This is a genomic window from Amycolatopsis pittospori, from assembly GCF_013870525.1.
GTDB classification, from domain to species: Bacteria; Actinomycetota; Actinomycetes; order Mycobacteriales; family Pseudonocardiaceae; genus Amycolatopsis; species Amycolatopsis pittospori.
In genome coordinates this window covers 1-55140 of the sequence record NZ_JACBXD010000041.1, presented here as the reverse complement: position 1 = coordinate 55140, position 55140 = coordinate 1, and the positions used below count along the sequence as shown (strand labels likewise).

The 55140-nt window shown below is 68.3% G+C and carries 58 protein-coding genes and 1 pseudogene (1 of these 59 only partly in view); 27 read left to right on the top strand and 32 right to left on the bottom strand.

What is annotated here, in order from left to right:
- From ygfZ to H5J31_RS22755, 3 genes are all read left to right on the top strand, one after another.
- Window positions 1-629, top strand: the 3' portion of a protein-coding gene (gene ygfZ, locus H5J31_RS22765; protein WP_181774663.1) for a CAF17-like 4Fe-4S cluster assembly/insertion protein YgfZ. Its footprint begins 499 nt before the window's first position; 629 of the gene's 1128 nt are visible here — the last part of the coding sequence; the start codon falls outside the window, past its left edge; its stop codon occupies window positions 627-629.
- A 487-nt stretch (window positions 630-1116) separates the two neighbouring features.
- Window positions 1117-1680, top strand: coding sequence for an RsiG family protein (locus H5J31_RS22760; RefSeq protein WP_181774662.1), 564 nt, complete (start codon window positions 1117-1119; stop codon window positions 1678-1680).
- Window positions 1677-2624: an asparaginase gene (locus H5J31_RS22755; RefSeq protein ID WP_181774661.1), complete on the top strand. Its 948-nt coding sequence runs from the start codon at window positions 1677-1679 to the stop codon at window positions 2622-2624. Before H5J31_RS22760 ends, H5J31_RS22755 begins: the two co-directional genes overlap by 4 nt.
- Here H5J31_RS22755 and H5J31_RS22750 read toward each other — a convergent pair.
- Complete coding sequence (locus tag H5J31_RS22750) at window positions 2621-3520, bottom strand: hypothetical protein (protein WP_181774660.1); 900 nt, start codon at window positions 3518-3520, stop codon at window positions 2621-2623. The two genes, H5J31_RS22755 and H5J31_RS22750, sit on opposite strands and share 4 nt — an antisense overlap.
- Before the next feature lie 207 nt (window positions 3521-3727).
- Here H5J31_RS22750 and H5J31_RS22745 point away from each other — a divergent pair, with 207 nt between their 5' ends.
- From H5J31_RS22745 to H5J31_RS22720, 6 genes are all read left to right on the top strand, one after another.
- Window positions 3728-3913 (top strand): DUF3073 domain-containing protein, encoded by a 186-nt coding sequence (locus H5J31_RS22745; RefSeq protein ID WP_020632289.1) that lies wholly within the window; start codon window positions 3728-3730, stop codon window positions 3911-3913.
- An 88-nt stretch (window positions 3914-4001) separates the two neighbouring features.
- Window positions 4002-4862 (top strand): 3-hydroxybutyryl-CoA dehydrogenase, encoded by an 861-nt coding sequence (locus tag H5J31_RS22740; RefSeq protein WP_181774659.1) that lies wholly within the window; start codon window positions 4002-4004, stop codon window positions 4860-4862.
- A 76-nt stretch (window positions 4863-4938) separates the two neighbouring features.
- Entirely contained in the window at window positions 4939-5901 is a 963-nt protein-coding gene (locus tag H5J31_RS22735) for an alpha/beta fold hydrolase (RefSeq protein ID WP_181774658.1), read from the top strand.
- Between the two features lie 80 nt (window positions 5902-5981).
- On the top strand, window positions 5982-6881 hold the full coding sequence (locus H5J31_RS22730) for a Gfo/Idh/MocA family protein (RefSeq protein WP_181774657.1): 900 nt from the start codon (window positions 5982-5984) through the stop codon (window positions 6879-6881).
- Window positions 6882-7115: 234 nt separating this feature from the next.
- Entirely contained in the window at window positions 7116-7766 is a 651-nt protein-coding gene (locus H5J31_RS22725) for a VanZ family protein (protein WP_181774656.1), read from the top strand.
- Window positions 7767-7945: 179 nt separating this feature from the next.
- On the top strand, window positions 7946-8704 hold the full coding sequence (locus H5J31_RS22720) for a GNAT family N-acetyltransferase (RefSeq protein ID WP_181774655.1): 759 nt from the start codon (window positions 7946-7948) through the stop codon (window positions 8702-8704).
- Here H5J31_RS22720 and arfB read toward each other — a convergent pair.
- From arfB to H5J31_RS22690, 6 genes are all read right to left on the bottom strand, one after another.
- Window positions 8693-9124 (bottom strand): alternative ribosome rescue aminoacyl-tRNA hydrolase ArfB, encoded by a 432-nt coding sequence (arfB, locus tag H5J31_RS22715; RefSeq protein WP_328701577.1) that lies wholly within the window; start codon window positions 9122-9124, stop codon window positions 8693-8695. The two genes, H5J31_RS22720 and arfB, sit on opposite strands and share 12 nt — an antisense overlap.
- A gap of 32 nt (window positions 9125-9156) precedes the next feature.
- Window positions 9157-10227, bottom strand: a complete 1071-nt coding sequence (gene purM, locus H5J31_RS22710) for a phosphoribosylformylglycinamidine cyclo-ligase (RefSeq protein WP_181774654.1) — start codon at window positions 10225-10227, stop codon at window positions 9157-9159.
- 32 nt (window positions 10228-10259) lie between these two features.
- Window positions 10260-11798 (bottom strand): amidophosphoribosyltransferase, encoded by a 1539-nt coding sequence (purF, locus tag H5J31_RS22705; protein WP_181774653.1) that lies wholly within the window; start codon window positions 11796-11798, stop codon window positions 10260-10262.
- A gap of 207 nt (window positions 11799-12005) precedes the next feature.
- Window positions 12006-12407, bottom strand: a complete 402-nt coding sequence (locus H5J31_RS22700) for a hypothetical protein (RefSeq protein ID WP_181774652.1) — start codon at window positions 12405-12407, stop codon at window positions 12006-12008.
- Complete coding sequence (locus H5J31_RS22695) at window positions 12391-12630, bottom strand: DUF397 domain-containing protein (RefSeq protein ID WP_181774651.1); 240 nt, start codon at window positions 12628-12630, stop codon at window positions 12391-12393. Before H5J31_RS22695 ends, H5J31_RS22700 begins: the two co-directional genes overlap by 17 nt.
- Window positions 12631-12912: 282 nt before the next feature.
- Window positions 12913-13791, bottom strand: coding sequence for a helix-turn-helix domain-containing protein (locus tag H5J31_RS22690; protein WP_181774650.1), 879 nt, complete (start codon window positions 13789-13791; stop codon window positions 12913-12915).
- A gap of 203 nt (window positions 13792-13994) precedes the next feature.
- On the opposite strand from H5J31_RS22690, the gene H5J31_RS22685 reads away from it, so the two are divergent.
- Window positions 13995-14792 (top strand): SAM-dependent methyltransferase, encoded by a 798-nt coding sequence (locus tag H5J31_RS22685; protein WP_181774649.1) that lies wholly within the window; start codon window positions 13995-13997, stop codon window positions 14790-14792.
- Between the two features lie 90 nt (window positions 14793-14882).
- Here the strand turns inward: H5J31_RS22685 and H5J31_RS22680 are convergent, their stop codons facing one another.
- A complete protein-coding gene (locus tag H5J31_RS22680; protein ID WP_181774648.1) occupies window positions 14883-15263 on the bottom strand; it encodes a sterol carrier family protein in 381 nt (126 codons plus the stop codon).
- A 53-nt stretch (window positions 15264-15316) separates the two neighbouring features.
- Between H5J31_RS22680 and H5J31_RS22675 the strand changes: the two genes are divergently transcribed.
- The 6 genes from H5J31_RS22675 (at window position 15317) to H5J31_RS22650 (ending at window position 20930) form a co-directional block, all read left to right on the top strand.
- A complete protein-coding gene (locus tag H5J31_RS22675) occupies window positions 15317-15943 on the top strand; it encodes a type VII secretion system-associated protein (RefSeq protein WP_181774678.1) in 627 nt (208 codons plus the stop codon).
- A gap of 101 nt (window positions 15944-16044) precedes the next feature.
- Entirely contained in the window at window positions 16045-16863 is an 819-nt protein-coding gene (locus H5J31_RS22670) for a lysozyme (protein WP_181774647.1), read from the top strand.
- A gap of 188 nt (window positions 16864-17051) precedes the next feature.
- Window positions 17052-17897 (top strand): lysozyme, encoded by an 846-nt coding sequence (locus H5J31_RS22665; RefSeq protein WP_181774646.1) that lies wholly within the window; start codon window positions 17052-17054, stop codon window positions 17895-17897.
- Window positions 17898-18095: 198 nt separating this feature from the next.
- Window positions 18096-18950, top strand: a complete 855-nt coding sequence (locus tag H5J31_RS22660; protein WP_181774645.1) for a flagellar basal body-associated FliL family protein — start codon at window positions 18096-18098, stop codon at window positions 18948-18950.
- 4 nt (window positions 18951-18954) lie between these two features.
- Window positions 18955-20064: a pentapeptide repeat-containing protein gene (locus H5J31_RS22655; RefSeq protein WP_181774644.1), complete on the top strand. Its 1110-nt coding sequence runs from the start codon at window positions 18955-18957 to the stop codon at window positions 20062-20064.
- Window positions 20061-20930, top strand: coding sequence for a hypothetical protein (locus tag H5J31_RS22650; RefSeq protein ID WP_181774643.1), 870 nt, complete (start codon window positions 20061-20063; stop codon window positions 20928-20930). Before H5J31_RS22655 ends, H5J31_RS22650 begins: the two co-directional genes overlap by 4 nt.
- A gap of 48 nt (window positions 20931-20978) precedes the next feature.
- Here the strand turns inward: H5J31_RS22650 and purL are convergent, their stop codons facing one another.
- Window positions 20979-23306, bottom strand: a complete 2328-nt coding sequence (gene purL, locus H5J31_RS22645) for a phosphoribosylformylglycinamidine synthase subunit PurL (protein ID WP_181774642.1) — start codon at window positions 23304-23306, stop codon at window positions 20979-20981.
- Between the two features lie 95 nt (window positions 23307-23401).
- Between purL and H5J31_RS22640 the strand changes: the two genes are divergently transcribed.
- Window positions 23402-25027: an ABC transporter ATP-binding protein gene (locus tag H5J31_RS22640; protein ID WP_181774641.1), complete on the top strand. Its 1626-nt coding sequence runs from the start codon at window positions 23402-23404 to the stop codon at window positions 25025-25027.
- A complete protein-coding gene (locus H5J31_RS22635) occupies window positions 25024-26751 on the top strand; it encodes an ABC transporter ATP-binding protein (protein ID WP_181774640.1) in 1728 nt (575 codons plus the stop codon). Before H5J31_RS22640 ends, H5J31_RS22635 begins: the two co-directional genes overlap by 4 nt.
- Window positions 26752-26813: 62 nt before the next feature.
- On the opposite strand, the gene purQ is transcribed toward H5J31_RS22635, so the two are convergent.
- Window positions 26814-27491 (bottom strand): phosphoribosylformylglycinamidine synthase subunit PurQ, encoded by a 678-nt coding sequence (gene purQ, locus H5J31_RS22630; RefSeq protein ID WP_181774639.1) that lies wholly within the window; start codon window positions 27489-27491, stop codon window positions 26814-26816.
- On the bottom strand, window positions 27488-27727 hold the full coding sequence (purS, locus tag H5J31_RS22625; protein ID WP_125784867.1) for a phosphoribosylformylglycinamidine synthase subunit PurS: 240 nt from the start codon (window positions 27725-27727) through the stop codon (window positions 27488-27490). The genes purQ and purS overlap by 4 nt, the downstream gene beginning before the upstream one ends.
- Before the next feature lie 66 nt (window positions 27728-27793).
- Between purS and H5J31_RS22620 the strand changes: the two genes are divergently transcribed.
- Both H5J31_RS22620 and H5J31_RS22615 read left to right on the top strand, forming a co-directional pair.
- Window positions 27794-28582: a hypothetical protein gene (locus tag H5J31_RS22620; protein WP_181774638.1), complete on the top strand. Its 789-nt coding sequence runs from the start codon at window positions 27794-27796 to the stop codon at window positions 28580-28582.
- 105 nt (window positions 28583-28687) lie between these two features.
- Window positions 28688-30268, top strand: a complete 1581-nt coding sequence (locus tag H5J31_RS22615) for a GMC family oxidoreductase (RefSeq protein ID WP_181774637.1) — start codon at window positions 28688-28690, stop codon at window positions 30266-30268.
- Between the two features lie 96 nt (window positions 30269-30364).
- On the opposite strand, the gene H5J31_RS22610 is transcribed toward H5J31_RS22615, so the two are convergent.
- Both H5J31_RS22610 and H5J31_RS22605 read right to left on the bottom strand, forming a co-directional pair.
- Complete coding sequence (locus H5J31_RS22610; RefSeq protein ID WP_181774636.1) at window positions 30365-31867, bottom strand: aldehyde dehydrogenase family protein; 1503 nt, start codon at window positions 31865-31867, stop codon at window positions 30365-30367.
- 130 nt (window positions 31868-31997) lie between these two features.
- Window positions 31998-33134 (bottom strand): MFS transporter, encoded by a 1137-nt coding sequence (locus H5J31_RS22605; protein ID WP_181774635.1) that lies wholly within the window; start codon window positions 33132-33134, stop codon window positions 31998-32000.
- 61 nt (window positions 33135-33195) lie between these two features.
- Here H5J31_RS22605 and H5J31_RS22600 point away from each other — a divergent pair, with 61 nt between their 5' ends.
- Window positions 33196-34140, top strand: coding sequence for an ArsR/SmtB family transcription factor (locus H5J31_RS22600; RefSeq protein WP_181774634.1), 945 nt, complete (start codon window positions 33196-33198; stop codon window positions 34138-34140).
- Between the two features lie 198 nt (window positions 34141-34338).
- Window positions 34339-34974 (top strand): MBL fold metallo-hydrolase, encoded by a 636-nt coding sequence (locus H5J31_RS22595; RefSeq protein ID WP_181774633.1) that lies wholly within the window; start codon window positions 34339-34341, stop codon window positions 34972-34974.
- Here H5J31_RS22595 and H5J31_RS22590 read toward each other — a convergent pair.
- Both H5J31_RS22590 and H5J31_RS22585 read right to left on the bottom strand, forming a co-directional pair.
- On the bottom strand, window positions 34964-35671 hold the full coding sequence (locus H5J31_RS22590; RefSeq protein ID WP_181774632.1) for a DUF2334 domain-containing protein: 708 nt from the start codon (window positions 35669-35671) through the stop codon (window positions 34964-34966). The two genes, H5J31_RS22595 and H5J31_RS22590, sit on opposite strands and share 11 nt — an antisense overlap.
- A 63-nt stretch (window positions 35672-35734) precedes the next feature.
- A complete protein-coding gene (locus H5J31_RS22585; RefSeq protein WP_181774631.1) occupies window positions 35735-36616 on the bottom strand; it encodes a phosphoribosylaminoimidazolesuccinocarboxamide synthase in 882 nt (293 codons plus the stop codon).
- A 35-nt stretch (window positions 36617-36651) separates the two neighbouring features.
- Here H5J31_RS22585 and H5J31_RS22580 point away from each other — a divergent pair, with 35 nt between their 5' ends.
- A complete protein-coding gene (locus H5J31_RS22580; protein ID WP_181774630.1) occupies window positions 36652-37458 on the top strand; it encodes an SAM hydrolase/SAM-dependent halogenase family protein in 807 nt (268 codons plus the stop codon).
- On the opposite strand, the gene H5J31_RS22575 is transcribed toward H5J31_RS22580, so the two are convergent.
- The 10 genes from H5J31_RS22575 to H5J31_RS22530 form a co-directional block, all read right to left on the bottom strand.
- Window positions 37419-38228: an MOSC domain-containing protein gene (locus tag H5J31_RS22575; protein ID WP_181774629.1), complete on the bottom strand. Its 810-nt coding sequence runs from the start codon at window positions 38226-38228 to the stop codon at window positions 37419-37421. The genes H5J31_RS22580 and H5J31_RS22575 overlap by 40 nt on opposite strands.
- A gap of 26 nt (window positions 38229-38254) precedes the next feature.
- A complete protein-coding gene (locus tag H5J31_RS22570; RefSeq protein ID WP_181774628.1) occupies window positions 38255-39001 on the bottom strand; it encodes an amino acid ABC transporter ATP-binding protein in 747 nt (248 codons plus the stop codon).
- Complete coding sequence (locus H5J31_RS22565) at window positions 38998-39756, bottom strand: amino acid ABC transporter permease (protein ID WP_181774627.1); 759 nt, start codon at window positions 39754-39756, stop codon at window positions 38998-39000. Before H5J31_RS22565 ends, H5J31_RS22570 begins: the two co-directional genes overlap by 4 nt.
- Window positions 39757-40539, bottom strand: coding sequence for an ABC transporter substrate-binding protein (locus H5J31_RS22560; RefSeq protein WP_181774626.1), 783 nt, complete (start codon window positions 40537-40539; stop codon window positions 39757-39759). It abuts the gene before it with no gap.
- 8 nt (window positions 40540-40547) lie between these two features.
- The gene (locus tag H5J31_RS22555) at window positions 40548-41321 is read right to left on the bottom strand and encodes an ABC transporter substrate-binding protein (protein WP_181774625.1); all 774 of its coding nucleotides are present in this window, start codon (window positions 41319-41321) and stop codon (window positions 40548-40550) included.
- 5 nt (window positions 41322-41326) lie between these two features.
- Window positions 41327-42154 carry a substrate-binding periplasmic protein gene (locus H5J31_RS22550; RefSeq protein ID WP_181774624.1) on the bottom strand — a complete coding sequence of 276 codons (828 nt, stop codon included), beginning with the start codon at window positions 42152-42154 and terminating at the stop codon, window positions 41327-41329.
- A gap of 162 nt (window positions 42155-42316) precedes the next feature.
- Window positions 42317-43747, bottom strand: a complete 1431-nt coding sequence (purB, locus tag H5J31_RS22545; protein WP_181774623.1) for an adenylosuccinate lyase — start codon at window positions 43745-43747, stop codon at window positions 42317-42319.
- A gap of 149 nt (window positions 43748-43896) precedes the next feature.
- Window positions 43897-44490, bottom strand: coding sequence for a TetR/AcrR family transcriptional regulator (locus tag H5J31_RS22540; protein ID WP_181774622.1), 594 nt, complete (start codon window positions 44488-44490; stop codon window positions 43897-43899).
- Between the two features lie 24 nt (window positions 44491-44514).
- Complete coding sequence (locus H5J31_RS22535) at window positions 44515-45219, bottom strand: hypothetical protein (RefSeq protein WP_181774621.1); 705 nt, start codon at window positions 45217-45219, stop codon at window positions 44515-44517.
- On the bottom strand, window positions 45206-45724 hold the full coding sequence (locus H5J31_RS22530) for a SigE family RNA polymerase sigma factor (protein ID WP_181774620.1): 519 nt from the start codon (window positions 45722-45724) through the stop codon (window positions 45206-45208). The genes H5J31_RS22535 and H5J31_RS22530 overlap by 14 nt, the downstream gene beginning before the upstream one ends.
- 135 nt (window positions 45725-45859) lie before the next feature.
- Between H5J31_RS22530 and H5J31_RS22525 the strand changes: the two genes are divergently transcribed.
- The 3 genes from H5J31_RS22525 (at window position 45860) to H5J31_RS22515 (ending at window position 48398) form a co-directional block, all read left to right on the top strand.
- Entirely contained in the window at window positions 45860-46894 is a 1035-nt protein-coding gene (locus H5J31_RS22525) for a threonine aldolase family protein (protein WP_181774619.1), read from the top strand.
- On the top strand, window positions 46891-47469 hold the full coding sequence (locus H5J31_RS22520; protein WP_181774618.1) for an HAD family hydrolase: 579 nt from the start codon (window positions 46891-46893) through the stop codon (window positions 47467-47469). The genes H5J31_RS22525 and H5J31_RS22520 overlap by 4 nt, the downstream gene beginning before the upstream one ends.
- Window positions 47470-47570: 101 nt before the next feature.
- Window positions 47571-48398: an SAM-dependent methyltransferase gene (locus H5J31_RS22515; RefSeq protein ID WP_181774617.1), complete on the top strand. Its 828-nt coding sequence runs from the start codon at window positions 47571-47573 to the stop codon at window positions 48396-48398.
- A gap of 10 nt (window positions 48399-48408) precedes the next feature.
- Here H5J31_RS22515 and H5J31_RS22510 read toward each other — a convergent pair whose 3' ends face one another.
- From H5J31_RS22510 to H5J31_RS22500, 3 genes are all read right to left on the bottom strand, one after another.
- Entirely contained in the window at window positions 48409-48591 is a 183-nt protein-coding gene (locus H5J31_RS22510; protein ID WP_181774616.1) for a hypothetical protein, read from the bottom strand.
- 86 nt (window positions 48592-48677) lie between these two features.
- Complete coding sequence (locus tag H5J31_RS22505) at window positions 48678-49865, bottom strand: pyridoxal phosphate-dependent aminotransferase (RefSeq protein ID WP_181774615.1); 1188 nt, start codon at window positions 49863-49865, stop codon at window positions 48678-48680.
- Between the two features lie 9 nt (window positions 49866-49874).
- Window positions 49875-50789, bottom strand: coding sequence for a TetR/AcrR family transcriptional regulator C-terminal domain-containing protein (locus tag H5J31_RS22500; RefSeq protein ID WP_181774614.1), 915 nt, complete (start codon window positions 50787-50789; stop codon window positions 49875-49877).
- A 172-nt stretch (window positions 50790-50961) separates the two neighbouring features.
- Between H5J31_RS22500 and H5J31_RS22495 the strand changes: the two genes are divergently transcribed.
- Complete coding sequence (locus H5J31_RS22495; RefSeq protein ID WP_181774613.1) at window positions 50962-52149, top strand: FAD-dependent monooxygenase; 1188 nt, start codon at window positions 50962-50964, stop codon at window positions 52147-52149.
- A gap of 265 nt (window positions 52150-52414) precedes the next feature.
- Here H5J31_RS22495 and H5J31_RS22490 read toward each other — a convergent pair whose 3' ends face one another.
- The 4 genes and pseudogenes from H5J31_RS22490 to H5J31_RS22475 form a co-directional block, all read right to left on the bottom strand.
- The gene (locus H5J31_RS22490; protein WP_181774612.1) at window positions 52415-53536 is read right to left on the bottom strand and encodes a transglycosylase SLT domain-containing protein; all 1122 of its coding nucleotides are present in this window, start codon (window positions 53534-53536) and stop codon (window positions 52415-52417) included.
- 44 nt (window positions 53537-53580) lie between these two features.
- Window positions 53581-53892, bottom strand: a complete 312-nt coding sequence (locus tag H5J31_RS22485) for a hypothetical protein (protein WP_181774611.1) — start codon at window positions 53890-53892, stop codon at window positions 53581-53583.
- A gap of 189 nt (window positions 53893-54081) precedes the next feature.
- Window positions 54082-54852: an ESX secretion-associated protein EspG gene (locus H5J31_RS22480; protein ID WP_181774610.1), complete on the bottom strand. Its 771-nt coding sequence runs from the start codon at window positions 54850-54852 to the stop codon at window positions 54082-54084.
- A gap of 4 nt (window positions 54853-54856) precedes the next feature.
- A pseudogene (locus tag H5J31_RS22475) lies at window positions 54857-55140 on the bottom strand (hypothetical protein); the annotation flags it as partial.

Here is a 55140-nt window from a genome sequence, read left to right as displayed (position 1 = left end):
TCGGCGTCACGCTGGACGCGGAGCCGTACACCGTGGTGGCGATCCCCGGCGGTTTCGCGCGTCGGATGCCGTGGCCAGGACGCAACAGCGTCGACCTGGCCGTCCCCCGCGCCGAACTGGCCGACTGGTGGCGCCGCCTCACCGACGCGGGCGCGCGACCGGCGGGCAGCTGGGCGTTCGACGCGCTGCGCGTCGAGTCGCTGCGGCCGCGGCTGGGCCTCGACACCGACGAGCGCACGATCCCGCACGAGGTGAACTGGGTCGACTCCGCCGCGCACGTGGCGAAGGGCTGCTACCGCGGGCAAGAGACCGTCGCGAAGGTCCACAACGTCGGACGGCCGCCGCGGTACATGGCGCTGCTGCACCTGGACGGCTCGCCGGAGATCACGCCGGAGACCGGTGACCCGGTGATGCTGGGCGAGCGGACGATCGGACGTGTGGGCAGCGTGGTGCAGCACCACGAGCTGGGACCGATCGCGTTGGCGCTGGTCAAACGCTCGACGCAACCGGGTGCCGAACTGCTGGCCGGTGCCGAGGACCGCGTCGTGCAGGCCGCGATCGATCCGGACTCCGTGCCCGGTGAGGCACCCGCTCCCGGCCGGGAGGCCGCTCAGCGCCTGCGGGGCTGAGCCGCGCCGGGTCTGGACACGCTTCGGGCGTGACGGGCTTCAGGTCTGACGGGCTTCGGGTCTGACGGGCGGGCGTGTGGAAATAGGGACGTTGAGTGTCCCTCTTTCCGCACACCCCCTCCTGACAGGGACGTTCTCGCAGGACTGTGTGGATTTTGGGACGTCAGATGTCCCAAAATCCACACAGTCACCGTCCCCGGCTCAGACGACGAAGGCACCTTCACCACGCCCATCCACACCAGTTGTCCACAACTCGCCCCACCTGTGGACAACTCCGCTGACCAGCCCTTTTCCCCCGCCACCCCCGGTAGACTGGACCAGGGGCCGCCCCCGGGACGGGTGGGGGGCGCGCTCTGGAAGGAACCGAAAGAGCGATGGGGGCGCAACGAGAACCGGGCAGGACTGGGCAGGTGGCCGGGAGGGGCGAAGATCTTTGTGGTATCGCTCCCCGCGGAACATTTCGCTCGGCGCGCGTTAAGCTAGCCCGGTGATCGAAGTCCGGCCCGGTGGTCGCCGTCGTATCGACCGCGTGCTCGGCCCTGGGTATCTCGGCGACCTCGGCGAGCTGCCCCTTTCCGTGCTGCGCGAGCGCCGTGACGAGGCCGCGCAGGAGGAGACCGACCTGTCGTACCTGCGGCGGCTGTTGCACGCGCGGATCGACATCGTGCGGGCGGAGCAGGAGCGCCGGAGTTCGGGCGGCGAGAGCAGCGTGGTGGAGCGGCTGGCCGCGATCCTGGCGGACAACGCGATCGGCCCGGCCACGGGTTCGGGCAGGCATCAGCGGCTGGAGCCGTCGCGGGCGGGTGAGCACCGGCGGTTCGCCGAGGCGCTCATCGGCGACACGGACCTTTCCGACGTCAGCACCCTGTCGAACGAGAAGCTGGCCAACGCCCTCAACCGCTACGCCGACGAAGAGGTCTCCGTCTCTTCGTACCGTCGCGAGGTCCAGGGCGTGATGGACACGATCAACGCCGAGATCGCGACCCGCTACCGCAAGGGCACCGCGTCGGTCGACGACCTGCTGGACACCGAACGCGGCGGGCCCGAGTGACGAATCCCGTCCTGGTCGAGGTCGTCCGCTCCGGTTTCGTCGAAAGCACGCACCGCGGCGCGCTGGTGATCACGGCCCCGGACGGGTCGGTGCGGTTCTCCGCCGGCGACATCGAGCGGCCGGTCTATCCGCGCTCGTCCAACAAGCCGCTCCAAGCCGTCGGGATGCTCCGCGCCGGCCTCACCATCGAAGACGAAGACCTCGCGCTGGGCTGCGGTTCGCACAACGGCGAACCCGGCCACGTCGAGGGTGCGTTGTCGATGCTCTCCCGCGCGGGCCTCACCGAGGACGCGTTGGCCTGCCCGCCCGCGTTCCCGCTGCATGAGCCGAGCATGCTCGCCGTCGCCGCGGCCGGGAAACGACGTGCGGCCATGAACTGCTCGGGCAAGCACGCCGCGATGCTCACGACCTGCACGCAGCTCGGCTGGGCCACCGAGGACTACGCGGCCGCGACTCATCCACTGCAGAAGGTCATCCAAAGCACCATCGCCGACCTCACCAGCGAGCCGATCGAGACGGTCGGCGTCGATGGCTGCGGGGCCCCACTGTTCGCGTTCTCCCTCACCGGCCTCGCCCGGTCCTTCGGCAGGCTGGTCACCACCATGGGCGGCCCGGAACGCCGGGTCGCGGACGCCGTCCGCGCGCATCCGTGGCAGGTCGCGGGCACCGGCCGCGAGGACACCGTGCTGATGCGGAACGTCGACGGTCTGCTCTCGAAGGGCGGCGCCGAGGGCGTCCACGCGTTCGCTCTGCCCGACGGCACGGCGCTGGCCTTGAAGATCGACGACGGCGCCGCGCGGGCGCGGATCCCGCTGCTGCTCGCGACCCTGCGCCACCTCGGCATCGACCCCGGCGACGAGGCGGGAGATCTGCCCAAGTCGGCCGTCCTCGGTGGCGGGAAACCGGTCGGCGAACTGCGCGTCGCCGCCGGCCTCTTCGACTAGTTCGCGCGTTCCCGCGCGGCCAGGTCGCCCCAGAAGTCCCGCAGGTCGGCGAACAGTTCGGCCAGCTCGTCGACGTTGCCGGTACGAAGCGCGTCGAGGATGTCGTGCACCTCTTCGGCGGTCGTGTCGGCCTGCAGGATCGAGTCGGCGAAGAGCTGCACGAGGCCGCCGTAGTCGAGCTCGACCGCGGAGCCGGGATGGAAGGCGTCGAGCCAGCGACGCGTCTCGAGCAGCACCCGGCCCGGCCCGGAATCGCCGAAGGTCGCTTCGAGCAGGTCACCGACTTCGCGGGCGCGATGCCGCGCGTCGGCGATCGATACCCGCCACGACACCTCACGCTCGGGGTCGTCGCGGCCCTTGCCCAGTTTGACCCGGCGCATCCCGGGGTCGAACAGCACGAACCACGGGAGCGGGATCGTCCACGTCGTCGAGAGCGTGTGCGAGGCCGAAGCGGACAGATCGCCGATGGCCGACTTCGCTCGCGTTCGGATCGCGTCGATACCGCCGCCGCCCGCGTCGAGCACCGCGTTCTTCAGCGCCGGATGCGCGTCGCCGAGGAAGGTGACCAACGCCGCGGCCGAGCGCGCGCGGATCTCCATCGGGCAGACGAGCGGCCCCGGTCCCGCGTCGCCGTGCTCACCCTCCGGCACGTCTTCGGGGTCCAGGACCAGGACGTCGGTGATGAGGCTGGGGGCGGCGCGGCCGTCCGCCAGCTCGGCGGGCAGCAGCCGTCCGACGTGCTGTGACTTGAGCCACAGTGCCTGCTCGCGCGTCCCCGCGGCCGAACGATCGAGCCGGGCCGCTTCGACGGCCTCGAGCAGGCGTTCGTCCGGCGGATCCCCCAGCGCGAGCAGGGGCTCGTACACGCGGAGATAAGCCGAGAACGGACGGGGCACAGGAGCATCGTGGCACGCCGACCTGCGACGATCGCCACCGACCGGCCGGTAACCGGCGTTCGGGGAACACTGTCGCGACCGGCACACCGTGCCACGTCGCATCCAACCCCCTGGACACGGTACGGTGTCAGCAGGAAAGAATTGTCGAGACGATGCGGGGCCGCCGATTCCCCCGGCCGCCCCGCCCCTGTGCGAGGGGGTCGAGCCATGGGGCGCGGCCGGGCTAAGGCCAAGCAGACGAAGGTGGCGCGCGAGCTCAAGTACAGCTCGCACGAAACCGACTTCGATGCTTTGCAGCGCGAGCTGTCCAGTAGTTCCTCGGATTACGGGCACGAGGACGACAAGCGGGATGACGACGACCCGTACGACGGGTACGACGAATACCGCCGCTGAGCAGGCGTGACACGCGAGGGTGGCACGGAGTGATCTCCGTGGTCCACCCTCGCGTGTCGCGTGCTGCCCAAAATACGGAAGAGGTGCCATGTCCGACGTATCGCGAGTAGGTGTCATCGGAGCCGGGCTCATGGGCTCCGGCATCGCCGAAGTGCACGCACGTGCCGGTCTGGACGTGATCGTCACCGAGGTGAACCAGCCGGCGCTGGACTCCGGGCGGGCGCGGATCGAGAAGTCGCTGCAACGCGGCGTCAAGAACGGGAAGCTCTCGCAGGAAGACGCCGACGCGGCGCTCGGACGAGTCCGCTTCACCACCGAGATCGGCGAGTTCGCCGACCGCGACCTCGTGATCGAGGCCATCCTGGAACAGGAGCAGGCCAAGGTCGAGGTCTTCCGGTCGCTGGACAAGATCGTCGAGCGTGAGGACGCGGTGTTCGCGTCCAACACGTCGTCGATCCCGATCATGAAGCTCGGGATGGCCACCAACCGCCCGCAGCAGGTGGTCGGCATCCACTTCTTCAACCCGGTCCCGGTGCTGCCGCTCGTCGAGCTGGTGCCTTCGCTGCTGACCAGCGACGACACCGCCCGCCGCGCGGAGGAGCACGCGACGACGGCGTTGAGCAAGACGGTGATCCGGTCGCAGGACCGCGCCGGGTTCATCGTGAACTCGCTGCTGGTGCCATACCTGCTTTCGGCGATCCGGATGATCGAGTCGGGCTTCGCCTCGGCGGAGGACATCGACCGCGGTATGGAGCTCGGCACCGCGCACCCGATGGGCCCGCTGCGGCTGTCGGACCTGATCGGCCTGGACACCATCAAGGCGATCGCGGACTCGATGTACGCCGAGTTCAAGGAGCCGCTGTACTCCTCGCCGCCGCTGCTGCTGCGCATGGTCGACGCCGGCCTGCTCGGCAAGAAGACCGGTCGCGGGTTCTACAGCTACTCCTGATCCGCAACTTTCGTAGCGGCGGACGACCACTTCTTCGGCTGTCCGTGCAACCGGCGTCCCCGGTTGCATGGACGGCATGAACGAACACACCCGTCGCAGGGCACTCACCGTCGCCGGACTGACCGGCCTCACCGGACTGACCGGACTCGCCACCGCGGGCTCGGCATCCGCTCGTGAACGCCGAGGCGTGCCGACGTTCGTGTTCGCGGCGGGCGCCAACGGCGTCTCCAGCGTCCCGAACGAACTCGTGCTGCGCGGCTACCGCTGCGTCGGCGTCGACCTCCCCGGGCAGCTGCCCACGGACGCCCAGTTCCGGCTTTCGTACCAGGCACCGCAGGACCTCGCGGCGTTCGCGACCGAACCGTCGCCGCTGGCCGAGGTGACCGTGGCCGACCACATCGCCGCGACCGTGGAGACCGTCCGGCGGGCGGCCGCGCTCGGCCCGGTCGTCCTCGTCGGCGCCAGCATCGGCGGCGCCGCGATCAGCCTCATCGCGAACCAGGTCCCCAAGCTGATCGACCTCCTGGTCTACGACACCGCGTTCTGCTGCGGCGAACTCGCGACGCCCGACGAGTACCTCTCCACCGAGGAGGGGAAGGCGACGCACGCCGCGGTGCTGCTGGAGTTCATGGCCGGGGACCCGCGGGTGATCGGGGCGTTCCGCTCGAACTGGCGGATCGCCGACCCGGCCCGCCTGGCGAAGGCGAAAGAGGCCTTCATGAGCGACAGCACCGACTCCGAGTTCCACACGTTCCTGAACTCGATGATGCCGGACGAGCTCGCCGGCAAGGGCGCCGTCGATTCGCGCGGCGACCTGCGCACCTGGGGCCGCATCCCGCGCGTGTACGTCCGGCACCTGCGCGACAACATCAACCCGCTCGCGCTGCAGGACCGGATGATCCGGGAGGCGGACGCGCGCACCCCTCGCAACCGGTTCCGGGTCTTCGACCTCGACACCGCACACGTCCCGACCTCGGCCAAGCTCGGCGACCTCCTTGACCTCTACGACCGCCTGGCCCGGCCCCTCCTCCGCGTTTAGTCCTCTGGATGCGGTAGTTGCACACGCAAGGACCGCATCCAGAGGACTAAACGCGGGGCAGCACACCTAGACTCGGGGCCGTGGGACAGGGACAGCTGCGCGCGGGCCTGATCGGTGCCGGTCCGTGGGCGAAGACGGTGCACGCGCCGGGCCTCGCCGATCACCCCGGCACGACGTTGAGCGCGGTCTGGACCAGGCGTCCTGAAGCCGCGAAGGAGCTGGCAGAGGCGCATGGCGCCGAGGCCGTCGGGAGCTTCGAGGAGCTCCTCGACCAGGTGGACGCCGTCGCGTTCGCGGTCCCGCCCGCCGTTCAGGCCGAGCTCGCGGTCAAGGCCGCCGAGGCGGGCAAGCACCTCATCCTGGAGAAGCCGATCGCCGCGGATCTCGACGGCGCGCAGCGGCTCGTGGACGCCGTCGAGGCCGCCGGGGTGGCCGCGCTCGTGGTCCTGACCTTGCGTTTCTCGCCGATGACCCGGGACTGGCTCGCCGGGATCACCGAAGCGGGTGGCTGGCGCGGTGGTGGGGCGCGATGGCTTTCGGGTGCCCTGCTCGGTGGGCAGTACCAGGATTCGGCGTGGCGGCATGACTCCGGCGCACTCTTCGACATCGGGCCGCACGCCTTCGATCTGCTCGACGCGGCGCTCGGCGAGATCACCGACGTGCTCGCCGCGAACCGGACCGATGACGATCTATGGCAGCTCCTGTTCGCCCACGCGGGTGGCGCGACCAGTACGGCAACCCTGTCGCTGCGGTTGCCGATCCAGCCGACGGTCGTCGAAGTGGCCGTTTACGGCGAGCACGGTTATCGCACTTTAGGGCGGAAACCGGGTTCCGCCGGTGAATCGTTCACCGCGCTTTTGGACGATTTCGCGGCGATGGCGGCCTGCGGAACGACGACGCATCCCTGCGACGTGCGTCGCGGCCTGCACCTGCAAAAGCTCCTCGAACGCGCGCGCGAACTGGCCGGGCACGCCAAGTAGTACACAGGTCACCCACAAGGCTTTTCCTTATGCGATAACGCCTTCTTCCTGCGACTTCGCAATCATCCACAGGTTTGTCCACAGGCTCCATTGTGGACAGTCGCCCCTCGGACCCAAGCACGGGAAAGCCTTTTCCGCTACCGGAAAAGATCACCTCTTTGTGAGGTCGCTCCGTCATGCCGAGTCGATCTTGTGATGCGAAGGTGATCTTGGGCGCTCCGGAAAGGAAGGGCCATGGGAGAGCTGCTCCGCGCTTTCGGCGCGATGATCCCGTTGACGATCACCGCGATTCCGTACGCATTCATCGGCTGGCCGCTGCTGGCGGCACACCGGCGGCGAAGACAAGCCGACCGCTTCTCCGCGTCGGCGACGGCCGCCGTGGACATGACGCTGGGATTGGCCTGCTTCCTGGTGTTATGCCTGGTCACGATGCCCGTGGCCGGGGAGGGTGGCAGCAGGCTGAATCTCGAACCCTTCACCGACCTGCGCCTCGCCTTGAGCGACAGCGCCAATCTCTGGCAGGTGCTGGGCAACGTGCTCATGCTGAGTCCGCTCGGCGCACTGCTCCCGCTGCGGTCCCGGCGGCTTCGTTCGCTCGGCCGGATCGCACTGGGCGCGCTGACACTGTCGGTGCTGGTGGAGGGCACGCAATTCCTGATCCAGTCGGGCCGCGTGACGTCCGCCGACGACATCCTCCTGAACACCCTGGGGGCCGTGATCGGTGCCGTACTCAGCAAACGGGTGTGGCGCTGTCTGGACGTCCGCCCGCCGGTGCGGATCCCGGCGCAGGTCCGGCGGGTCTGCGACGCCCCCGTACGACTGCGGGTGCCGAGGTCGGTGTGGGACGAGCGCTATTCGAGCATCGCGCACCCGCAGCGTCGGTAATTCGGTTGACCGCCGTGCGAGAGTGATCGCAAAAGCCTTACGTATCGGGAAAGAGGGATGCCTCATGCCTGACGCCTTCAGCGGCGTCGGCACGAGCTAGCCGGCGCCCATGCCAGCTCCACCACGCACGCGGGTCATCCCGTGCGTTCCCTCTTCTTGCCCGAAAGGCATATCGACCAGTGCTTTCCGAGACGATTCGTTCTCTGCAGTCCTACATCCGCACGACCGCGGCGAGGTTCCGCGAAACCGAGCGGATCGGGCCGTTCCTGGCCACGTACTACCTCGAGGCCAACAGTCCCTTCCTCAACTACGCGATCCCCGACGACGGTGCCGTCCCCACGAAGGAAGACATCGACGCGCTCACCGAGGCGTTCCGCGAGCGTGAGCTCATGCCGCGCCTGGAGTTCCTGAGCGAGGCGGTTCCGGCAGCCGAAGCGGTGCTCGTCGAATGCGGGTACACGCTGGAGCGGCGGGTTCCGCTGATGATCTGCACTCCGGAGCAGATCGTCGAGCAGCCGAAACCGGCCGGGATCACCCTGGTCACCCCGAAGACGGCCGACGAGCTCCGGAAGATGATCCGGGCGCAGAACCTGGCGTTCGGCGAAACCGACCCCGACCAGCACCTCGACCCGTCTCCGGACCAGCTGAGCGGCGAGACCATCTCGGTGATGGCCGTCAGCGAAGCCGGCGAGATCGTCGGCGGCGGGGTGGCGACCCCGATCCTCGACGGTGCGACCGAGGTCGCGGGCGTCGGCGTGCTCGAGGGATACCGGAGCCGCGGGATCGCGGCGGCGATGACGGAGTACCTGACGCGTGAGGCTCACGCTCGCGGCGGACGGTCGGTGTTCCTGACGCCGGGCGCCGGGCAGGCGGAGCGCGTCTACGGCCGGGTCGGATTCAAGACCGCGGCCGAATGCGTGCACCTGTCAGTCGTCTGAGTAACCGCCGCGGCGAGTTCGTTTGACCTCGCCGCGGCGTTTCTTCGAGGCCAGACGGCGTTCCTTCGAGCCCCGCGAGGGTTTGGTGGGACGCCGTTTGGCGGCCGGGGGTGCCGACGCGTCCAGCAGCAGCATCACCAGCCGCGCCCGCGCGGCCTCCCGGTTCATCAGCTGCGAGCGGTGTTCGGAAGCGGCGATCGTGACGACGCCGTCGACCAGACGCGACGAAAGCCGGTCCAGCATCCGGGCCCGGAGATGATCCGGGATCGAAGCGGAACCGGCCACGTCGAAGGAGAGTTCGACCCGCGAGTCCGTGGTGTTCACGCCCTGCCCACCCGGACCCGAAGACCGGGAGAACCGTTCGTTCAATTCGGCACCCGGGATCACGAACCGGGTGCCGATCACCACGTCATCAGCCACGAGCCCAGTGTCTCACCTGGGGAAAGAGATTATTAGAAGCGCGGGTGGTCGCCGGACAGCACGGCGCGCGGGCCGTCCGGGTCTTCCGCCGGCTGCACGTCGCCGAGGATCCACGCCGGCACGTGCCGCGCGGTCAGCATCGCCAGCGCGCGGTCGACGTCGTCGGGGCCGACGATCGCGACCATGCCGACCCCCATGTTGAACGTCTTCTCCAGTTCGGCGCGCTCGACCTTGCCGCGGTGCCCGATCAGCGCGAACACCGGCGCCGGGGTCCAGGTGCCGCGTTCGAGCTTCGCGACCAGACCGCGCGGCATGACGCGGGCGAGGTTCGCTTCGAGACCGCCGCCGGTGATGTGCGCGAACGTGCGGACGTCGGCCTCGGCGACCAGCGCCAGGCAGTCCTTCGCGTAGATCTTGGTCGGCTCCAGCATCTCCTCGCCGAGCGAACGGCCGAACTCCTCGACGTGCCCGTCGAGCGGCATGCGCGCGATGTCCAGCAGCACGTGCCGGGCGAGCGAGTAGCCGTTGGAGTGCAGGCCGGACGAGCCGAGTGCGATCACGACGTCACCTGGGCGGACCCGCTCCGGGCCGAGCACCTTCGACGCCTCGACGACGCCGATGCCGGTGCCCGAAAGGTCGTAGTCGTGTTCGCCCATCAGGCCGGGGTGCTCCGCGGTCTCGCCGCCGAGCAGCGCGCAGCCCGCCTGGACACAGCCCTCGGCGATGCCGCCGACCAGCGCCGCGATCTTCTCAGGCACGACCTTGCCGACCGCGATGTAGTCCTGCATGAACAGCGGCTCGGCACCGGTGACGACCAGGTCGTCGACGACCATCGCGACCAGGTCGATGCCGACGGTGTCGTGCTTGTCGAGCGCCTGGGCGACGGCGATCTTGGTGCCGACGCCGTCGGTGGAAGAAGCCAGCACCGGCTCCTTCCACTTGTCCAGCTTCAGGGAGAACAGTCCGGCGAAACCGCCGACCCCACCCATCACCTCGGGCCTGCTGGCCCTCGCGGCGTGTGGTTTGAGCAGCTCAACGGCTTTGTCGCCGGCGTCGATGCTGACCCCGGCGGAGGCGTACGTGGCGCTCGTGGACTCGCTCACGGAAGCGGACTCCAACTCTGAAAGGAAAGGGACTAGGGACGCCGGATGGCGTCTTCAGCACCGTACCCGGCCGGGCTGACGGGCTTCGCCGCGCCATTGGCGGACTCTAGGCTTTCCAGCAGGTGCTTCCCGATCAGGGCGTCCTCGGGGAGCGCGATCGGGTACTCGCCGGAGAAGCACGCGGTGCACAGGCGCGACTTCGGCTGCTCCGAAGCCGCGACCAGTCCGTCCAGGGAGATGTAGCCCAAAGTGTCCGCGCCGATGGAGCGGCGGATGCCGTCGAGGTCGACGCCGTTGGCCACCAGTTCGGCGCGGGACGCGAAGTCGATGCCGTAGAAACACGGCCAGCGGACGGGCGGCGAGGCGATCCGGACGTGCACCTCGAGCGCGCCGGCCTCCCGCAGCATGCGGACGAGTGCGCGCTGGGTGTTGCCGCGGACGATGGAGTCGTCGACCACGACGAGCCGCTTGCCGCGGATGACGTCGCGCAGCGGGTTCAGCTTCAGCCTGATGCCCAGCTGGCGGATGGTCTGCGACGGCTGGATGAAGGTACGGCCGACGTAGGCGTTCTTCACCAGGCCCGTGCCGTAGGGAATGCCGGAGCCCTGCGCGTAGCCGATCGCGGCCGGGGTGCCGGATTCGGGCACCGGCATGACCAGGTCGGCGTCGGCCGGATGTTCGCCGGCGAGTTTGCGGCCGATCTCGACGCGGGTCGCGTGCACGCTGCGACCGGCGATCGAGGTGTCGGGGCGCGCGAGGTAGACGTACTCGAAGACACAGCCCTTGGGCTCGGGGTTCGCGAACCGCGAGGAGCGCAGGCCCTCGGCGTCTATCGCGATGAGCTCACCGGGCTCGACCTCGCGGACGAACGACGCGCCGCAGATGTCCAGCGCGGCCGTCTCGCTCGCGACCACCCAGCCGCGTTCGAGCCTGCCGAGCACCAGCGGGTGCACGCCATGCGGGTCGCGGGCCGCGTAGAGGGTGGACTCGTCGGCGAAGACCAGGCAGAACGCGCCCTTGAGGGTGGGCAGCAGTTCCAGCGCGGCGGCTTCGATGCCCTTGTCGGCGGCGTTGGCCGCGAGCAGCCCGCACACCAGGTCGGAGTCACTGGAGGAACCTGTCAGACCCGCGTGCGGCTTGAGGCCGGCGGCGACCGTGCGGTCGCGCAGCTCGGAGGTGTTGACCAGGTTCCCGTTGTGCGCGAAGGACAACCCGCTACCGGTGGCGGTGGTCCGGAAGATCGGCTGCGCGTTCTCCCAGATGGTCGCGCCGGTGGTCGAGTAGCGACAGTGACCGACGGCGATATGTCCCTGCAGCGACTGCAGGACCTGCTCGTCGAACACCTGGCTGACCAGGCCGAGATCCTTGAAGACGACGATCTGCGAGCCGTCGGAGACCGAGATGCCGGCCGCTTCCTGGCCGCGGTGCTGAAGTGCGTAGAGCCCGTAGTAGGTCAGCTTCGCGACCTCTTCTCCGGGCGCCCAGACACCGAAGACGCCGCATTCCTCGCGGGGTTCCGGATCGGGCTGGTCGGTCACGGGCTGTCCGGCGAGGGACGGGTCGGAAACCACCGAGGTGCTCCCAGGGAGAAGAGGGCAGGCCGCCACCAGTGTAAACGGTGGACTGTCGATCAACGCCTCGTACGACGTGGCACTGGACACGCTTCGGGCAATGACCGTGAGTGACGGGCGGGGTTCAAGACCCGTCACTCACGACCCCCGACCAGCCGACCGCTCCCCCTCGACAGAGGCGGTCGACTGTGCTTGAGGTGTCGTGGATCAACCGGCGGCGAGCCATTTGGACGTGCCGCCGCGGCCAGGGACCCAGCAGCCGTTGGAAGCGGTCTCCGGGAGGTACAGCGAGCCGGGTGTCCGCTCGTCCGGGAGCGCGAGCAGCGCCGTCAGCACCGTCGCCGCGTCGCCGGCGGACCGCCACAGCCACACTTCGGGCTCGAGGATGTCCTCCTCGGTGCCCGGCATGCGGGTCGCGACGACGTCGTCCTCGGCGTTGAGCCGGACCACGTCGACCACGTTGTCGTGGACTCGCACGCCGACCACGGCCAGGACCTCGCCGTTCGCGTCGCACGGGTGCACGAACTGGTATCCGCGGTGGATCAGTTCCTGCAGGCCGGTTTCGATGTCGGTGATTTCCGCGGTGATGGTGTCACCCGAGAACATCATCGAATTCGCCGTCCTTGGCGCCCGCGAGGAACGCGGCCATCTCAGCCTGGGTATAGACGAGAGCCGGACCGGTCGGGAAGCGCGAGTTGCGCATCGCGATCTCGCCGTTGACCAGCGGAGCCACCTCGACGCAATTGCCGATCGCGTTGCTGTAACTCGCCTTGCGCCACCGCACACCGGTAAGACGATCGGCCGGGATGCCGTTGTCGAACTGTTCAGCCATGGTCCCCACCTTCCCCGACTAAAGACTTCGGGCGATGCATCTGCATGTGCATTTGCCTGTGATCCGAAGTTAGCACGTGTGGCTGCAGCGGTAAATGCACGTGCAGAAGTTTCTGCAGAATTCGCGTGCAGTGAGGACTTAAGACCCTGTGCGTACCACCAAAGCGTGAGGTCACCCTCCCCGAACGGGTGAACAGCTACCAGTCGTGACAGGGTTTTTGCGCGCCCGCAAGGAAACCCCGGCCGTCACCGAGACGGCGGGAAACCCACAACGGTGAGTGGATCAGATTTCCGCGCGGCGCTTCATGAGCATCTGGCGGCTGCGGTCCGGCGTCTCCGCGTCGACCGCGAGCATGTCCAGCGCCCGGCTGTACCGCTCGATCTCGTCGCGCTTGTCGATGTAGTGCGCGCCGGTCAGGTATTCGGTGTAGGCGATGTTCGGCAATTCCTCTTCCGCGAACCTGAGCAGCGAGAACGCGCTGTCCGCGGAGTACCCGCTCCGGTCGAACGGGAGGATCTGCACCGAGATGTTCGGCTGCTGGATCATCTCCAGCAGGTAGTCGATCTGGCCCTTGAGGATCGTTCGGTCGCCGATCGGCCGGAACAGCACCGACTCGTCGATGACCAGCCACAACCGCGGCGCGTCCGGCCGCGAAAGCATCTTCTGCCGCCGCATGCACAGCGCGACCCGGCGGTCGACCTGCTCGTTCACCATGTCCGGACGGCCGTGACTCATGATCGCCCGCGCGTACGCCTCGGTCTGCAGAAGACCCGTGACGTACAGCGGCTCCCAGACCTGGATCCGCGCCGCGGCCTCTTCGAGCCCGACGAGGTCGTTGAACCAGCTCGGCATCAGGTCGCCGTAGCGGCGCCACCAACCCGGCTCGTTCGACTCCTTGACCATGTCGAGGAACTGCTGCCGCTCCTCGGTGTCGGTCATGCCGTACATCGTCAGCAGATCGGCGACGTCGCGTTCCTTGAAGCCGACGCGACCGAGTTCGAGTCGGCTGATCTTCGATTCGGAACCGCGGATGCTGTAGCCGGCCTCCTGGCGCGTGATGCCCGCGTCCTCGCGCATCCGCCGGAGCTGTGAACCGAGGATCATCCGGCGCGCGGTGGGACCCAGGGACTGCTCACCGCCGGGCGGGGTGACCGCGTTCATCGACCGGGGACCTTTCGTACGACGACACTCGCCAGGGGAACTAGCCGATTACTGAAAGTACACGTTTGGACCTCGACACGACAGGCATGGCTCGGTTTACCCGTCGCGCACGTGGTTCTACTCTACGTAGAGCCCGAGACTTCCGACACAGTTTTGTGAGGTTCAAGATGCCCGACGCCCCGACCCGGACGGAACGAGTGCCTGTGGGTGTCGACCCGACGCGGGCCAGCATCGCCCGGGTGTACGACGCCTTCCTCCTCGGCAAGGACAACTACGAGATCGACCGGGAGGTGCTGCGCAAGGTCCAGCAGGCGGCCCCCGAAGCGCAGGACCTGGCGACCGAGAACCGCGGCTTCCTCATCCGCGCCTGCCGGTTCCTCGCCAGCCAGACGGGCATCACGCAGTTCCTCGACCTCGGATCCGGCCTCCCGACCGCGGAGAACACGCACCAGGTCGTGCAGCGGATCAACCCGGAGATCAAGGTCGTCTACGTCGACAACGACCCGGTCGTGCTCGCCCACGGGCGCGCCCTGCTCGAAGAGAACGAGAACACGCACTTCGTCTCCGACGACATCTTCGAGCCGGAGCGGATCCTGGAGAACCCCGACGTCCGGCGGCACATCGACTTCACGCAGCCGATCGCGTTGCTGCAGATGGGCACCCTGCACCACTTCAACGGGCCGAAGGAAGCGCCCGCTCAGATCATGCGGAAGTACATCGACGCGCTGCCCTCGGGCTCGTACGTGGCGATCTCGCACTTCTCCGACCCGCAGGACGAGTTGTCCGAGGTCGCGCGGAAGATGGAGGACTTCTTCATCCACAGCCCGATGGGTTCGGGCACCTTCCGCACCAAGGCCGAGATCGAGGAGCTGTTCCACGACCTCGAGATGGTCGACCCCGGAGTCACCCTGTGCGCCGACTGGTGGCCGGACGGCCCGCGGATCAAGGCGCTGAACACCGCGCAGCGGACGATCTCGGGTGGCATCGGCCGGAAGAAGTAGTAGTTCCCCCTCGCTCAAGCTGCAATGAACGGCTCGTTCCTTGCGAAATTTGCAAGGAACGAGCCGTTCATTGCACGCGCGAGCCGAGGATCAGAGGCGGACCAGGGGCAGCCAGTGGGCCAGATCGGCCCGGCTCCCGGAGGCGGTGACCCGCCCCGATTCGACGGCGCCGGCCCAGCCGAGCAGCCCGGTCGCCAGTTCCAGCCACGTGCGCGGATCCGTTTCGACGACGTTCGGCGGCGTCCCGCGCGTGTGCCGCAAACCTTCGACGCACTGCACCGCCGCGAACGGCGGCACCCGCACTTCGACACTTTTCCCTGGCGCGTCCGCGGCCAGTGTCCGCAGGCTCAGCCGCACCGCGGCGGCCAGTTCGGGCCGGGCCGGTTCCGGGCCGGATCCGTTCAACCAGGGGGAAATCGCCGTGATCGCGGCACGTAACTCAGCGGGGTCGACCGAACGCGAAGAGGCCATGGGAGAACAGTAGAGTGAGCGCGAACAAACCTTCAGGCACCCGGAACGTGGGGATGGCGATGGCGCAGCGGGACGAGGCGGATCGGTTGGCGTCGAGCCCTGCAGGGAAGCGCGGCAAACAGAAGCCGAAGATCACCGACGAGATGCGGGCCAACGCCAAGGCCAATCCGAACAGCTGGCTGTACGTCATCGACGAGGCCTTCGACCCGAACGGCCCGGTGCCGTCCTGGGCGGTCGTCGGCGCGTACCCGGTGAACGGTGCCGGCGAGATCGTCGAGGACTTCCACCCCAACGACCGCTACCGGCCCTCGCCCAAGGCGCTCGGTTTCCCGGAGCCGCGCAACGAGCTCGAGCAGTTGCTCCAGCTGGTGCGCACCAACCACCGCCCGGTCGCCGACCTGCCGCGGGTCTTTCTCGACTCGACGCTGTTCGTCTACGCGCTTTCGCCGGTCCAGCGGACGGTCATCGGCTTCCACAACACCGACGGCCAGGTACTCGTGCCCGCCTATACGGCGAAGTCGCTGGTCCCGCGCGAATGGCCGCACGCCCGCGCGGTGCTGGGCCGGGACATGGTGCCGCTGCTCGCCGGGCACCCGGTCACCATCAATCCGCACGACCGGCTCACCGCGATCGTCCCGTCGGAGCACCTCGACAAAGCCCTTTTGGACGAGCGCCGTTAGTGGCCGATTAACCCACTCGGCCCAATTTATTTAGCCTGAACGCAACTCTTTCGGGTGATGTTCGAGTCGCTGATTCCCTTATCCCGGGGGATCGTGGCGACGTGAAGAGTCGCAGAAAGTGTTCGAAAGGCTGGGGGGCCGTCCTCGCGGCGGGGGTCTTGCTGCTCGCGCAGACCCCTGCCGTCGCGAAGGAAGCGGGGCCCAGATACGACGGGGCCGAGGAGCATTACGCCGGCTCGCAGATCGCGTTGCACGAAGGCGTCAGCGCGGCCATCGGTCCGCTCTACGGCGGTGAAGCCCAGACGCTGGGCCACGACGTCAGCGGCCATCAGGGCGACGTCGACTGGCCCGCCGCGGCCAGGACCGGCGCGAAGTTCGTCTACGTGAAGGCGACCGAGGGCACCGGGTTCGTCAATCCCCGGTTTCCCCAGCAGTACAACGGTTCCTACGGCGTCGGCCTGATCCGCGGGTCCTACCACTTCGCGCGTCCCGACATCTCGGACGGTGCTTCGCAGGCGCACTACTTCGTCAACAACGGCGGCGGCTGGTCCGGCGACGGCAAGACGCTGCCGGGCGCGCTCGACGTCGAGTACAACCCTTACGGCGAAACGTGTTACGGCAAGACGCCCGCGCAAATGGTCGCGTGGATGGCGTCGTTCGCCGAGACCTACCTGTGGCGGACCGGGCGGCATCCGGCGATCTACACGTCGACGAGCTGGTGGAAGCGCTGCACCGGCAACAGCAACGTCTTCTGGCAGAACCCGCTGTGGCTGGCGCGCTACAACACGGAGATCGGTGAGCTGCCCGCCAGCTGGAAGACCCAGACCATCTGGCAGTTCTCGAACAACGGCAGCCTGCCCGGCGACCAGAACTGGTTCAACGGCACGGTCGATCGCGTACGCGCACTGTCACTGGGCTGAGCCCATCCGAGCGGGTGTTACAAGATCACAGAACACCGTCAACATGGAAATGAAAATCACCCACGCGTAGTACCAATTTCACGGAAGTTAGTGACAAACCCGGCACTCGTCGTCAACAATCGTGCCCGGACGGCTACCACCTGCAGTTAGTCGTCCTCAGCGAGGGTTATCCGTGAAGGGATTGTCGTATGCGCACTTCCCGAAGAATCGCCATCGCCGTCGGCTCCGCGCTGCTCCTGCTCAGCAGCACGGTCCAGGCGTCGGCCGCCCCGTCCCCGGAGATCATGTCGATCGAACAGGATCTCCAGCAGAACGACCACACGATCGGATCGCAGATCCGGCGTGTGGAAGGTGACACCTCCACCCCGGAGTCCAGGGACAAGGCCGCCCGGCCGCAGCCCGAAGCCGGTGTGCTCGCGACGGTCGCGGGCATGGACGTCGCCAGCTACCAGCAGAACGTCGACTGGGCTCACTGGTGGGGCCAGGGCAAGCGCTTCGTGTGGACGAAGGCCACCGAAGGCACCAGCTACAAGAACCCGTACTTCGCCCAGCAGTACAACGGTTCCTACAACCAGGGCTTCATCCGCGGCGCGTATCACTTCGCCCTGCCCAACGTCTCGGGTGGCGCGGCGCAGGCGGACTTCTTCGTCAACAACGGCGGCGGCTGGTCCAAGGACGGCAAGACCCTGCCGGGCGCGCTGGACATGGAGTACAACCCGTACGGCGCCACCTGTTACGGCCTGAGCCAGTCGGCCATGGGGGCGTGGATCCGCGCGTTCCACGACCGCTACCAGGCCCGCACCGGCCGCTGGCCCGTCATCTACACGTCGACGAGCTGGTGGAACACCTGCGTCGGGTCGTCGCAGAACTTCGGCGGCACCGTCCCGCTGTGGATCGCCCGCTACTCCTCCTCGGTGGGGGCGCTTCCGTACGGCTGGGGCTTCTACACCGTGTGGCAGTACACCTCCACCCCGCTCGACCAGAACACCTTCAACGGCGCGTACGACCGCTTGCAGGCACTGGCCAACGGCTGAGCTGCGCATTCCGTGGGAAACCGGCTTCCGGCCCGCTCGTTCTCGTCGGACGAGCGCGGCCGGGAGCCGCTTTCGCGCGGCAGGTACCTTTCCGAGCAGAATGCCTCCTGAAACTCCTGGTACGGGCGGATCCGGAACCACGGCTGACCGCCGTCCGTCTGATCGGAGCCTCAGGCCCCAGCACGGAAGGCGAACGCGATGACCTACCCACCCCAGCCCGGCCAGCCCTACGGCCAGGACCCCCAGGGACAGCAGCCCGGCGGCTATCCGCAGCAGGGTGGATGGGACCAGACCCAGCAGTCGGGTGGTTGGGGCCAGCCGCAGGGCGGCCAGCAGCAGGGCTGGGAGCAGACCCAGCAGTACCCGCAAGGTGGTCAGCAGCAAGGTTGGGACCAGACCCAGCAGTATCCGCAGCAGGGTGGCTGGGATCCGAACGCGCAGCAGCAGGGCTGGGATCCGAACAACCCGGGCTACCCGCAGGGTTACGGCGGTCCGCCCGCGCCGCCGCCGAAGAGCAAGACCGGGTTGATCATCGGGATCGTCATCGGCCTCGTCGTGCTGATCGCCTTCGGTGTCACCGGCTTCGTCGCGCCGGGGTTCCTGCTCAGCAAGGACGAGGGCGGCAACACGGCCGCGCCGCCGCCGGCGTCGTCTTCCGAGCAGGCCCCGACCTCCGCGCCGAAGAGCAGCCCGAAGTCGAGCGCTCCCAAGAGCAGCCCGAAGTCCACCGAGAGCGGCGGCACCGGTTCCGAGGGGAACCCGAAGGGCGCCCAGAACCTCAAGGACTTCTTCGCGAAGGTGAGCGCCGGTGACAAGGAGGGGGCACTGTCGCTGGCCTGCGCGGACACGAAGGCGAGCTTGGCCCAGTCGATCGACATCATGACCCCGGCGCCGGCGCAGCTGACGATCACCTCGACCTCCGGTATCGGCGACGGTTTCGTCTCCGGTGACATCGAGGGCACGGTCAAGGGCAAGAAGGTGAGCGGGTCGGGGATCTCGACGGACGACAACCCGGACAAGTCCTTCTGCGTCCGCAACTTCTTCGTCTTCTGAGCCGATGAAGCGGTTGTTCCGCTCGCCTCTGCTCTGGACGTTCATCGCTTCGCTCGTCCTGCTGCTCGCCGTCGGCGGCTGGTTGCTGACCGATCCGGCGACCAGCCGCAGTGAGGCGTTGAAGACCGGCGGTATCGCCGGTGGCGCGATCGTCGCGCTCTACGCGTTGTGGCTCAACGACCGGCGGCGCCGCGTCGAGGAGCGGCGGCAGGAAACCGAGCGGCAGCGGCAGGAACTCGAACTGCGGCGGGCCGACCAGGACCGGGACCGGATCTCGGACGAACGGTTCGCGAAGGCCGTCGAACTGCTCGGGCACGACGCCGACCAGGTGCGGGTGGGAGCCCTGCACGCACTGGCCGGGCTGGCCCGCGGTCGCGAGATCTACCGGCAGACGGTGCTGGACATCCTGTGCGCGTACCTGCGGCGGCCGTTCGAGCATCCGCGGTACAACGACGACGCCAAGCGGCCCGGGAACACGCTGCCCGCGAAGGGAAAGCCGGAGCAGGAGCAGGAACTCCAGGTGCGGCAGACAGCGCAACGGCTCATCGGGGAACTGCTCCCGGCCGCGGATTCCGAGGACACGAAGGGGTACGACCTCGACCTGACCGGGGCGGTGCTGGAGTACTTCGACCTGTCGGGCCGGAAGGTCGGGAAGCTGCTGCTCCGCTACGGCGGGCTGTACAGCAGCACGAATCTGTCCGGTTGCGTGTTCCTCGGCCCGGTGTATCTGACCGGCGCGGGTACGGCCGTGGAAAAACGGATCGGTTACTTCCGGTGCAACGGGACGAAGTTCGAGCAGCGGGCGTGGTTCAGCGGGGTGCGGTTCGCCGAGGACGCCGAATTCCACGGCAGCGTGTTCAAGGGCCAAGCGTCCTTTAAGGACAGTTTCTTCGCGAAGAGCGCGGACTTCGGCGAGGCCGAGTTCGCGGAGTCGCTCGATCTGCGGCGTGCCCGGTTCGAAGGCTTCGGCGACCTGAAGTTCCGTAAGGCACCGGCTTCGGTTTCGCTGTACAACACGACGGTGGAACCGGCCAAGGACCACGTACTCCCGGAGGGCTGGGTCGTCGAGACCCTGTCCGACGGCCGGGCCAGGCTCACGATGAAGGACGTATGAAACGCCTGCTGACTTCGCCGTTGACGTGGACGTTGCTCAGCTCGGCGGCGGTGCTGATCGGGGTCACCGTCTGGCTGCTCGCGGATCCGCGGACGAGCCGCGGTGACGCGCTGAAGACCGGCGCCCTCGCCGGCGGGGCGGTCGCCGCGCTCTACGGTTTGTGGCTCAACGATCGGCGAAGGCGGACCGAGGAGGATCGGCACGAGATCGAGCGCAGCCGGATCTCGGACGAGCGGTTCGCCAAATCCATCGAACTGCTGGGCAACGACGCCGATCAGGTCCGGGTCGGGGCGATGCATTCGCTCGCGGGGCTGGCCAGGACGCGTCCGGATTACCGGCAGACCGTGCTCGACGTGCTGTGCGCGTACCTGCGGCGGCCGTTCAGGCATCCGAGTTTCGACGCGACCGCGAGCAAGGACGTCGAATGGGACGAGGAGACCAAGGCCGAGGCGGAGCGTGAGCGGCTGGTCCGGCGCGCGGCCGAACGGCTGATCCGCGACGTCCTGCCGCACGCCGGGACCACCGGCCCCACGTTCGGGCTCAACCTCAGCGACGCGCGGATCGACAAGCTGGAACTGACGGCGAGGCGGGTCGGCTGGTTCGGCGCGGACCGCAGTGAGGTGCTGCATCACCTCGACCTCGAGAACGCCGAACTCGCCGGGAAGTTCTCGCTCAACCACGCGACGATCCACGGCGAGCTCAGGGTCACCGGGGCGACCTTCAAACGGAAGGTTCTGCTGGAAGGCCTGGTCGTCGAGACCAGTGTCGACCTGGGGGCCGCCACCTTCGTGGAGCGGCCGGCCCTGGCGGGGGCCCGGTTCGGAACCGGATCGACCTCACCGGTCGTGAGTGGCGATTCGGGTTAGAACCCGAATCGCCACTCACGACCAGCTGTACCGAACGGCCACCCAGGCTCAGTCGAAGAGCGCGGGAAGCGTGCGCTCCCAGGGCTCCCGAAGCTCGTCCAGGGTGAACTCGGTGATGTCCTGGAGTTCGAGCGAACCCGATTCCGGGTCCACCACACCGGTCTTGCGCCACGGCAGGCCGCGCGCGGTGAGCATCTCGGTGAACCGCAGTTCCTCGGTGCGCGGCACGGCGACCAGCACCCGGCCCGCGGACTCCGAGAACAGCTGAACGAACGGGTCCTGCTCGGAGTCGAGGAAGACCCGGGCACCGCACTGTCCGATGAGGACGGTCTCGACGAGGGTCTGGATCAGTCCACCGTCGGAGATGTCGTGCGCGGCGGAGATCATGCCGTCGCGCGAACCGGCGATGAGGATGTCGGCGAGCAGCTTCTCGCGCGCCAGATCAACGCGAGGCGGACGTCCACCGAGGTGGCCGTGCAGTTCGCGCGCCCACGCGGAGCCGTCCAGCTCGTCGTGGGTCTCGCCCAGCAGCAGCAGGGTTTCCCCGGCCTCCGCGCCGATGCCGGTCGGGATGCGGCGGGTGACGTCGTCGATCACGCCGAGTACGCCGACCACCGGCGTCGGCAGGATGGCCACGTCGCCTGTCTGGTTGAAGAAGCTGACGTTCCCGCCGGTGACCGGGATGCCGAGTTCGACGCAGCCGTCGGCGAGACCGTGCACGGCCTGCTCGAACTGCCACATCACACCCGGGTCGGTCGGCGCTCCGAAGTTTAGGCAGTCCGACACCGCGACCGGCTTCGCGCCACTCGTGGCGACGTTGCGGTACGCCTCGGCCAGCGCGAGCTTCGCGCCCTCGTACGGGTCGAGGAAGACGAACTTGCTGTTGCAGTCGGTCGAAACCGCGACACCACGGCCGGTCGACTCGTCGATCCGGATGACGCCGGAGTCCGACGGCTGCGCGAGCACGGTGTTGCCGCGCACGTAACGGTCGTACTGGGAGGTCACCCATTCCTTCGACGCCTGGTTCGGCGACGCGATCAGCTTGAGGATGTCCGCCCGCAGTTCGTCCGAAGTGGACGGACGCGGCAGCTTGGCCGAGGTGTCCGCCTGCAGCGCGTCCTGTCCCGACGGTCGCTGGATCGGGCGGTCGTACACCGGGCCCTGGTGCGCCACGGTGTGCGCCGGGACGTCGACGACGACCTCGTCGTTCCAGGTGATGACCAGGTGCTCGCCGTCGGTGACCTCGCCGATGTCGGTGGCGATGACGTCCCACTTCTCGCAGACCTTCATGAAGGCCTCGACGTTCTCCGGCGAGACGACCGCGCACATGCGTTCCTGCGACTCGCTGGAGAGCACCTCCGCCGGGGTCATCCCGGTGGCGCGCAGGGGAACCCGGTCGAGGTAGATGTGCATGCCGCCGTCACCGGCGGCCGCGAGCTCCGACGTCGCGCAGGAGAGCCCGGCGCCGCCGAGGTCCTGGATGCCGACGACGAGCTTCTGCGCGAACAGTTCGAGACAGCACTCGATGAGCACCTTCTCGGTGAACGGGTCGCCGACCTGGACGCTGGGGAGCTTCTTGCGGCCCCCGGAGGATTCGTCCCCGGAGAACGTGTCGCTCGCGAGCACGGACACGCCGCCGATGCCGTCGAGGCCGGTGCGCGCGCCGAACAGGATGATCTTGTTGCCCTTGCCGGAGGCGAAGGCCAGGTGCAGGTCCTCGACGCGCATCGCGCCGACGCACAGGGCGTTGACCAGCGGGTTGCCGGAGTAACTCGGGTCGAACACGAGTTCGCCGCCGATGTTCGGCAGGCCGAGGCAGTTGCCGTAGCCACCGACGCCGGCGACCACACCGGGCAGCACACGGCGGGTGTCGGGGGCGTCGGCCGGGCCGAAGCGCAGCGCGTCGGCCACGGCCAGCGGGCGCGCGCCCATCGCCATGATGTCGCGCACGATGCCGCCGACGCCGGTCGCGGCGCCCTGGTACGGCTCCACATAGGACGGGTGGTTGTGGCTCTCGACCTTGAAGGTGACCGCCCAGCCTTCGCCGATGTCGACGACGCCGGCGTTCTCGCCGATGCCGGCGAGCATCTTCTCCTTCATCTCGGGAGTGGCGGTCTCACCGAAGTAGCGCAGGTGCTTCTTCGAGGACTTGTACGAGCAGTGCTCGCTCCACATCACCGAGTACATCGCCAGTTCGGCGTCGGTCGGACGGCGGCCGAGGATCTCCCGGATCCGGGCGTACTCGTCGTCGGCGAGGCCGAGCTCGACGTACGGCTGGGTCTGTTCCGGGGTCGCTTCGGCAAGTGCGGTGGTGTCGACTGGGATGACTGGGACGTCAACGGTGCTGGTCACGGTGTCCACATCAGGGTTCGCCACGGCCCTAAGAGTAGGTGAGCGCCGGGGGCGGCTCGCGGTCGCCCACGGATAAATCGGTCGCGCCGAGGGTGGTGATCCGCTTACCGTCGATAATCGTGCTTTCCGCCACATATCCCCTTCCGCGACTGCGGCTGCCCGCCAAGCCGACCGCCTGGCGCTACCTGATCGCGATGATGCTCGCGCGTCCGGGACTGCTCGCCGTCTCGGCGATCAGCGGTGCGCTGTGGTCACTGCCGATCGCGCTGCTGCCGGTCGCGATCGGCCGCGGTATCGACGCGATCAGCCGGAGCGACGGCGACGCCGTCTGGCTCTGGGGTCTCGCGGCGGCCGGGCTCGGGATCGCGCAGACGCTCGCGGGCACGGTGCAGCACTTCGCCTCGTACGGCTGCTGGATCCACGGCGCCGGCGTCACACAGCGGCTCGCCACCGAGCACGCGGCGAAACTGGGCGTGAACCTGCGGGACACGACCACCACCGGCGACGTCGTGGCGATCACCACCAGCGACATCAACCCGATCGGCGACTCCTTCGAGGTGCTGGGCCGGGCGTTCGGCTCGCTGATCGCGTTCGTCGTGTGCGCGGCGGCGCTGCTGACGACGTCCCCGCTGCTCGGTGTGGTCGCGCTGGTCGGTGTCCCGCTGGCCGTGGTGGGTATCGGCCCGCTGCTGAAGCCGCTGGAGAAGCGCCAGACGAAGCAGCGCGAGGAGAAGACCGACGTCAACGCGCTGGCCGCGGACATCGTCTCCGGCCTGCGGATCCTTCGCGGTGTCGGCGGTGAGAAGCAGTTCCTCGACCGCTTCCGCCGCTCCAGCCAGCGGGTCCGGGTGGCCGGTGTGGAGGTCGGGCGCAGTGAGGCGTGGCTCGCGGCGGCGGAGATCGCGCTGCCGGGCCTGGTCACGGTGGTCATCACGTGGCTGGGCGCGCAGCTGACGATCAACGGCACCATCGGCGTCGGCGAGCTGATCACGTTCTACGGCGTCTCGGTGTTCCTGGTGGTGCCGGTGACGACGGCGACCGAGTTCGCCGGGGTGCTGAGCGCGGCGGTGGTCTCGGCGCGGAAGGTGTGCAAACTGCTGTCCACCGAACGCACGCTGGCCGAACCGGAGAACCCGGTGCCGCTGCCGGAGGGACCGCTGGACCTGTACGACGAGACGTCCGGGTTCCGGGCCGAAGCCGGGAAGCTGACCGTGATCGACGTCGGCGCCGAAGCCGAAGCGGTGGCGTCCCGGATGGCGCGGTTCACCGATTCGGATGAACCCGCCCTGGCAGGCGGGGTCCCGGTGAACCGGGTCGCCCTCGATGAGCTGCGACGCCGGGTGGTCTACGCGCACAACCAGGACATCTGGTTCTCCGGGGTGCTGCGCGAACAGGTCACCCCCGCCGAACCCGGCGAGGTCGAGATCACCGAAGCGCTGTATGCGGCGGACGCCGACGACATCGTGGACGCGTTGCCCGATGGCATCGACGAGGTGATCGGCGAACGCGGCCGTGAGGTCTCCGGCGGTCAGCGGCAGCGGCTGAACCTGGCCCGGGCGCTGGCGACCGACGCCGACGTCCTGCTGCTCGACGAGCCGACTTCGGCCGTCGACGCGCATACCGAAGCTCGCATAACCGAACGCGTCGCGAAGCTGCGGCGCGGCAAGACCACCGTCGTGTTCAGCCAGAGTCCACTATGGACACACGTGGCCGACGTGGTCGTGAGTACGAAAGTACCGGCATGAAAAAGCTGCCTTTGGCGGACAAACAAGACGTTCGGCGATGGATCAAGGAGACCGCGCGGGCCAACAAACGCGAGTTCTCCGTGATGCTCGGCCTGTTCTGCGTCGCGACCGCGGTCGGGCTGGCCGGGCCGCGACTGCTGGGTGCGCTGGTGGACGAGGTGGTCGGCGGTACGACCACCACCACGATCACCGTGCTCGCGATCGTGTTCGTGGTGGTGCTCGGTGTGCAGGCGTGGCTCAAGGGCCTGGCGCGGCTGCGCGCGCGGGTGTTCGGCGAGCGGATCCTGGCGCACAACCGGGAGGAGTTCGTCGGCAACGCGCTGGACCTGCCGCTGGGCACGGTCGAAGCGGCGGGCACCGGTGACCTGCTCAGCCGTGCGACCACCGACGTCAACCGGATCGACCATGCCGTACGCCATGGCGCGCCCGAGATCCTGATCGCCGCGGTGACCGTGGTCCTGACCGTCGCGGCGATGGTGATCACCTCCCCGTTCCTGGCGCTGGGCCTGCTGATCGCGCTGCCACTGCTGATCCCGGTCAACATCTGGTACCAGCGGCGGATCCCGGACGTGTTGCGGCGGATGCTGGACAAGTGGTCGGTACTGCAGTCAGCCACGCACGAAACGGCGGAGGGCGCGCGGACGGCCGAGGCGCTCAGCCTCACTCGCCGCCGTGTCCGCGCCGGGCACGACGGCCTCGACGCGGCGATGCTGGGCGAACGCGAGATCCGGGCGATGCAGATGCGGTGGATCCCGTCGCTGGAGATCAGCTACGTACTGCCGGTGCCGGTGATGCTCGGGCTGGGTCTGCTCGCCTACTCGAACGGCTGGGAAGGGCTCGGCACGATCACCGCGATGCTGCTGTACTCGCAGGTCATGACCGGTCCGCTGAACGAGGCGCTGTTCTGGCTCGCGGACATGCAGGTCGCCGGGGCGTCGCTGCGACGGCTGCTGGGCGTGCGCCCGCCCTCGTCCACGACCGCTGTTTCCGAGACGCCGCGGGGGCAGGACATCGAGGTCAGCGACGTGCGATTCGGTTACACCGAGGGCCGCGAGGTCCTGCACGGAATCGACCTGCGGGTGCCGCGCGGCGAGCGGCTGGCGATCGTCGGACCGTCCGGCGCGGGTAAGTCGACCCTGGGCAGGCTGCTGGCGGGGATGTCCGTGCCGACGTCGGGATCGGTGCGGATCGGTGGCGCCGAGGTGTCGAAGCTGCCGGACGACGTCCTGCGCGGCGAGGTCCTGCTGCTGACCCAGGAGCACCACGTGTTCGCGGGGACGCTGCGGGACAACCTCACGCTGCCCGCCGGTGACTGGACCGACGAGCAGCTGCTTTCCGCGCTGGCCTCGGTCGGCGCTTCGGAGTGGGTGGCCGGGCTGCCGGACGGGCTCGACACGAAGGTCGGGGCCGGAGCGACGGCGGTCCCGGCGGCGATGGCGCAGCAGCTCGCGCTGGCGCGAGTGGTGCTGGCCGACCCGCACACACTGGTGCTGGACGAAGCGACGTCGCTGCTGGACACGGGTTCGGCGCGGGAGCTGGAGCGGTCGCTGACCGCGGTGCTCGAAGGCCGGACGGTGATCGCGATCGCGCACCGGCTGCACACCGCGGCCGCCGCGGACCGGGTCGCGGTCATCGAGGGCGGCCGGGTGACCGAGCTGGGTTCGCATGCGGAGCTGCTCGCGGCGGGTGGGCCCTACGCGGCTCTGGTCGCGGCTGCGTCCTGAAGTGCTATGAACGGCCCGTTACTTGCAAATTTTGCAAGTAACGGGCCGTTCATAGCACGCGCTCAAGCGGAAACGAGGGCGTCCACGGCGCTGTAGAACATGCCGAGGCCGTCATCGGAAGGACCGGTGAGGGCGTCGATGGCGTGCTCCGGATGCGGCATGAGCCCGACGACGCGGCCGTTCTCGCTGCGGATGCCGGCGATGTCGTTGCGCGAGCCGTTCGGGTTGCCGCCGACGTAGCGGAACACCACGCGGCCTTCGCCCTCCAGCTCGTCGAGGGTGGCCTGCTCGGCGACGAAGCAGCCGTCGATGTTCTTCATCGGGATGAGGATCTCGGCACCCTTGTCGTACCGGGTGGTCCACGCGGTGTCGTTGTTCTCGACGCGCAGCCACTGGTCGCGGCAGATGAAGTGCAGACCCGCGTTGCGGATCATCGCGCCCGGCAACAGCCCGGCCTCGCACAGGATCTGGAAGCCGTTGCAGATGCCCAGCACGGGCATGCCCTTGTGGGCGGCCTCGATCACCGACGACATCACCGGCGCGAAGCGGGCGATGACGCCGGCGCGCAGGTAGTCGCCGTAGGAGAAGCCACCCGGGACGACGACCGCGTCGACGCCCTTGAGGTCTTCGTCCGCGTGCCACAGCGGCACGGCTTCGGCGTCGGCGTAGCGGGCCGCGCGGGCGGCGTCACCGTCGTCGAGCGTGCCGGGGAAGGTGATGACCCCGATGCGGGCGCTCACGCGTCGACCCGCTTGATGGTCCACTGCTCGATGACCGGGTTCGCGAGGAAGCCCTCGGCGATCTTCTCGAGCGTCGCGTCGTCGACGGAGTCGTCGACCTCGATCTCGAAGTGCTTGCCTTGACGGATCTCGGTGATCCCGGTGAAGCCGAGACGACCGGCCGCACCGAGCGCGGCTTGGCCCTGCGGGTCGAGGATTTCGGGCTTGGGCATGACGTCGACGACGACTCGGGCCACGGCAGGCTGCTCCTTATTCACGCAGGTCGTGGGTACCGCCCGAGCCTACTTCACTACGGTTACCGCATGACCTACGGGCAACCCCAGTACGGGTACAGCGCTCCGCCGAAGAAGTCGAAGACCTGGCTTTGGATCACGCTCGTGCTGGTCTTCGTCCTGATCCTGGGCGGGGTCGCCTTCACCGGCTTCGTGACGCCCGGGTTCTTCAAGGCCGACCCCGACACCGAGTCGCGTGGGACGCCGGAGCAGCTGAGTCAGTCCTTCGTGAACGGTGTCGCCGAAGACCGCTTGAGCTCACTGTGGTGCCCGATCCGCTCGAAACGGTCTTACGCCTTCGAGCAGACGATGGCCGTCTCGGACGGCGCACAGCTCAGCACACCCGCGCGACAGCGTGCGGCGCAGGAGTACTCGGCCGCGCTCACCACCGCCGGGCAGACCGTCGGGATCGCGATGATCCCCGGCGAGGGTGGCTGGTGCGTGCGCGACGCCAAGGTCGGCGGCGAGCCCGAGCCGCTGCCGGGTATCGACGCGCGGCCCGCGCCTCGCCCCGCCGTGAAGACCGGGGAGGAGGCGGGGAACAAGTTCGTCGACGCGATCAACGCACGCGACATCCCGGCGGCGTTGTCCGTGCTGTGCGAGACGGTGCCCGACACGACCCGCGACGGCGTGCAGCAGATCATCCACGGCGAGGCGAGGTACACCGTCGACAAGACCGACGTCCTGACCACCGCCGAGCAGACGATCCTGCACCTCACCGGCGAAGTCGACGGGACACGGGCACCGGGCAGGATCGAGACCGACGACGCGGCGACGAGTGGCGCCTGCGTCGCGTCTTTTTCACCCGACTCCGACTGAGCTCGCCCCAATCCTTCGACTGGGGGATGCTCGAAGCGCGGCGCTGGGCCAAGATGAGCCCATTGGCGGGGCGCCAACACCGGGTGAGCAGCAGTAGGAGGCACCGTGGCCGATCAGGACTCCTTCGACTACGTCATCGTCGGCGCGGGCAGCGCGGGATGCGTACTGGCGAACCGGCTGAGCGAGGATCCGTCAGCTCGGGTCCTCCTGCTGGAAGCCGGTGGCGAGGACGACGCCGACGAGATCCACATCCCGGCCGCGTTCCCCGGTCTGTTCAAGACGAAGTTCGACTGGAACTACGAGACGGTCGAGCAGAAGCACACCGGCAAGACCACGTACTGGCCACGCGGCAAGACGCTGGGCGGCTGCTCGTCGATCAACGCGATGATCTACATCCGCGGCAACCGCGCGGATTACGACGGCTGGCGTGACGGGCACGGCGCCGAGGGCTGGGGTTTCGACGACGTCCTGCCGTACTTCAAGCGGGCCGAGGGCAACCAGCGGCTCGGTGGGCCGCTGCACGGCACCGACGGCCCCCTGAACGTCGAGGACCGCCGGTTCACGCACGAGCTTTCCCACGCGTGGGTGGATTCCGCCGTCGCGTGGGGCCTCAAGCGCACCGACGACTTCAACGGCGAGACACAGGAAGGCGCCGGCGTCTACCAGGTGACGTGCAAGAAGGGCCGCCGCTGGTCGACGGCCGACGCGTACCTGCGGCCGGCTTTGGCGCGACCGAACCTCACGGTGCGCACCCACGCGCAGGCGACGCGGATCGTCTTCGAAGGCACGCGCGCGGTCGGAGTGTCCTATTTGGACAAGGGCGTCGAGACGATCGCGCGCGCCTCCACCGAGGTCCTGCTCAGCGGCGGTGCGGTGAACTCGCCGCAGCTGCTGATGCTTTCCGGCGTCGGCCCGGCGGAACACCTGCGAGAGCACGGGATCGACGTCGTCGCCGCGCTGCCCGGCGTCGGCGAGAACCTCCACGACCATCCGGCCTGCGGGATCATCTGGTCCACCCGCGGCACCACCGACCTGGTGGACGCGGCGACGCCGGGCGGTCTGGTGCGCTACCAGATCACCAAACGCGGTCCACTGTCCTCGAACATCGGTGAGGCGGGCGCCTTCTTCCCGGCCGCCGACGGCGTTTCGCCGCCGGACATGCAGATCCACGTCGCGCCGACGTTGTTCTACGACAACGGAATGCGTGAACCGACGGTCTCGGGCTTCACGTCGGCGGCGACGCTGGTCGACGTCGCGAGCCGGGGACGGCTGCGCCTGAAGTCGGGGAATCCCTTGTGGAAGCCCGAAATCGACCCGGCCTACTACGCTGAGTCCATCGACATGGAGAAGATGCTGGCCGGGCTGCGCGCCCTGATCGAGATCGGCAAGTCCGGTCCGCTGGCGCGGTTCCTGGACAAGCCGTTCCTGCCGGAGCGCCAGGACCTGACCGACACCGAACTGGCCGACTACGTGCGCGAGAAGACGCAGACGCTGTACCACCCGGTGGGGACCTGCTCGATCGGAACGGGCGAGAACGCCGTCGTCGACCCGTCACTGAAGGTGCGCGGGGTGGACGGCCTGCGCGTCGTGGACGCTTCGGTGATGCCCGTGGTGCCGCGTGGGAACACGAACGCGCCGACGATCATGGTCGCGGAGAAGGCCGCGGACCTCATCCGGGGCGCGTGACCGTCACTTTCACGCTCCCCCGCATTGCTATGAACGGCCCGTTCCTTGCAAATTTCGCAAGGAACGGGCCGTTCATAGCACGCGGGGGTTGACGGGTCAGCGCTTCCCGTGCAGGACGGTGATCAGCTTCGCCACCAGGGCGTCGGTCTTTTCCTTGCGGGAGAACGAGGTCAGCACGATCGGCGCGGTGAAGCGCTGGCGCGCGATGGCCTTCGGCCGGGCGAACTCGCGCAATCCTTCGGGGCCGTGGATGCGCCCGAAGCCGGAGTCGCCGACGCCACCAAAGGGCAGCGAAGCGATGCCCGCGAAGGAAAGCGGCGCGTTGATCGACGTCATGCCGGTGCGCAGGCGGCCGGCCAGTTCGAGGCCGCGCGACTTCGAGAACACCGTCGAACCGAGGCCGTATTTGGTGTCGTTGGCCTTGTCGACGGCCTCGTCCATGTCGCGGACCTTGGCGATGGTGACGGTCGGACCGAACGTCTCTTCCTGGACCGCGGAGGAGTCTTCGGGCACGTCGACGAGCACCGTCGGCTGCACGTAGCGGTCGCCGACCGCGTCGACGCCGCCGACGAGCGCCTTACCGCCGCGCTCGATGGCGTCCGCGATGTGGCGCTTGATCACCGAAAGCTGCGAAGGCATCGTCACCGGGCCGTACTGCGCGGCCTCGTCCGAACCGGCCCGCACGTCCTTCGACTTCTCGACGACCTTCGCGACGAAGTCGTCGTGCACGCTCTCGTGGACGTACACGCGCTCGACGCCGATGCAGGTCTGGCCCGAGTTGGAGAACGCGCCCCAGACGGTGGCGTCGGCCGCCGCGTCGAGGTCGGCGTCCGCGTCGACCAGGACCGCGTCCTTGCCGCCCGCCTCGATGATCACCGGCGTCAGCGTCTCGGCGGCCGCGGCCATGATCTTCTTGCCCGTGGCGGTCGAGCCGGTGAAGGCGAGCTTGTCGACGTTGGCGCCGACGAGCGCCGCGCCGGTCTCACCGAAACCGGTGATCAGCTGCAGCACCGGCCACTCCGGGACGACCTCGGCGAAGGCGTCGACCAGCCACTTGCCGACACCCGGCGTGTATTCGCTGGGCTTGAAGACGACGGTGTTGCCGGCCGCGAGGGCGTAGGCGATGGAGCCGAGCGGGGTGAAGACGGGGTAGTTCCAGGGCCCGATCACGCCGACGACGCCGAGCGGCTGGTACTCGACCGTCGCCGCCTGGTTCGACATCATCAGCCCGGCGGCGCGACGCTGCTTGCCGAGGATCTTGCGAGCGTTCTTGCCCGCCCACGCGATGTGCTCGATGGCGAGGACGCTCTCCAGCTGGGCGTCGGCGAGCGGTTTGCCGGTCTCGTCGCGCACCACCTGGCACAGCTGCGGCAGCCGGCGGGTGATGACGCCCTTCCAGCGGCGCAGCCGTTCCGCGCGACCGTCGTAGCCGAGCCCCGCCCACCATTCGGCGGCGTCCCGCGCGCGGGCGACAGCGGCGCGGACGTCCTCCCTGGTGTGCACCGGGTACGTGCCGACGACCTCGTCGGTCGCCGGGCTGAGCGAATCGAAGGTCTCCCCCACGCTGTGCGCGGTCGGCTTCGGCTGGACTGCGGTCATCGACTTCTCCCGTGTCTCGGCTCAAAGCCCAGGCTACGACGTTACTGACGGCGTGCCAATAGCTCACTGACTCGCCTGGGGCGTGCCCACCAGCATTCCACAGGTGACGGGAGTGACAAGGGCGTCGCATTCAGAGGACTGGTTGCGATCGGGCGTGCGCGACCGTGCGGACCTGCATGATCCCCGCCACCACCGCGGCACCCACCCCCAGGAGCGGCGCCAGCCACACCGGCAGCACCCCGATGGCCAGCGACCCGAGACCGAATCCCGACGCCTGCACGGTGAAGGCCAGCGAGAAGCCCTCCGAGCGACGGCGTTCCGGCAGCAGTTTCTGCAGGTTGACCGACGAGACGGCCATCAACGGGCCGGTGCAGAGGCCGACCAGCGCGACCCCGGTGAGCAGCCCGGCCCAGCCGAGGCCTGTCGACACCACGATCCCGCCGATCACGAAACCGGCCAGGAACAGCCGCGGATCGCCGACCTTCCCCCGCGCCGCGTACAGCGCGCTGCCGGTGATACTGGCCGCGCACAGCACGACGATGACGACGGCCGTCGCGGAATCCGGGGCGCCGAGCCGCTGGACCAGCGGCAGCAGGCCGACCTCGATGGTCGACAGCAGCAGGCCGACGGTGAACAGCCCCATCAGCCAAGGGACGCACGCGGCGACCGGGATCGGCTGCCGCTCGGTCGTCCTTTGTGGACTGGCGGTGATCGCGCGTCGCGGCACGAGCAAGGCCGCGAGCAGGGCGACGACGGCCATCGCGACGACGGGGACGGCCGGACCGGAGGTCGCCAGGAGCGCCACGAGCAGTGGCCCGCCGACGATGACGCCTTCGAGGATCATCGCGTCGATCGAGACCGCCCGCGGCAGTTCCGCTTCGGTCACCGTCCCCGCGAGCAGCGTCCGGAAACCGCCGTTCAGTCCGCCCGCGACCAGGCCGGGCGGGATCACCAGAGCCAGGAGGACCAGATCCGGGACGCCGGCCGAAGCGACGGCGGCGAGCGCGAACAGGCCGACGGCGACCAGCGTCAGCATCACGACGAGGCCGCGGGTGGGTCCGACGCGGTCGAGCAGCCGTCCGGTGGGTACGGCGCCGACCATCTCGGCGGCGATGAAGACGGCCATCATGACGCCGCCGAGCCGGTACGAACCGGTCGTCGCGGTGGTCAGCGCGGTGAAGGCCAGCGGTGCCATCGTCGCGGGCAGCCGGTTCAGCTGAACCCCCGCCGACCAGCGCCAATACCCGGAATTACGGAGCAAGGTCATATCTCGAACACTGCCGAAAACCGACTGGCCGAGACCATTGATTAGGGAATAGCCTAATCAGATGATCGAGCTGGTCCTCACCGCCGAGAGCGCGAACCGCGTCCGCTTCGGCATCTCCCCGCTCGACGAGACGATGGGCGCGATGCAGACCCTGCTCGGGCGACGCGGGCATCCGAGCCATCTGCCCTGGCTGCGCGAGGCCGCGGCGAAGCTGCCCTCGCTTCCCATCGAGGCCTTCGCCAAGGTAATGAGCGCGCGGCACTACATCACCGACTTCCTCAGCCCGCCGCCGAGCGGCCCCGAGACCACCGCGTCCGCCCAGCTCGCCGAAATCCGCCGTACGCCACCGGAGCAGGTCGCGCGCGAACTGTCCAAAGTGGACGCCGATCTGGCCGGCTTCCCCGAAGATCCCGCCGAGGCCAGGGATCTGCTCGCCGACCAGATGGAGATCGCCTGGACCGAGCTGGTCGAACCGCATTGGCCGCGGATGCGCCGGTTCCTCGTCGCCGACATCGAAGAGCGCTCGCGACGGCTGGCCGCGGGCGGCATCGCGCTGGTGCTGGAGGACATCCACCCTCGCGTCCGGCTGGTCGACGACGTCCTCGTGATCGAGATGAAGGAGCGCAGCCGGATCCACCTCGACCGGCGTGGCTTACTGCTGATCCCGGGCGTCTTCGCGTGGCCGTCGGTCGGCGTGATCACGATGGAGCCGTGGCAACCGTCGCTGCTTTACCCGGCCCGCGGCGTCGCCGAGCTGTGGTCGGACCCCGAACGCCCGTCCGACGCGCTCGCGGGAGTGCTCGGGCGGACGAAGGCCGCGCTGCTCACCACACTGAACGAGCCCGCGAGCACCACCGAACTGGCGCGACGCCTGGGATTCTCGGCGCCGACGGTCTCCCAGCACCTGACCGCGATGCGTGCGGCCGGCCTGCTCGACACGCGGCGTCGCGGCCGCGAGGTGCGCTACCTCCGCACCGAACTTGGCGACGCCCTCTTACGGGCTTAGGCCGTGTCCTGCAAGTCCTGTTCGCGGTCTTCGCGCCCAGGCGGCCCCTGACGGCACGGGCGGATACGCCCGAGTACGACCCCCGGTACGAGGGCGATCCGCCCGCACCGCCAGGAACCACCTGGATCACGAAGCCCATCGAACAGACTTACAGGACACGGCCTAGGCTGGAAATGACCGACCGAGAAGGAGAATTCCATGCGTATTGTCCACTTTGGACATGCTTGCACACTTCTGGAGACCGAGGGCGCGCGGATCCTGATCGACCCCGGCACCTTCTCGGCGGGCTTCGAGGGTGAGCGTGAGCTGGACGCCATCCTGATCACCCACCAGCATTTCGACCACCTCGACGTCGACAGGCTGCCCGCGTTGCTGGAGGCGAACCCCGGTGCGCAGCTGATCGTCGACCCGGGTTCCGCGGACGCGGTCCGGAAACTCGGCGCCGAATTCCAGATCGCGAACCCCGGCGACGCCTTCGGCATCGGGTCCAGTGGCATCAACGTCGTCGGCGGTGAGCACGCGACGATCCACGAGGACATCCCGGTGATCCCGAACGTCGGCTACATCGTCGACCATGGCGCCTTCTACCACCCGGGCGACTCGTTCTTCGTGCCCGAGCAGAAGATCGACGTCCTCGGCCTGCCCACCGGCGCCCCGTGGCTCAAGGCGGGCGAAGCCGTCGACTACCTGCGCGCGGTCTCTCCGCGCCTGGCCGTGCCGATCCACGAAGCCGTGCTCGCGCGACCGCAGATGCACTACGGCCTGTTCGCCAACCTCGCCCCGGAAGGCACCGAGGTCAGGGTTCTCGACGTGGGTCAGCCCATCAAGTTGTGACAACTGTCCGCAGCGAGCCGTAAGTGGTCCCGAAGGCGCGGTTCTCCAACGAGACGTCGACGGCGTCGAGGAACGCCTGCCGCAGCCCCGGCCGGGCGAGGTCGGTGGCGTCGATGCCGAGCCGTACCAGCCCGCCGCGCCGCGCGGCCCTGGCCGCGGCCAGCACCAGCGCGAAGCACCGGACGGTCTCGGTCCGCTGCGAAGGCCCGCTGAACTCCTGGACCCGCGCGCGCCGGACCTGGCCGGTCACCAGGTCCCGCACCGAGACCAGGTCCGCGCACAGCGTGAACCCGTGCTCGCGCAGGGCCTGCACGGTGCCCTCCGACCCGATCCAGCGCGGCGGCGCGAAACCGTCGACGGCCATGCCGTTGGCGTCGAGCGCCGCCTTCGCCGCGATCAGCCGCAGCCGCGCCTCGTGCGCGGGAAGTGCCGCGAATTCAGCGCGTTTGCCCAGGTAGACGGCTCGGTGGGTGGGGGTGATCTGGTGGTCGTATCCGTGGAGGAGGACGGAGTCGCCGCGATCACGGCGCGTCCGTACCCACTCGGTCACCGGGCCCTCGCCGGTTCGAGCGGCGTAGAGCACGGACAACGGGACCTTGCGCCGGTCGAGTTCGGCCGCGAGGTCGGCACAGCGGTGCAACGTCCGGGTGGTCACGCCGGACAGGGAAACCAGCAAACGTGCGTCCACGTTCCCCATTGGGCCATACCGGACTTGCGTGGGACTGACGACTGAGTAAACGCCGCTGGTCAGCCGAGCGAATCAGGCGGGCCAGTCGTCGAGCGACCGGCCGGTGATGCGTTCATACGCCTCGATGTACCTCGCCCGCGTGGCGGCGACGATCTCGTCGGGCAACGGTGGCGGCTCCGGTCTCTCCAGGCGGTGCCACCCGGACGCGGGGCCGGTCAGCCAGTCCCTCAGCGGCTGCTTGTCGAACGACGGCTGCGGGCTTCCCGCCGCATAGCCGTCGGCCTGCCAATAGCGGGAGGAATCCGGGGTGAGGACCTCGTCGGCGAGCACGAGGTTCCCCGCCGGATCGACGCCGAATTCGAGTTTCGTGTCGGCGAGGAGGATGCCGCGTTCGGCGGCGAATTCCGCGCCTCGGCGGTACACCGCCAGCGTCGCCTCGCGGAGCTCTTCGGCCCGCTCGCGGCCCAGCTGCCCGACGACGTCGGCGAACGCGATGTTCTCGTCGTGCGAGCCGTGATCGGCCTTGGTCGCGGGGGTGAAGATCGGTTCGGGGAGCCGGGAGGATTCGGTCAGACCGCCGGGGAGTTCGACGCCGCAGACCGTGCCGCGCGCGCGATAATCGACGAGCCCGGTGCCGGTGAGATAGCCGCGGGCGACGGCTTCGACCGGCAGCATCGCCAGCCGCCGCACCAGAAGCGCACGGCCGCGGACCTCGGCGGGGATGCGTTCGTCGTCGTAGGAGACCAGATGGTTGGGGAGGACATCGGAGAGTTGGGAGAACCAGAACACGCTCATCGCGGTGAGCACCCGCCCCTTGTCGGGGATGGGCGTGGTGAAGATGACGTCGTAGGCGGAGATCCGGTCGGAGGTGACGAGCAGCAGATGCTCGTCATCGACGGCGTAGAGCTCACGGACCTTGCCGGCGGCGATCTTCTGGTATTCGAGCGTCGTCACGGCTGCACCCTAGCGATCAAGGATGATGGCTGATCATGCCGATCCACTGGATCTCGTTCACGACCGACTACGGGCTCAGCGACGGTTTCGTGGCCGCCTGCCACGGTGTGATCGCCCGGATCGCGCCGTCGGTCCGGCTGATCGACGTGACCCACGAAGTCCCTCCACAGCAGGTCAGGACCGGGGCCGAAGTACTCGCGCAGACGGCGCCCTTCCTGCCGGACGCGGTGCACCTCGCCGTCGTCGACCCGGGCGTCGGCACCGCGCGGCGCGGCGTCGTGGTGGTCGCCGGGCGCGGAATCCTCGTCGGCCCCGACAACGGACTTCTCCTCCCGGCGGCGGAAGCACTCGGCGGAGTGAAAGCCGCCTACGAATTGATCGCCCCGGATTACCGCCTTCCGGTGACGTCGTCGACGTTCCACGGAAGGGACGTCTTCGCTCCCGCGGCGGCACATCTCGCACTCGGGGTTCCGCCGGAGAGTTTCGGACCGTGCGTCGAAAACCTCGTGCGGCTGCCGGATCCGTTCGTCGCGGTGTTCCCGGGCAAGCTGGTGACCGAGGTGCTCACGGTCGACCATTTCGGCAACGTCCAGCTGTCGGCGAGCCCGGCCGATCTCGCGCTGGCCGGCCTGTCCGGCACGGTCTCGGTCAGCAGCGAACGCGTGCTCGTGAAGGCACTGATCGGTGACACCTTCGGCACCGTGCCGCCAGGATCGAACGTGCTCTACACCGACTCGGCGGGACGGCTCGCGGTCGCCGTGAACGGCGGCTCGGCCGCCGCCGTACTCGGGCTCGGCCCCGCTCAGGAGTGCACGATCACCTCGTCGCCGACGGCGACCTGACCCGTCCGCGTCACGGCCATCTTGATCCCGAACGAGACGCCGCCCTCGGGTTCGCGGCGGTAGTCGGCGAGCGACCGGATCGGCTCGGGGCCGGCCTTCTCGCCGGTCTCCTGGTCGACCATCGGCACCGTGCAGCGGATGCAGACCTTGGCGTAACCCAGCTCCAGACCGCCCGCGGTGAGCGAGCGGACGTCGTCCTCCCGATGCGGCTCCGGCCAGCCCGCGACGACGATGTTGGGACGGAAGCGATCCATCGGCACGGCCTCGGCCCCGCGTGACGCGATCCGCTCGTTCAGACCGTCCAAAGAGGACTCGGAGGTGAGCAGGATCGCGTGCGCGTCGGCGAAGGCTGCCGTGCCGGGGATCTCGCCGTTGGTGACGCGCTCGTGCTCCGGCGAGACCCCGACGAACACCGACGGGACGCCGAGGACGGCGGAGAACCATTCCGCGGCCTCCTCGCCCTGGTGGATGCCCTTGCCCTGCCAGGTGAACGTGGACGCCGGGTGACGCGGCCCGTCCGGGACCACCTCGACCAGGAGGTCTTCGACGCCGGGCGCGGCGAGCCTCAGACGGGCGCCGTCGTCCAGTACCTCGGCCTGGATCGCGGCCATCACCGGATGCTTCCGCTGGCTGCGGAACTCGCCCTCCGGGGACACGGCCATCCAGGCACGATCGAACCTCAGCCCCGCCGGGGTGACGTCGGCCGTGTCGACCGACGTCCCCGCACAGCCCTTGACGGGGTAATAGACCAGCCTCGCCACTCTCGCCATATCCGCAGGTTAGCGAGTCCTCCGCGTCAGAGCACCTGGGACAGGAAACGCTGCAGGCGGTCGCTCTGCGGAGCGTCGAAGATCGCCTCCGGAGCGTCATGTTCGACGATCTTCCCGGCGTCCATGAACGCGACCTCGTCCGCGACGCCACGCGCGAAGCCCATCTCGTGGGTGACCACGAGCAGCGTCAGCCCGCGCTCCGCGAGGCCGGCCATCAGGTTGAGGACGCCCTTGACCAGTTCCGGGTCGAGTGCGCTGGTCGCCTCGTCGAACAACATGACCTCGGGTTCCATCGCGAGCGCCCGCGCGATCGCGACCCGCTGCTGCTGGCCGCCCGAAAGCGCGCTCGGCCGGTACGGCGCCTTGTCGGCGAGGCCGACCTCGGCGAGGCGGGCGTGCGCGATCTCGGCCGCCTCCGCCTTGCCGAGCTTCCGCACGCTGCGCAGCGGCAACGTGATGTTGTCCAGCACGCTGCGGTGCCCGAACAGGTTGAAGTGCTGGAACACCATCCCGACCCGCTGACGCAGCACGTCCGGATCGGACGAGATCACGCTCTCGCCGCCCAGCAGCAGGTCGCCGGAATCCGGCTCCTGAAGGCGGTTCACGCAGCGCAGCAGCGTCGACTTGCCGGAACCGGACGGCCCGATGATGCAGGTCGTGCGGCCCTTCTCGACCTTGAGGTCGACGCCCTTCAGGACTTCGAGAGTGCCGAAGGAGACGTGGATGTCGCGGAGTTCGACACTCGAAGAACGTACGTCGGCGGGGGTCGTCATGACATCGGCACCTTTCCGGCGTTCAGGAGTTCCAGGTCGCCACCGTCGTCATCGGCCCGGACCTTCTTGCCGGTGCGCAGCTTCTTGTCGATGTAGTTGACCAGATGCGTCAGCGGCACGGTGATCACCAGGTAGAAGAAGCCGGCCGCGACCAGCGGCGACAGGTTCCCGGTGTTGGCCGCGAGGTCCTGCCCGATGCGGAACAGGTCGCGCTGTTCGGCGAGGAAGCCGAGGAAGTACACCAGGCTGGAGTCCTTGATCAGCGCGATGAACTGGTTCACCAGCGCGGGCAGCACGCGCCGCACGCCCTGCGGGATGACGACGAGCGCCATCGCCTTGGTGTAGCTCATACCCAGCGCGCGGCTGGCCTCCATCTGTCCTTTTTCGACACTCTGGATGCCGGCGCGGAAGATCTCGCCGATGTAGGCGGCCGCGATCAGGCTGAGCGCCAGAATCCCCAGCGGGTAGGTGTTCCGCGCCATCGACGGGAACAGGATCCCGCCGCCCTGCCCGATCACCAGGATGGTCAGGATCGCAGGCAGACCGCGGAAGATGTCGGTGTACACCCGGGCGGGCCAGCGCAGCCACACCTTGCTGGACAGGCCCATGGTGGCCAGCAGCATGCCGAGCACGGTGCCGATCAGCGCCGAGAACACCGACATGATCAGCGTGTTCAGCAGTCCGGTCCCGAGCAGATCCGGGAAGACCTCCCAGATGTAGTCCCAGTTGAGGAAGGTGGTGAGGAAGTCGTTCACTTATCGCTGCCCGGCCTTGAAGTCCGCGGGCACCGGCGCGTTCGGTTCGAACCGCTGGTGCACCTTTTCCCAGGTCCCGTCGGCGACGACCGCCTTGAGACCCGCGTTGATCTTGCCCGCGAGTTCGGTGTTGCCCTTCCTGACGGCGAAACCGTGCGGGATGGTCGTGGTGATCGCCTTGACCACCTTGAGTTTCGCGTCCGGATTCTTCGCCGCGTAGTCCTCGGCGGTCGCCTGGTCGAAGATCGCGCCGTCGATGGCACCGGTCTTCAGCGCGGCCAGCGTGGCGGCGTCCTGCGGGAACCGCACGGCCTGCGCGGTGGGCGCGTTCGAGGCCAGCCAACTGTCCGACACGGTCCCCTGGACGACGCCGATCCGTTTGCCGGACAGGGACTTCTCGTCGGTGATACCGGTGCCTTCGCGGGCTTCGATACCGAGCGACTGGTAGTTGTACGGCGCCGAGAAGTCGACGGTCTTGCGGCGTTCGTCGGTCTGCGAGATCGCCGAACTGCCGATGTCGAACTTGCCGGTGGCGACCTGGCTCAGCAGCGCCGAAAACTCCGTGGAGACGAACTCGAGTTTCAGGTTCTGGTTCGCGGCGATGGCCTTCAGCAGCTCGTTGTCGAACCCGGTGAACACGCCGTTTTCCTGATACGCGTTGGGCTTCGAGTCGCTGAGGGTGCCGACGCGCAAGGTGCCCGCGCCGGCTTCCTCGCCGCCGCCGCACGCCGCCAGCACCGCCACGAGGACGGTGGTGACAGCGGCGGCGAGTGACTTCTTCATCGTGATCCTCACGCCTTGAACTGGTCCGGAACCGGTGCCGTGGGCAGGAACCGCTCGTGCAGCTTGACCCAGGTGCCGTCGGCGATGACCTGCTTGAGGCCCTCGTTGATCTTCGTCTGCAGTTCGGTGTTGCCCTTCTTCACCGCGAAACCATGGGGAACGTCGGTGGTGAAGGACTTGACGACCTTGAGCTTCACGTCGGCGCTGTCCTTGACGTTCGTCTCGGCGATCGCCTGGTCGAGGATGTAGGCGTCGACGGCGCCGCTCTTGAGCGCGGCCAGCGCCGGGGCGTAACCGGGGAACCGCACGGCCTGCGCGTCCGGCACGGTCGAGGTGAGCCACTTGTCGCCGACCGTCGCCTGGATGACCGCGACCCGCTTGCCGGACAAGGCCTTCTCTTCGGTGATCGGCGAGCCGTCCTTGGTCTGGATGCTCATCACTTCGAAGTTGTACGGGCTGGAGAAGTCGACGTTCTTCTTGCGCTCGTCGGTCTGCGCGATGGCCGAGCTGCCGATGTCGAACTGGTTGTTCGCGACCTGGCCCAGCAGCGACGAGAAGTCGGTCGAGGCGAACTCGAGCTTCAGGTTCTGCTTGGCGGCGATGGCCTTCAGCAGCTCGTTGTCGAACCCGGTGTAGTTGCCGTTCTCGACGTAGATGTTCGGCGGCGCGTCGCTCAGCGTGCCGACGCGGAGGGTCTTGTCGGCGGCGGCGTCCCCGCCACCGCAGGCGGCGAGCACGGCGACGAGACCGGCCGCGAGCGTGGCGATCAACATTTTCTTCATGATGTTCAGACCCCCGGGTTCTGCACGGGCAGGCCGGGGCCGCCCTGCTCGAGTTCCTTCGGCAGCGGCTCGTTCTTGAAGAACTGAGCGTGCAGGCGGGCGACGGTGCCGTCCGCCACGGCCTTCGCGAGACCGTCGTTGAGCTTCTTCAGCAGATCCTTGTTGTCCTTGCGGACGGCGAACGCGGACGGCGTGTCCTTGGTCTCGACGGTGTAGCCGAACTCCAGCGGCACGTCCGGGTTCTGGTCGAGGTACTTGTGGCCGATGTCCTTCGGCACGACCCAGCCGTCGAGGCCGCCGGCCTTCAGCTGCGCGAAACCCGCGTTGTAGTCGGGGAAGCGGACGACGTTGGCGCCGGGGACCTTGCCGGTGGCGAAATCGTCCTGCACCGACGCCTGCACGACGCCGAGCCGCTTGCCACTGAAGGAGGCGACGTCCTTGAGGTTCGCGCCCTTCTTGGTGACGATCGTGGTGAAGCCGGTGGAGTAACCGTTGCTGAACGCGACGGTCTTCTTGCGGGCCTCGGTGGTGGAGATCGTGGAGCTGCCGATGTCGAACTTGTTGGTGGCGACCGACGCCAGCAGACCGGCGAACTCGGTGCCGACGAACTCGACCTCGAAACCCTCACGTTTGGCGATGTCGCGGAGGAGTTCGTTGTCGTAGCCGGTGAAGTTGCCGTTCTCCAGGTAGATCGACGGCGGCGCGTCGGTCAGGGTGCCGACGCGGAGCTTCTGGCCGCTCGCGGCGGGTTCGCCGGAGCCGCAGGCGGCGAGGGCGAGGGTGGCCGCACCCGCCGTGACGACGGCGACGAATTTCGACAGCGTGGATCTCATCGCTTCTTCCAGGGTTTCGGCGCGCAAGGCGCGATACAAGCACGCCAGGCCGCCTCATGGGCGGCCTGGCGCTCCGGGTTCAGCGATCGAGATTAGGCATTTCGCCCGATCGAGTAACTTCGTCCCACTCTGTGAACGCCCCGTGGTGGGGCTGCTCACACGTCAGAGGATCGGTGCCGGCGTGTACGCCGCGGCCTCCGGGAAACGCTTGAGGACGTCCTCGACGCGCGACGCGATCGCGGCCACCTGACGCGGTGCGACACCGGTGAACGAGATCCGGTCGGCGAGGAGTTTGTCCAGCTCACCGCGGTCGAGCGGGATGCGCTCGTCGGCGGCGAGGCGGTCGAGGAGATCGTTCTCCGCGAGCCCCTGCTCCCGCATGGCGAGTGCGACGGAGACCGCGTTCTCCTTGATGGCCTCGTGAGCGGTTTCACGCCCGACGCCCGCGCGGACCGAGGCCATGAGCACCTTCGTGGTCGCGAGGAACGGCAGATAGCGATCGAGCTCACGGGAAATGACCGCCGGGAAGGCCCCGAACTCGGCCAGAACCGTGAGGAAGGTCTCCAGCAGACCGTCGAGCGCGAAGAACGCGTCGGGCAGCGCGACCCGGCGGACGACCGAATCGGAGACGTCGCCTTCGTTCCACTGATCGCCGGCGAGCTCGCCGATCATCGACAGGTAGCCGCGCAGCACGACGGCGAGCCCGTTGACCCGCTCACACGAACGCGTGTTCATCTTGTGCGGCATGGCGGACGAGCCGACCTGGCCCGGTTTGAAGCCCTCGGTGACCAGCTCGTTGCCCGCCATCAGGCGGATCGTCTTCGCCAGGCTCGACGGCGCGGCGGCCAGCTGGACCACGGTGGACAGCACGTCGAAGTCGAGCGAACGCGGGTACACCTGGCCGACGCTGGTGAACACCCGCTCGAAGCCGAGGTGGTTCGCGACCCGCGACTCCAGTTCGTCCAAAGTGGACTCGTCGCCGAGCAGGTCGAGCATGTCCTGCGCGGTGCCGACCGGGCCCTTGATACCGCGCAGCGGGTAGCGGCCGATGAGGTCGTCGAGCCGCTCGAACGCGACCAGCATCTCGTCGGCGGCGGTGGCGAAGCGCTTGCCCAGCGTCGTGGCCTGCGCGGCGACGTTGTGCGAACGGCCGGCCATCACCGTGTCGGAGTGCTCCACCGCGATCGCGGCGAGCCGGGCCAGCACCGCGCCGACGCGGCTGCGCATCAGCTCCAGCGAGCGCCGCACCTGCAGCTGCTCGACGTTCTCGGTGAGGTCACGCGACGTCATGCCCTTGTGGACGTGCTCGTGTCCGGCGAGTGCGTTGAACTCCTCGATCCGGGCCTTCACGTCGTGACGGGTGACCCGCTCCCGCGCGGCGATCGACCCGAGGTCGACCTGCTCCAGCACGCGCTCGTAGTCGGCGACGACGCCGTCCGGGACCTCGACGCCGAGGTCGGCCTGCGCGCGGAGCACGGCGAGCCAGAGCTCGCGCTCCAGCACGACCTTGTGTTCCGGGGACCACAGTTCGACCAGCTCAGGCGAGGCGTAGCGGCCGGCGAGCACGTTGGGAATGGAGGGCTTGTCCGTCACGCGGCCAGACTAGCCCGCAGCATTTCGTCCTCTGATCGCGGTAGTCGGCGACACGAACCACCGCATTTCGTCCTCCGAACGCGGTAGTTGGCAACACGAACTACCGCGTTCAGAGGACGAAATGCGAGGGTGCCACCCCAACCCCGGGGTCAGGCGAGGGCGGTCTGCAGCATGCGGGCGGCGGCGGCGCGGGGCTCCGGGTCGACCTCGATCAGCGCGTTGACCACGGCGCCGTCGACCAAGGCGACCAGCCGCTCCAGTTCCGCGCTGTCCACCGGGGTGCCGGAGCGCGCGAAGATCTCGTGGAGCAGTTCGTACAGCTGCGCGGACAGCGTCCGCATGAGCGGCCGCAGGTAGGGGCGACGGCCGGTGGCGACCAGACGTTCGTAGCGCAGGAGGACGGCCTCGGCGTCGGCCTCGCGATCCGGGCGGACCGGGCCGAGCAGCATGTCCAGCACCAGGTCGACGGTGGCCTCGACGCCGCGGTTGCGGGTCGCCAGCTCTTCGAGCCGGTGACGTCCGGTCTCCAGTTCCATGTTCGAGTGGTGCTCCACCGCGGCCGTGATGAGCTCTTCGAGCGAGTCGAAGTAGTACGTCGTCGAGGCAAGCGGCAATCCCGCGCGTTCAGCGACCGCACGGTGCCGCACGGCGTCGAACCCGCCCTCGGCCAGCAGCGACGCGGCGGACTCGATGAGCTCGGCGCGCCGTCGCTCACCCTTCGGCGTTGTCGCTGCGGCGGTCATGACGGGCTATTTTGCCAGGCGCGTTCAGTAACGAGCCGCGAGCACACCGGCGAAGCGGTCGACGTCGGATTCCCCGAACGCGGGCCTGCCCGAGCCGTCGCCGAGGCTCACCACGACCACCAACGAGCCCTTGGCGGTGGTCCGCTGCGCACTCGAAGCCCCGGTGGGCACCGGAGGGACCGAGGAACCGGCGGGGAAGACCGCGACCGCGACCGTTCCGCCCGGCACCTGGAACCCCGCGGACCTGGCCCCCGTCGTACAGATGTCGCCGGGCGTCGCCTGGGCGACATCCACGGGGACCGGGAGCTCGCCAGCGAGGGCGGTGGCGAGCTCCCGATCCACCTGGTCGCACCCGTAGGTGCCTTCGGCCGACATCTGGCCGGTCTTCTCTGGCCCGCCGCCCCCCTGCTGAGGCGGCGGGTTCGAGAAGTTCGTGGACTCCCCGCTATCAAGAGGACGTGCGGACGCCGCGCCGGGTTGCCCCGGGGCCGCGGCCTCGTTGTCGGATTTCGCCGCCGTCGGCGATCCGAGATCGACGTCGCCGAGCACGCCGAAAATGCCCACTCCGCCCAAGACCAAAACCACCGCACTACAGGCCACCGCGATACCGTTTCGGCGTCGAGCGGTGGCGCGTTTGGAAGCGCGAACGACGTCGGCGGTGTCGAAGGTCGACGACGGCGTGTCGCCGGGGGCGTCACGGAACAACGCCTTCAGTTCATTCTCGTCCATCCCGTGCCACCTCCTCCTTCTCCATGACCTGCCTGAGGTTCGCCAGCCCGCGAGCGGTCTGGCTCTTGACGTTGCCTTCACTGCAGCCGAGCGCCTTCGCGGCCGCGCCGACGTCCAGCCCTTCGAAGAACCGGAGCACCAGCACAGCCCGCTGTTTCGGGGGCACTTCGCGCAGCGCGGCCAGAAGGTCTTCCCTGGTGACGACCTGTTCGCCGAGGTCGAAGCCGTCCTGCGGCGGTTCGGGCAGCACCTCGGTCTGCCACTCCCGCCGCCACGGCCGCCTCGACTCGTCGATGGCCGCCCTGACCAGCGTCTTCCGGACGTAGGCGTCGGTCGCCGCCCGTTCCCTGATCTTCTTCCACCTCCGGTGCAGCGCGACGAACGCCGTCTGCGCGAGGTCGTCCGCGCGATGCCAGTCACCGCAGAGCATGTAAGCGGTCCTGCGCACGGATTCGCGCTTCGCGGCGAAGTACTCCGCGAACTCTTGTTCGTCGCGCTGGTTCACGCGGTTGTTGTCTCCGCTCTTGCTTCGTCGGTGGGTAAGACGGAACCGGGGGCGTCCACGGTTGCATGAGCGGGCGCGGCGGACCAGCCGGGGAGGCGATTGATGGTGAGCGGGAGGATGTGATGTGATCTTACCGTGACCTTCAGCCCCAGCTCGGCCATCGATTTCCGCTCCGACACGGTGACCCGCCCGGACAGCGTCATGCGGCAGGCCATGGCGAACGCGGAGGTCGACGACAACGTCATCGGCACCGACCCGACGGTCGCCGCGCTCGAGCAGCGCGCCGCGAAACTCCTCGGCATGCCGTCGGCGCTGTGGACCCCGAGCGGGACCATGGCGAACCTGATCGCGTTGAGCGTCCACCTGCGGCGCGGCGACCGCTTCCTCGCGCCGCGTGGCGCACACGTGCTCACGAACGAACTCGGCTCCGCGGCCTGGCTGGCCGGCGGCATGCCGGACCCGCTGGAACACGACGCCGGACCCGGCCGCCCCACGCCCGACGCGCTCTCGGCCGCGATCGGCGCCCCCGGCGGGCCGTACTACGCGCTGCGGACCTCGCTGTTGTGCCTGGAGAACACGCATAACGCGGCCGGCGGCGCGATCACCCCGCCCGACGAACACGCCCAGCTGCTGGCGGTGGCCAAGCAGGCCGGACTCACCGTGCACCTCGACGGCGCCCGCCTCTGGCACGCGGCGGTCGCGCTGCAGGTCCCGCCGGCGGCGCTCACGGTCGGCGTCGACAGCGTCTCGGCCTGCTTCTCCAAGGGCCTCGGCGCGCCGGTCGGCTCGGTGCTCGCGGGCAGCCCGGAGTTCATCGAGAAGGCGCGGCGGATGCGGCAGATGCTCGGCGGCGGGGTCCGCCAGGGCGGCGTGCTGGCCGCGGCCTGCCTGATCGCGCTGGACCGCATCGACGAGCTCGCCGAGTCGCACGAGAACGCGGCGCGGCTCGCGGCCGGGCTGACCGAACTCTGCTGGGAGGTCAACGCACCCGAGACCAACATCGTGCTGGCCACGGTTCCCGATCTCGAAGGCCGTCTGACCTGGCTGAACGGACTCGGGATCCGCGCACTGCCGATGGCGGGCCGGGTCCGGTTCGTCCTGCACCGCGACCTCTCCGCGGCCGACATCGAAGAGACCCTTCACCGCGTCAAGACCGGGGGCCGACCATGAACTGGATCGTTTTCGACTACGGCGACGTCATCAGCGAGCACACCGACGCCAAGCCGAAACTGGCCGAGGCGTTCGGCCTCGACCTCGCCGAGTTCGAGCCGCACTACTGGGCCGAGCGGGTCCGCTACGACTCCGGCGGCTCGGACCTCGAGTACTGGCAGAGCGTGGGACGCGCCCTGAACGTCCCCGTCGACCAGGCCTTCGCCGACGAACTGACCCGGATCGACGTCGAAGGCTGGACGCACCTCGAACCGGCGGTCATGGAACTGCTGGAAGGCCTGCACGAGGCAGGCGCCGCGCTCGCGCTGCTCTCCAACGCGTCGTCGACCTTCGGCCGCTGGGTCCGCGAGCAGGAATGGGCGAACCTGTTCCGCGTGAAGCTCTTTTCCGGCGATCTCGGCTGTCTGAAGCCCGACGCGAAGATCTACCGGATCCTGCTCGGCGAACTCGGCGCCGATCCGGCCGACTGCCTGTTCTTCGACGATCGGCAGTCCAATGTGGACGGTGCGCGAGCTGTGGGGATGAAGGCGGAACGCTGGCTGGGCGTGGAAACCGCCGAATCCGCACTCGGCTGATCGGGCGGAGATCTCACCCTCGCCGCTCATCCGCTTACACGCGGTGAAGTTGATGACCTAAGGTGGAAGCGTCCCGAACCGAGTTACCCCGGTAGGTGTCCATGCCAGGTTTAGACGAGCGGCGTCCGATCGTGCCCGTCGATTTCGACCGGCCGAGCATCGCGCGGGTCTTCGATGCCCTGATGGGCGGGCACGACAATTACGAGGCCGACAGGGTGGTGCTGCGGCAGATCCTGGAGCTCGCGCCGGAGGCGCAGGTCATGGCCAAAGAGGTCCGGCACTGGCTGGTCCGCACCGTGCGCTACCTGACCGACAGGGCCGGGCTCGACCAGTTCCTCGACCTCGGCTCCGGCTTCCCGACCGTGGACAACACGCACCGGGTCGCGCAGCGGTACAACCCCGAGGCGGAGGTCGTCTACGTCGACCACGACCCGGTGGTCCAGGCACACGGCCGCGCCGTGCTCGCGGCGAACGACTTCGCGCATATGGCGGGCTACGACCTGACCGAGCCGGCCAAGGTCATCGAGGACCTTTCCCGCACCCACCGGTTGGACTTCGACCGGCCCGCCGGGCTCATCCTGTGCGCGATCATCCACCACATCCAGGACCTGGACGAGGCACGCGAGATCGTCCGCACCTACGTCGACGCGCTGGCCCCGGGCTCGTTCGTCGTGCTGCTTCACCAGCACAACCCGGCCGACGGCTCCGAAGCCGCCGACGTCGCGACGTCACTCGAGAAGCGCTTCAGCGGTACGGGACTCGACACGATGTTCCGCACACGCGAGGAGATCGAGTCGCTCTTCGACGGACTCGAACTCGTCGACCCCGGGCTGACGTACCCGCACCTGTGGTGGCCGGACGGCCCGCGCTTCACCCCGCTCTCGCCCGTGAACCTCACGTCACTCGGCGGGGTGGCGCGCAAGCCCTAGCTTTCGCTGCTCAGCGAAGCTGCTTCGGGGCTTTCTTGCCCTTGATGGCGCCGTACGCGGCCGTGCCGAGGAAGACCGCACCGCCGATGACGGCGATCCAAAAGACGGCCTTCACGAGAAAACCGAGCACGGACCCGAGCACCATGAAGGCCACCCACGCCAGGATCAGTCCTCCGACGATCTTCCAGAACATGGCTTCCTCCGATTGCCTCACCGTGGCCCATGCGGGCCCGGTGAGTCCAGGTTGTCAGGCTGAGCTCTTGATCGCCTTCGTTCTGCCTAACGTTCAGGGAGAATTCCGGGTTCCCCCTGAGAGCCGAGCCAGTCGCCGAGCCTGCGGACGCCTTCGTCGATCTCTTCACGCGCGCCCGCGAACGAGAACCGCACGAACTTGCCTCCGTCGACAGGGTCGAAGTCGATCCCGGGAGCGATCGCGACACCGGTGTCGGCGAGGAGACGCTGGCACCAGCTGAGGCTGTCAGTCGTGTACGCGGAGACGTCCGCGTAAGCGTAGAAGGCGCCTTCGGCGGGTGCGAGATTGTCGATGCCGATGGACTTGAGGCCGGTGAAGAGCGCATCGCGGTTCTCGCGGTAGCGCTCGACGTGTCCGTCGGCCTCCGCGTACGACTCCTGGGTGAACGCCGCCACGGCCGCGTGCTGGGAGACCGCGGGCGGGCAGATGGTGAAGTTGCCGGTCAGGACGTCGATCGCGCGATGCAGCCGCTGCGGCGCGAGCATCCAGCCGAGCCGCCAGCCGGTCATGGCGAAGTACTTGGAGAACGAGCCGAGGACGAGCGCTTCGTTCCCGTACTGCCACGCGCAGTCGAGCTCGCTGCCGTAGGAGATCCCGTGGTAGATCTCGTCGCTGATCAACTGCACCCCGCGTGACGCGCACCAGCCGCTGATCGCAGCGAGTTCACCCGGTGGTAGGACCGTGCCGGTCGGATTGCTCGGGCTGGCCACGATGAGTCCCTTGACCGGGCCCAGTTCGTCGAGCAGTGCGACGGTCGGCTGAAAGTTCGTCTCGGGCCCGGTGGCGAACTCGACGACCTCGCAACCGAGCACCTTCAGCAGATTGCGGTAGGCCGGGTAACCGGGACGCGCCATCGCGACGCGGTCGCCCGCCTCGAACGCGCTGAGGAACGAAAGCAGGAAACCGCCGGAAGAGCCGGTGGTCATGATGACGTCCTGCGGGCTCACGTCGACCGGATACGTGCGGTTGTAATGCGCCGCCACGGCTTCGCGCAGTTCGGGGATGCCGAGTTGCACGGTGTAGCCGAGGTTCTGGTCCTTCAGCGCGCGCTGTGCCGCTTCGAGCACCGGCCGCGGCGCGGGCGCGGACGGCTGGCCCGCGACCATCGGGATCAGATCGCCGTGGCTGCGCTGCCTTGCCTGCGCGGCCGAAAGGACGTCCATGACATGGAACGGCGGGACGTCGGACCGAGCGGCGGGACCGGGAAACGACATGGGGTGAGGCTAACTCGCCTTCGCGAGGAGAACCGCGTAGCCGTCGAGGAGGCGTTGAAGGCCGAACTCGAAGAGCGTGTCGAGGTCGTAGTCGAACGGAGCGCGGCTGACGACGCCGGCGAAGTTCGGGAAGCGCCCGTCGGAGACCAGGTCCCAGAGGATCGGTTCCTGCCGGGCCAGCCAGTCCTCGACCGAACTCGCCGTCCCCGCTTCGGTCTCGGTCTCGGCCTCGAAGTTGAGCGCGATCCCGCGGACGTGGTTGAAGATCGTGATGTGCGCGTACATGATCGTCGACGCCGGAAGGCCGTGGCCGTCGAGTGCGCGGGTGGCCCAATCGGCGTGGCGGAGCAGGTTCGGTAGCGGTTGGGGCCGAGTGACCGAGAGCGCCTGGGCGAGCCAGGGATGCCGCCGGAACAACGCCCACTGGGCCCTGGCCATCAGCTCCAGCTGCGCCCGCCAGCCTGCGGGCGGATCGGCCGGGAAGCGGATCTCACCGAGCGCGACATCCGCCATCTCGAGGATCAGCTCCTCTTTCGCGGCGACATGGCGATAAAGCGCCATCGTGGCGACCCCGAGACCGGACGCGATGCGGCGCATGGAGAGCGCACGGATGCCCTCGGCGTCCGCGATCCTGATCGCCGCCTTGACCACCCGCTCTCGTGACAGGTCGGCCTCGGTCTTCGGCGCGGCCTTCGGAGCCGCTTTCGGGCCGCGGCTCGCGACGACCGTGCCTTTGCCGGATTTGGCGACGACCAGGCCGTCCTGTTTGAGGGTGGCGAGGACCTTGGTCGCGGTCGCCATCGCGACACCCCACTCGGCGACGATCTGACGCGTCGACGGCACCTTCTCACCTTCGCGCAGCTCACCGGCCGCGATCCGGCGGCGGATCTCCGTAGCGATCCGTAGGTAGGGCGGATCGGTCATGACGCCTCCTCCTGCCCTAGTGCACTTCTGCCCTCTTCGTCCGACCGAAGCAGGTTTTCCCGGCCGATCGCACTAGTGCAGTCGAGTTTTCCAGCCTGTTTTCCTGGGGTGTTGCCGCAGCACTCATACGTTGTACGCAGTGCTTCAAAACAGCGTACACAGGGGAGTTCACATGCAGAAGGTGCTGATTTCGGGCGCGGGGATCGCCGGAACGACGCTCGCTTACTGGCTGCGTCGCCACGGCTTCGCGCCGACCGTCGTCGAGCGCGCCCCGGAACCGCGCTCCGGCGGGCACGCCGTCGACATCCGCGGCACGGCGCTCGGCGTCGTCGACCGGATGGGCCTGCTCGGGCGCGTCCGGGAACTGAGCACGGACATGCGCGGGATGTCCTTCGTGAACGGGGCCGGGAAGACCCTGGTGAAGGTCACCGAACACACGCTGACCGCTGGTCTCACCGACAGCGACGACGTCGAGATCCTGCGGGACGACCTCACGGACACACTGGCGTCCGTCGCACAGGAAGGCGTCGAGTACGTCTACGGCGACTGGATCACCGGGATCACGCAGGATGCCGACGGCACACGGGTCACCTTCGCTCGCGGCGAAGCCCGGGACTTCGACCTCGTCGTCGGCGCGGACGGCCAGCATTCAGCCGTCCGGTCACTGATTTTCGGTGCGGAGAAACAGTTTTCGCACTACCTGGACACCTACCTGGCGGTGTTCACCATTCCGAACTTCCTGGACCTGGACCACTGGCAGACTTTCCATATGACGCCCGGGAAAATGGCCGGCGTCTACAGCGCGCGAGGCAACACGGAGGCGCGAGCGATGCTCGGCTTCCAGTCGCCGGAACTCGACTTCGACCGCCATGACGTCGAGCAGCAACGGAAACTGATCGCCGATCTGTTCGCGGACCAGGGCTGGGAAGTGCCGCGACTGCTCCGGGAAATGACGTCGAGTGAGCTGTACTTCGATTCGATGACGCAGATCCGGATGGACCGCTTTACCGAAGGACGGGTCGCCCTAGTCGGCGATGCCGGCTACGGCCCGTCGCCGCTTTCGGGACAGGGAACCAGTTTGGCGCTCGTCGGAGCTTATGTGCTCGCGGGATCACTGGCTTCCACTCGCGACCATCGTTCGGCCTTTGCCTCGTACGAAAGGGAAATCCGGCCGTTCGTGCTACAGAACCAAGCGCTGGCGTCACTGAACCAGCGGAAGCAGACGAGGTTCGCGCAGTGGAGGCAGATCCAGTCCCTGCGGGCGCTGCGTTATCTGCCGTTCCGATCGCGGGTGATGAAGGCGGCCATGCGCCCGCTGACCGAGGCCTCGAACGCGTTGGCACTGAAGGATTACTCTTGAGCGGTAAGGACGGTTAGAACGCAATGCCACCTAGCTTGAGTCGATCTTTCGAGCTGGATGAGTCGCCGGCATCGAACCCGGGGTGCGACTGGGCGAACATGGCATGTCGGATCGCGCGTCCATGAAGGCCTCCTTCACTACCCTCAAGGTAGGCAAGGAGGCCTTCACCACCCAGCCGAGCACCTCCATGGTGACGATCGAGACCCACCCAAGATCAACTCAAGCTACGTGGCATTGGGTTGGAACCGTCCTTACCACTCACGACTCAGTAGCCCTGGTAGCCGCCGCCACCGGCCATCGACTTCAGACCCGGGTGCCCCTCGAACCCGCCGTACCGCGAGAACGTGTACCGCACGCCCGCGATGATGTTGTCGATCGGGTTGTAGATGTCGTCGTGCCCGGGAAGCTTGTGCGCGTTGAAGGTCGGGTCGATGCACTGCATCAGCCCCTTGGACGGAGTGCCCTTCGCCGCGTTGGAGTCCCAGTTGTTGATGGCGTTGGGGTTACCGCCGGACTCCTTCTCGATGATCGTCCAGATCTTGTTGATGTCGGCCTCGGTCACCGGGATACCGGCCGCCTGCAGGATCTTGATGGCTTCCTGGATCCACTGCTGGACGTTCCCCGGCGGCGTCGTCGACGGCGGACCGCCACTCGGCCCGAGGCCGCCGCCCCCACCACCGCCACCGCCGCCTCCTCCTCCACCGCCACCTCCGGTGTGGAGACCGCCGGTGCGCTTGGGGACGGAGCCGTCCTTACCGGGCATGGGAACCTTGGAGTAGCCGCCCTCGATGTCCTTCTTCATCAGGTCTTGGGACTGCTTGATCATGGTGTTGGCCTGGTCGAGCAGGCCCTTGACCCGGGTGTCCGCATTGCTGGTGATCGTGTTGATGTCCGTCTTGGCCTTCTGGATGATCTCGGCGGCCGAAGGACTGGGCGCCGGCTTGTGATCCTTTTCGGCCTGTGCGGCGGCTTGAACCGCCGCGTTCTTGTCCGCCTCCGCCCGGGTGTTCCGCTCGTTGACGGCTTCTTCCGCACCCTTGTAGGCGTCGGCGACCTGGGTCTTGATGTTGCCGAGATCGGTGTGGACGCGATCGAGGTCGTCGACCACCTTGCCGAGCTGGGCTTCGACGTTCTGCCCGGCCTTGGTGATGGACTTGACGTACTCGAAGAAGGCGTCCGCCGCCGGTCCGTTCCAGACGCCGCCGTTCAGCGCGTCCGTCGACCGAGTCAAGGCCGCACTGTGGTCACCGGCGTTGTCAGCGGCCTTCTTGAACTGGACCGAAGCATTGTGAATGGCGTCCAGGTTCACCTTGGCGACCTGGTCGGACTTCTTGACGAGTTCACCCCAGCCGTCCGGAGTGCCGGCGCCGACACCGTTCAAACCCACTGCTCAAGCCCCCTTGCCGTACGGCCCCCAGGCCGGCCGAATCGTCACAGCTCTCCGTGCACCTTCAGGTTGTCCACGTGCACCGCTTCGGTCTCCTCGATCAGCCCTGCCGCCTTTCGCAGCACAAAGGCCGTGGCCTCCATCAGCTGACCGGCCGAATCGAATTCGCTGTGGACGCCCTGCTTGAACTTACCGACGGCGCCATGCGCATCGCCGTGCTCGTCCACTCCGCCGAAGGGGCTTTCCTTCTCGTCATCCATGCCGGTGACGCCTTTTTTGGTCTTCTCGAACTCGTCCTTGAGCTTCTCCACCTGACCGGCGGCGATCCCCATGGAATCCGGGTCGTACACAGGCACGATTCGTCATCCCCTTCACGGAAAACTTGTGTCCGCCCGATCAGACGCGCAGCCGATCAGGACGGTTCCCGCGCATACTGTAAGACCTCGACAGCGGGCCGTGTGCGGTTCCACGCCAACTTCCACCCCGCCGATATCGGTTTCGTGAAACGGCCGAATCGGGGTGAAACTTCTTAAGTCGGACGTAACTCAGAAGTCGGCCACTTCCCGGATCCGCGTCGCCAGTAGCTGATTGTCGGCGGGCGTGATGGTCGCCCAGTCCCGCCCGTCGCGGTTCCGCGCGACCTGGAACAGGTACCGGCCGGCGTCCGTGTCGTAGAAGGCGACGACGTTGTCGGCGCGGCGCGGGCGGCCGTCGCGGCCGGCGCGTTCGATGCCGAACTGGCCGCGTGCCTCCTGGCCGAGCAGCATGCCCGCCACTTCCTGGGCTTGCCAGAGTGGGACGTCGAGGTCTTCCAGGGCGGTGACCAGTGCTTTCGCGTCGCCGCGGGCGGCGGCGTCGGCATCGCGGAGGACGTCATGGGGGATGCTGATCGACTGGCCGACGCCGGGGCCGAGGTCGCCGGCGACGGACACCGCGGCCTCGGCCAGGGAACTTTCCCGCGCGGGGATGAGCCACACCTGGCCGGAGTCGATCACGCCGAGCAGTGCCTGGTTGCCGACGCTGACCGCCTGTCCCTTGATCTCGCGGTCGGTCCACACCCAGACGTCGATCGCGAGCCGGGGGTGCGCGAACAGGTTCAGCATGTCGACCAGTTCGCTCGACGCCTGGTGTCCCCGCGCGAGACCGCGCTCGCGCAGGGATCCCCAGGCCTCTTCGATCAGGGCCGCCCGCTCCGAATGGGTGGTTCCGGGGCTCGGCACGTCGAGTGCGACATGGCGGCGGGGCAGCCGTTCGGCTTCCCAGAGCATCTCGAACTCGAGGGCGGACAGCACCAGGCTGCCGGTGTCGTTCGGCACAGGGTCAGCGCGCTTCCCGGTTGCCGTGGTCACCGATGACGTCGGGCGAAACCATGCGTTCGTCGGTGAACAGGTCCTTGTCGTCGACGCCGTAGCGGCGGATGTGCTCCGCGTCCTCTTCGACGTCTTGGGTGGCCGCGCGCTCCATGAACTTGGACTCGGGCTTCGGCTGCTTCGCGCCGATCTTCTCCGAGCGGCGCATGGCCTCTTCCTCGGGGAGCTCGCCGATCGGCAGCTGACGGGTCGGCTTGACGCCGCCGCCCTCCTGGCGGGGACGGCGGTCGCGTT

Excerpts from the sequence above, each read along its gene's own strand:
- H5J31_RS22660 (WP_181774645.1), top strand. The coding sequence starts at position 18,096 with ATGACCTACCCACCCCAGCCCGGCCAGCCCTACGGCCAGGACCCCCAG.
- H5J31_RS22745 (WP_020632289.1), top strand. The coding sequence starts at position 3,728 with ATGGGGCGCGGCCGGGCTAAGGCCAAGCAGACGAAGGTGGCGCGCGAG.
- H5J31_RS22655 (WP_181774644.1), top strand. The coding sequence starts at position 18,955 with ATGAAGCGGTTGTTCCGCTCGCCTCTGCTCTGGACGTTCATCGCTTCG.
- H5J31_RS22605 (WP_181774635.1), bottom strand. The coding sequence starts at position 33,134 with ATGACCTTGCTCCGTAATTCCGGGTATTGGCGCTGGTCGGCGGGGGTT.
- H5J31_RS22520 (WP_181774618.1), top strand. The coding sequence starts at position 46,891 with ATGAACTGGATCGTTTTCGACTACGGCGACGTCATCAGCGAGCACACC.
- H5J31_RS22505 (WP_181774615.1), bottom strand. The coding sequence starts at position 49,865 with ATGTCGTTTCCCGGTCCCGCCGCTCGGTCCGACGTCCCGCCGTTCCAT.
- H5J31_RS22620 (WP_181774638.1), top strand. The coding sequence starts at position 27,794 with ATGACCTACGGGCAACCCCAGTACGGGTACAGCGCTCCGCCGAAGAAG.
- H5J31_RS22540 (WP_181774622.1), bottom strand. The coding sequence starts at position 44,490 with ATGACCGCCGCAGCGACAACGCCGAAGGGTGAGCGACGGCGCGCCGAG.
- H5J31_RS22650 (WP_181774643.1), top strand. The coding sequence starts at position 20,061 with ATGAAACGCCTGCTGACTTCGCCGTTGACGTGGACGTTGCTCAGCTCG.
- H5J31_RS22735 (WP_181774658.1), top strand. The coding sequence starts at position 4,939 with ATGAACGAACACACCCGTCGCAGGGCACTCACCGTCGCCGGACTGACC.
- H5J31_RS22700 (WP_181774652.1), bottom strand. The coding sequence starts at position 12,407 with ATGATGTTCTCGGGTGACACCATCACCGCGGAAATCACCGACATCGAA.
- H5J31_RS22590 (WP_181774632.1), bottom strand. The coding sequence starts at position 35,671 with ATGGGGAACGTGGACGCACGTTTGCTGGTTTCCCTGTCCGGCGTGACC.
- H5J31_RS22575 (WP_181774629.1), bottom strand. The coding sequence starts at position 38,228 with ATGGCGAGAGTGGCGAGGCTGGTCTATTACCCCGTCAAGGGCTGTGCG.
- H5J31_RS22570 (WP_181774628.1), bottom strand. The coding sequence starts at position 39,001 with ATGACGACCCCCGCCGACGTACGTTCTTCGAGTGTCGAACTCCGCGAC.
- H5J31_RS22535 (WP_181774621.1), bottom strand. The coding sequence starts at position 45,219 with ATGGACGAGAATGAACTGAAGGCGTTGTTCCGTGACGCCCCCGGCGAC.
- H5J31_RS22665 (WP_181774646.1), top strand. The coding sequence starts at position 17,052 with ATGCGCACTTCCCGAAGAATCGCCATCGCCGTCGGCTCCGCGCTGCTC.
- H5J31_RS22595 (WP_181774633.1), top strand. The coding sequence starts at position 34,339 with ATGCGTATTGTCCACTTTGGACATGCTTGCACACTTCTGGAGACCGAG.
- H5J31_RS22695 (WP_181774651.1), bottom strand. The coding sequence starts at position 12,630 with ATGGCTGAACAGTTCGACAACGGCATCCCGGCCGATCGTCTTACCGGT.
- H5J31_RS22690 (WP_181774650.1), bottom strand. The coding sequence starts at position 13,791 with ATGAACGCGGTCACCCCGCCCGGCGGTGAGCAGTCCCTGGGTCCCACC.
- H5J31_RS22560 (WP_181774626.1), bottom strand. The coding sequence starts at position 40,539 with ATGAAGAAGTCACTCGCCGCCGCTGTCACCACCGTCCTCGTGGCGGTG.
- H5J31_RS22510 (WP_181774616.1), bottom strand. The coding sequence starts at position 48,591 with ATGTTCTGGAAGATCGTCGGAGGACTGATCCTGGCGTGGGTGGCCTTC.
- H5J31_RS22635 (WP_181774640.1), top strand. The coding sequence starts at position 25,024 with ATGAAAAAGCTGCCTTTGGCGGACAAACAAGACGTTCGGCGATGGATC.
- H5J31_RS22550 (WP_181774624.1), bottom strand. The coding sequence starts at position 42,154 with ATGAGATCCACGCTGTCGAAATTCGTCGCCGTCGTCACGGCGGGTGCG.
- H5J31_RS22495 (WP_181774613.1), top strand. The coding sequence starts at position 50,962 with ATGCAGAAGGTGCTGATTTCGGGCGCGGGGATCGCCGGAACGACGCTC.
- H5J31_RS22725 (WP_181774656.1), top strand. The coding sequence starts at position 7,116 with ATGGGAGAGCTGCTCCGCGCTTTCGGCGCGATGATCCCGTTGACGATC.
- H5J31_RS22580 (WP_181774630.1), top strand. The coding sequence starts at position 36,652 with ATGCCGATCCACTGGATCTCGTTCACGACCGACTACGGGCTCAGCGAC.
- H5J31_RS22515 (WP_181774617.1), top strand. The coding sequence starts at position 47,571 with ATGCCAGGTTTAGACGAGCGGCGTCCGATCGTGCCCGTCGATTTCGAC.
- H5J31_RS22500 (WP_181774614.1), bottom strand. The coding sequence starts at position 50,789 with ATGACCGATCCGCCCTACCTACGGATCGCTACGGAGATCCGCCGCCGG.
- H5J31_RS22610 (WP_181774636.1), bottom strand. The coding sequence starts at position 31,867 with ATGACCGCAGTCCAGCCGAAGCCGACCGCGCACAGCGTGGGGGAGACC.
- H5J31_RS22680 (WP_181774648.1), bottom strand. The coding sequence starts at position 15,263 with ATGGCCTCTTCGCGTTCGGTCGACCCCGCTGAGTTACGTGCCGCGATC.
- H5J31_RS22675 (WP_181774678.1), top strand. The coding sequence starts at position 15,317 with ATGGCGATGGCGCAGCGGGACGAGGCGGATCGGTTGGCGTCGAGCCCT.
- H5J31_RS22600 (WP_181774634.1), top strand. The coding sequence starts at position 33,196 with ATGATCGAGCTGGTCCTCACCGCCGAGAGCGCGAACCGCGTCCGCTTC.
- H5J31_RS22555 (WP_181774625.1), bottom strand. The coding sequence starts at position 41,321 with ATGAAGAAAATGTTGATCGCCACGCTCGCGGCCGGTCTCGTCGCCGTG.
- H5J31_RS22740 (WP_181774659.1), top strand. The coding sequence starts at position 4,002 with ATGTCCGACGTATCGCGAGTAGGTGTCATCGGAGCCGGGCTCATGGGC.